Origin of the sequence: Anabaena subtropica FACHB-260 (assembly GCF_014697105.1) — a bacterium.
GTDB lineage: Bacteria > Cyanobacteriota > Cyanobacteriia > Cyanobacteriales > Nostocaceae > Trichormus > Trichormus subtropicus.
This window is the reverse complement of the sequence record NZ_JACJRF010000039.1, coordinates 1-52,591: the sequence shown is the minus strand read 5'-3', so window position 1 is coordinate 52,591 and position 52,591 is coordinate 1. Positions and strand designations below refer to the sequence as shown.

Here is a 52,591-nt window from a genome sequence, read left to right as displayed (position 1 = left end):
CTGAGCCTATTTTATTAAACCAGATTTTTGCCAAGCTTACTTCTTTAGGACGTATTCATCCCGTTTCTACGGGCGTTGAACCCTCGTAATTTGGCAAAGGTATTGTCTTAGAGAATGTATTTTACTAACCCCTCCTCTGTCCGAACAAAAAGCGATCGCCCGCTTCCTTGATCGCAAATTAGAACAGATAGACCACTTCATCAGCAACAAGCAAAGGCTTATCGAATTACTCAAAGAGCAGAAAACTGCGATCGCTAACCGTGCAGTTACTAAGGGACTAAACCCCCATGTGCCTATTAAACCTTCTGGTATTCAGTGGTTAGGGGAAATTCCAGCGCATTGGGAAATTCTTCCGATGAAAAAGCTTTGTTCTGTAATCAAAGATGGATTACATCAAACTCCACCTAAAGTTGATGAAGGTGTTAAATTTATTTCTACTCAGCACGTAAGAAATAGAACTATTGATATAAATAAAGCTACATACATTAGTTTTGAGGATTATCAAGCTGGACATCCTAAAATAGCACCTATTGTCGGTGATGTTTTAATAACTTTAGTTGGCTCTATTGGTTTTGCTGCAATTCTAAAAGAAGAACATTTGCCGCTATCTTGTACCCGTCATGTTGGATATGTAAGACCAACAGAACAAATACTTCCCGAATATTTATTAAATTACATAGATAGTGCAATATTCAAAGCATGGATTGATAATAATATCTCACAAATAGCTCAACCTAGTATTTATTTGAGAGTTTTAGCAACTCACACTATTCCCACTCCTCCTTTATCTGAACAGGAAGAGATTGTTGCTTGCTTGGATAGAGAATCAAAACAAATTGACCAAGCGATCGCCAAAGCTGAAAAAGAAATCGAACTAATCCAAGAATACCGCACCACGCTAATTTCCGACGCTGTAACGGGAAAAATAGATGTACGTGAAACATCAGCAGTTGAAACCACCCTTACAACCGCAGCAATTTAGCCATGAACACCACCGACACCTCAGAAAAAGGCTTAGAAGCCCTCATAGAAAAAAGCCTACTCACAGAAGCAGGTTACATCAAAAGTCAACCTGGGGACTATGACCGCAACTACTGCATAGATAAAACTCAACTGCTGCAATTCCTCCGCCAAACCCAACCCACCCAAGTCACCAAACTAGAAACCAGCTACGGTAAACGGTTTGAAGAAAAACTATTTCAACGCATCTCAGACCAAATCAAAAGCAGAGGTATTGTTGATGTTCTCCGCAAGGGTATCAAAGCCCAAGAAGTCAGCCTGACACTCTACTACAAACTACCCGCATCCCAACTTAACCCCCAAGCCATCCAAAACTACAACCAAAATATCTTCTCCGTTACTCGTCAACTCCAGTTCAGCAAAGATAAAAAGCGGCTATCCCTGGATATGGGGATTTTCATCAATGGCTTACCCATCATCACCTTTGAACTAAAAAACAACCTCACTAAGCAAAATGTCCAGGATGCGATAAAGCAGTACAAAACTGACCGTGACCCCAAAGAACCCCTGTTTAACTTTGCCCGTTGCTTAGTTCATTTCGCCGTCGATGATGAGTTAGTCTACATGACCACCGAACTGAAGGGAGAACAAACAGTTTTTCTTCCCTTCAACAAAGGTCAAAAATCTGAACCTCACTTACTTTTCCCCGACAGTGCAGGAAACCCCATCAACCCCAACGGACTAAAAACCGATTACCTGTGGAAAGAAATTCTCACCAAAACTAGCCTCAGCAACATCATTGAAAAATATGCCCAACTGGTAGAAGAGAAAGACGAAGAAAAACAGAAGAAACGCAAACTAATCTTTCCCCGTTACCACCAACTCGACCTAGTGCGAAAACTCCTAGCCAATGCCAAAACCAACGGTGTAGGACAGCGTTATCTAGTTCAACATTCCGCAGGTTCAGGTAAAAGTAACTCCATTAGCTGGCTAAGTCACCAACTCGTAGAACTCACCGACACCAGCGACACCAACCCCATATTTGATTCAATTATCGTCGTCACAGACCGCAAAATATTAGATAAACAAATCCGCGATAATATCAAACAGTTCGCCCAAGTCAAAGGCGTAGTTGAAGCCATCACCGAAGGTAGTAAGCAACTAAAACAGGCACTAGAAGAAGGCAAAAAAATTATTATCACCACAGTTTTTAAATTTGCCTATATTGTTAAAGAAATTCAATCATTAAGCAATCAAAAATTTGCCATTGTCATTGACGAAGCCCACTCTAGCCAAAGTGGTAGCAGTGCAGCCAAAATGAGTGCTGCCCTGAATAAAGAAACAGGTGAGGAAGAAGAAACCACCGAAGATAAAATTCTCCGCATCATTGAAGAACAAAAACTTTCTCCCAACGCCAGTTACTTCGCCTTCACAGCCACACCCAAAAATAAGACATTAGAAACTTTCGGCATTCAAAATCCAGCAGATAACAAATATTATCCCTTCCATAACTATTCCATGAAACAGGCAATAGAGGAAGAATTTATCTTAGATGTACTGGAGAATTACACCACCTATAGAAGTTACTGTAAGCTTGAGAAAAAGATTGAAGACGATCCCCAATTTGATACCAAACGAGCAAAGAAAAAGCTCAAGCAGTACATAGAGGGACACCCCCACGCTATCCGCCAGAAAACAGAAATTATGATTGACCATTTCATAGAAGAAGTAATTGGTCAACGCAAAATTAATGGACAAGCAAAAGCAATGGTCGTCACCAATGGTATTAACAGTGCCATTCGCTATAAACTAGCCTTCGATGCCTACCTACAGGAAATCAACGCACCTTACAAAACTATAGTTGCATTTACAGGCAGTAAAGAAGTTGACGGAAAAAAAGAGGATGAGTCCTCAATGAACGGCTTTCCAGGGAACGACATTCCCAAAGAGTTCAAAAAAAGTGAGTATAGATTCCTGATAGTAGCTGATAAATATCAAACAGGATTTGACCAACCCCTATTACATACCATGTATGTAGATAAACCCCTAGCCGATATCAAAGCCGTTCAAACCCTATCTCGCCTCAACCGGGCTTACAAACCAGATAAAAAAGATACATTCATCCTAGATTTTGTCAACTCAGCCGATGCAATTAAAGAAGCCTTTGACCCATTTTATCAAACAACAATTCTGAGTGAAGAAACAGATATAGAGCGCCTCAACGACTTACAAGATGCACTTGACAGTTTCCAAGTTTATTCTGAAGAACAAGTCAACGAATTGATGAACCGCTTCATCAATGGTGCAGAACGTGCCCAATTAGACCCCATTCTCGATGAAAGCAAACAAAACTTTATCAATGAATTAGACGAAGAACAGCAAATAGACTTCAAGAAAAAAGCGAAATCTTTTGTCCGTAACTATCAATTCCTAGTCCAAATTCATCCTTTCCGTAATCCTTACTGGGAAAGCTTGAAAACCTTTCTCAAATTCCTAGTAGCCAAACTTCCCAACCTTAACGAAACCGACTTATCCAAAGGCGTTTTAGAAAGCGTTGACATCGACAGCTACCGCATAGAAAGACAAACAACCCTAGCCATACAGCTTGAAGGTGGCGGAGAAATAGCACCCGCACCCCCAGATCCTCCTGGTAGGCAATATGAGGCGAAATTAGACACACTCAGTAATATTATTCAAGATTTTAATGATCGCTTTGGCAATATTCAGTGGACAGAAAAAGATAAAGTGCGTCGCTTCCTGTTTGAAGAATTACCTGCTGAAGTCAGTAAAGATGAAGAATATCAGAACGCCAAGAAATACTCAGATCGACAAAACGCCAGAATCACCTTCGAGAAAAAGCTAGTCGATAAGTTTCAGGAGTTCATCTTCAACCATACAGAAGCATACCGTAAATTTACGGATGATAATGAGTTTAAAACATGGTTAGCCAATACCCTGTTCGAGAATGATTACGACCAAGGTGCAGCATAGTAAAGTAGCAAACAGATATCATGCTATTAGCAAGTAATAAATACTATAGCAAAATCTTAATATTGGTAATTCTAGTTATAAGATACGAATTTTTTGGTCTATATAATATGCCTATAAAATAGGCAAAATAATTGGCATTTTGAGTTAATATCAAAGAGTGTAAGAAACAATAGTTGAAAAATGGCTTTAGAGAACTTAACAAACAAACCTCTTGTCGAGGCAATATTTGAAATAAGATGGTATACAGAACAACCACCATTTATAGGTGGTGATCCTAATACTCAATTAATACTCGGTAGATTATTTGACAGAATAAATGAAAATTATCCCATATATGAACAATTGCCATTTGCTTCTATTCCTGAACAAATGGCAGAAGGGATTGTCAAACATAGATTTAAGAGCGAGAAAGGTTGGCCTCTAGTACAATTGGGTAACGGAATTTTAACAGTTAATGACACAGAAAATTATATTTGGCAAGATTTTAAAAAACGAATTATTGATGTAGTAGATAATTTGTATATAGTGCATCCCAGTAAAGATAAATTCCGCCCACGTTATCTCATCTTAAAATATATTGATGCTATAGATTTAGATTTAAAAGAAAATGAATTTTATGAATTTTTAAAAAATAAAATGAAAATAGAACTAAATTTCAGTCCTTTACTTTTTGAAAAAACATTAGTAACAAATAATCCAATACAATTAGACTTGCAATTTGCATTTCCGGCTGAAAATCCAAAAGGTATTGTAAATTTCAGAATTGTCAAGGGGCAAAAGTTTGATAATCAAAGAAATTTAGCCAGTGATGCTTTAATATGGGAAACAACAATTCAATCGACTGACCCTGATATCCCAGAAATTCCTTCAAATCTAGACAAATGGCTAGAAAATGCTCACTCAGTTTGCCATAATTGGTTTTTTACATTAGTAGATGGTGATCTATTAAGGAGGTTTGAATAATGCCTAGTATTGGCTCTTTAAATGATAATAGTACACAAGAAGTAGCAGAATTAAAGACAAAGTTTCCAAGCCTTGCATCGCCTAGTACATCAGCAACAAATAAATTAAAATTTAATCCATCTCAATCATATGAGGAACTAGAAAATGAAAATATAGAAATAGCAAAGTGGGCTTCTTATTGGTTATGTAAAGAAAATAGTAAAGTAAAAAATCGTACCAATCCTTTCATAGAAAGAATACAAACTAACTTCTTAGTAGTTTCTTCTTTTTCAGCAGAAATATCTAATCAAGTAATTAATACTGGTTCTGTTGCCTTAGTAAATAATTTTCTCAATGAGATTAGAAGTTTATATATTTTGAGTCATACAGTAGAGATATTGCAGTATTTGAATGAGAAAAAACATTTAATCTCTATATTGATAGAAGCTCATGAAAAAATCAAAAATATTTTTAATAATGAAAAAAATGTGCTACGGGTTGTTTATGATCCAGAAATTATTGGTTGGAAAAAATTAATAATTGAGATTCATACTAATCTTGATGTAGATGAAGCATTTGATAAACTAAAAGCTTTAGATAATCTTTGGTGGTTAGATATCTCTTTCAAATTTGGTAATGATTTAGAAATTAATATTAGTTTTGATGAAATTTAATTGGGCTGAATATCTTGAGCTAGCAAAAGAAATAGCTTATATAACTTCTACCTTTTCTACTGATTCAGAAACAGATTCTAAACCAACAATCCCCGAAGCAAAACTACGTTCATCTATAAGTAGAGCCTATTATGCTGCCTTTTGTACAGCTAGAAATTACTTACGAGATGTTTTACATGATCCAAGGTTATCAAAAGCCAGAACTGGCGATATCAATGAACATCAATATGTGTCCGATGAATTCATACGCAATAAATCAAAAAATAGGAAAATGATAGAAATAGGAAATGATTTATGTAGGCTACGGCAATCTAGAAATAAAGCAGATTATGAGGACACTATATATACTTTAGACAAAGAAGTTAAGCTTTCTTTGAAATTAGCTGAAAATATTATTGAAAAAATCACAGAGTTAATTAAAGATACAATCAAGTAAATTATTATTAGAATCATTCAATTTTATTCAACACCCGTATGCCAAAAAAAGTATTATTCTATACTTAAATATATCAACAATAGGTGTGGAACAAGCCATCAACCCACAGGGTATAGGCGATCGGTTTTTGTATCCTAAATTTCCTTCTGACGTTCTGCCATGTCCGCAAAAGTCGTAAAACACCTTTGACACCAGCCATCAACCCACAATGCAGGAACTTTAAACCTTGCTCCACAATTGGGACATTCTGACAGCAAACTTAAATGATGATGCTGACATCCTTGCGTTACCTTAAACTGCCATTCAATTTTGTGACATGGCGACTCGGCATAACAAGCAGCACATAACCGGATTGGGTCAATTTTCATCCCCACCCCAGCAGGTGGTAACATTTGGGCTAACCTATCGGCATCAACCTCCACAACCTTAGCCAATGCCTCTAATTGCTGGCGAGACGGTAGGGGATTAAACCGAAATTTTTCCCATCGAGCGATCGCACCCCCAACTCCTATTGCTTTACCTAATCCAGTAGGCGTTAAATCATTAGCCCGTCGAAAGCGTCCTAAAAAGTGGCTTATACTTTCTCCTTCTATTGCTTCCACTCGAAACACCCAAGGTTGAAGATTTAAAGTTTCCATCATTTACGCTTCGGTTCTACAGTGTATTCATTTACAACTTCTTTCAGCGTTGCTAGGTCAATCTTGTGTAATCCCTTTTTTAAAGCCTTGATTGCTGTCTCTCTCAGAATCATATCTAATAGTCCTATATAACGACCTGTTGCCTCTTTTAAAGTTGTAAGCATTGTGTCACTTTTTAAATTGGAAGCCACAGGCAACTGTAGAATTGTCTTTTCCCAAATTTCTACTGTTTGAGGAAAGTCTTCATCTGATATGATTCCAAAACGATAACAGGCTCGAAAGCGGTTGAAAACTTGTTCATCCCGCCTGATTACTGTATCCAAACGGTCAGTCCCTACCAAGATTACTGAAATTTCCAGCTTGTCAAAAATATCTCTTACTTCAGCAAATGTCTTTGGTTTTAAACGGTCAGCCTCATCTATGATGAGCATTTCAACACCACAACCCTTAAGTACCCGAAATGTCCGATCTCTAATCTCAGCTACAGTGCCTTTAGGAATTTGATATTTTAAATGTTCAATAATTAACCCAAATAATTCTTTTGCACTACACTCTTGATTAACGTGGATGTAAGCAACAGGTACAATAGGGGGTTGCCCTGGTTTTTGCTTGGGTTTATGCCTTAATCTATATGCGTTGCAACCCATTGTTTTGCCAGTGCGAGACTCTCCCACAACTCGACCAGACTGCTTGGATTGTCGCTTGCCCTCTAACCAATCATGAAGAACTTGTACTTGTTTTAAAGAAACAAAGTTTTTGCGGTTTAATCGTTGAATTTCTGCTTGTAATTTATCATCATTGACCGGAATATCACCTAATTGTTGTGCAACTGCTTGAGCTTGTTTTGAAGTCATTTTCTACCACCCGTAATCTTCACGCATTTGTTCGTAATCAAATACTTCTGGCATCTGGTATTCTGGTTCATGGTCAACAGATGCCACTTCAACTTCTTCCTCTGGTTCAACAGGCATAGGTTTTTTAGCCTTTTGAACTACTGTCTGTTCTGCCTTTTGGCGTTCCTTTTTGGTTTTCTTTTGGTTCACGAAGGTTTCGCGATCGCGCACCTCTGCCAAAATAGAACGATTGCTAATAGCCTTACCTGCTTGCCGAATCCGGCGACTCATAGCTTTTGCGTCATCCAGAGACAATTCCTCAGTCTCCAAATCTTGAGCATAAGCACGAGCTAGAAATTCTTCTTTATTACCCTTATAGCCGTAAACCAACAAAGTAGTAATGTCTTTGGGGTCATAACGCAGTACAACGCTTTCTCCTGCATAACCTGCTAAATATTCGCCCCTGTACATCAGATTTTCAAATTGTAAGTAACCTCCTCTTTGAATCACTCTTCGAGTTTGCTTCATTAAACAGATATCCAAATCTCTTTCCGAGATGACATCAGGTGCTACTATCAAGCCAGATTCCCAACGCTGAAATCTAGTTTGCTCACCCATACGAGCATCAATTCTTTGGTTATAGGTATTGACAATGTAAGCTACCAACTTTTGCTCTAGTTGCCGTAAAGTCAAGTTAGCGTCCTTCTCTGCGTCTTCTGGGCGTTCTTGTACATTTGACCCTGTATATCCTCGCAAAGTTGAGAATAATTCGGTGTTAAATGTCTTGAAAGGACGCTCGACAATACCCCCTTCACTGGGGCGATCCCGTAAATGACAAACAAACCCCAACTGCACACCTATCTGTTGCAAATGGTTTGAGCGAAAATCTTTACCACCATCAGTGTAAAAATGTTGTGGTTTACCGTAGGTTCCCCACTCTTCATAAAGTTTATATTCTTCTCCATATTGTTTTGGCAAAATTGCATGACGTAACGCCAAAGCAACTACCTGAGAACTTGGAGCATCATAGCCAAGATTAATACCTACAATGCAGCGAGAATAACTATCTATGACTGTGGTTAACCAAGGACGACCTAAAATTTCCCCATGTTGATCTACTAACAGCACATCCACACGGGTATGGTCACATTGCCAAACTTGATTACTGTACTCTACTGTTAAATCTTTCCCGTCACGAGTTTTAACGGATAAACGAGAACCTCGCCAACCTGGAGAGCGAATACTTTTTGCCTTCTCCTGTTTTTGAATCACAGGTTCAAGAATACGGTACACAGTCATGTGAGAAGGCGATTTGACACCTAGCTCATCTGCTCTAGCTTTCACCCTGACGGCTACTTGCTGGCGAGTCATGCGTTTACTTCCTTTATTGCCTTCCTTATACGTCTCTAAAATAAATTTCCGCCAATCTTCATCAACTCGGTGCTTGCCTTTGTCAGCACGTTCGTTTTGCTCCAGGCCAACTAACCCCTCCTTTTCCCATTTATTTATCAGTCGCCGTAATGTTCTTACTGACTTACCTAGTTTTTCTGCGCCTTCCTTAAGCTTTTGGGCATAGGTAGTGCGATCACCTGCTTCTAGCAGACTTTGAATTACCTGCATTTTTAAATTTGCTTCATCAGAAAGCTCAGACAAGATGACATTTGTTTCAGCGATATTTTTGCTTGTGTCTGACGCAGCTTCTTGTGTTGCAGGTGCGGTAAATGAGTTGTAATCCTGCATATTAGTGTTTTATTAAAACATAGTTGTATTATACTGCTAAATGTGACAGTTAATTTGTTAATTTTTTCTACAAGTATTAGTGTCACTTGCTTAGGCAAAGTGACAGCTAATTTGTGAAAAATCTGTTTTTTGTCATTTAGTTTGTTAAATAATTTTAGTGGCGGTTGAATGAGACATAATGACAAAAAACCTGCCATAATAGTTGATATGACAGGCTTTTCAATATTTAAATCTGTTGTGGCAATAATTTGTTAAATTGACAAATAATTAGTTAATGTACAATATTCGGCAGTAATTCTCAGACTTTGCAATGCAAAGTCTGTTGGTATGAATAGCGCTGAATTTAATTACTGCTCAAGAATAACTTGTCCCAGTCAGTAATTGCCTCCTTTTGGGCAATTAACAATTGCTGAATGCCGTTTTCGGCGCAATCTAATAGCCGATTCAACTGGGTACGGCTAAAACTGCCTTCTTCTGCTGTTCCCTGAACTTCGATAATTCCCAAGTGTTGATTCATCACTACATTGAAATCTACAGTTGCTGCTACATCTTCTATGTAGTTCAAATCTAAAAATGCTTCTTCTTCTAATAAACCGACAGAAACAGCTGCTACTTGTCCGCATAGGGGAGATCGCTCTAATACTCCTCGCTGCAATAATTGAGAAATAGCACCAGCTAAAGCCACAAACCCGCCTGTAATTGCTGCCGTTCTTGTACCTGCGTCGGCTTGCAACACATCTGCATCTACGGTTAAAGTTCGTTCTCCTAAGACCTCAAAATCTATTGCAGCTCGTAAGCTACGCCCAATCAAACGTTGAATTTCTTGCGTCCGTCCAGATAATTTCAATAATTCTCGTTCGTGCCGTTGTTGTGTGGCTGATGGTAGCATCCGATACTCTGCCGTCAACCAACCTTTACCACTACCTGCGAGAAACTTGGGTACACTTTCCGCGACGCTCACTGTACAAAGTACTTTAGTCTCACCACATATAGTTAGAACTGAACCAGGGGCAAAGCGAGTAAATCCGGTGTGAAAATTAATAGGACGGAGTTCATAGGGTTTTCTTCCGTCGGGACGCTGCCAAACCATGAGAGTTGCCTCTAACTTTTAATTGTAGAAAGAAATACCGTTCAAACAATAGCAGCTTCTGTAATCGCTCCCTGCATTCTCCCCAAAGCATCAATCAAACTTTGCAATTGTTGGTCTGCTTTGAGGACTGCTAAACCGCGTACCGTCACCTTACCGGGAGAGAAAACAAAGCGGGTTTTGAGATGTTCTGGTAAATTGGCTGCAAGTAAATTCCAAGCTGGTTCTTCCATTGGGGTTTCTAAAATGACGTGCTGTTTATTTTCTGGTTTGATGCGGCTAAAGCCTAACTTTTTCGCTAGTTGTTTGAGTTCCATGACCCGCAACAGTTGATTGGCAGAAACAGGTAAAGTACCATAGCGATCGCTCCACTCAGCCGCAATTTGTGTTATCTCTTCTTTAGACTTAGCAGCCGCCACAGCACGATATGCACTCATCTTTTGGTCAATGTCGGGGATGTAATCGGTGGGGATAAATGCGGTGAGGTTGAGATCGATTTGGGTATCGTCAACTTTGGGAATTTCTTGACCGCGAATTTCTCGAATTGATTCTTCTAACATTTCCATGTATAAATCAAAACCAATCGCTTCCATTTGACCGGATTGTTCTGCACCCAGCAAGTTACCCACACCCCGGATTTCCATGTCACGCATGGCTAGTTGATAGCCGGAACCGAGTTGTGTAAACTCTTGAATCGCCCGTAACCGTTGCCTTGCTGCATCAGATAATTCTCTTTGCTTCGGGTAAAATAACCATGCGTGGGCTTGAATCCCTGCACGTCCAACTCGTCCCCGTAACTGGTAAAGTTGTGATAAACCAAAGCGGTGAGCATCTTCAATCAGGATGGTGTTGACACGGGGAATATCCAATCCCGATTCAATAATTGTGGTACATACCAGAATATCTGCATCACCATTGCTGAAGGTGAGCATGGTTGATTCTAACTCGCTCTCGTCCATTTGACCGTGAGCGATCGCAAATCTCGCCCCTGGTAACATCTCCCGCAAAGCTGCTGTTGTCTCTTCTATTCCCTCAACGCGCGGTACTACATAAAACACCTGTCCACCTCGATCAATTTCTTGACGAATGGCGCTGCGTATGCTTTCTGGGTTTCTGGGGGAAAGATGGGTTTTAATTGGTCGTCTGGTGGGGGGTGGTGTGGTAATCAAGCTCATTTCCCGAATCCCTGATAAAGACATATACAAGGTGCGGGGAATTGGGGTAGCGGAGAGCGTCAACACGTCTACTTGAGTTTTCAAGGATTTAATTTTCTCTTTCTGGTTCACCCCAAACCGTTGTTCTTCATCTATTACCAGCAGCCCTAAATCTTTGAAGTTGACATTCTTACCTAAAAGTTGGTGTGTCCCGACGACTATATCTAACTCACCAGTCGCCAATCGTTTTTGAATATTTCGCCGTTCTTCGGCTGTGCGGAAGCGATTCAGTAAGCCGACATTCATCGGATAAGGGGAAAAGCGTTCTTTGAGGGTGTGGTAATGTTGCTGAGTGAGGATGGTTGTAGGTGCAAGGAGGGCGACTTGTTTACCAGAAGTCACAGCTTTGAAAATGGCGCGAATAGCTACTTCCGTCTTCCCAAAACCGACATCACCACAAACTAACCGATCCATTGGGCGATCGCTTTCCATATCCCGTTTCACATCTTGTACAGCTTTTAGCTGGTCGGTTGTAGCTTGGTAGGGAAAAGAATCTTCCATTTCTTCTTGCCAAGGCATATCTTGGGGATAGGCGAAACCTTGTTGTTGCGATCGCGCCGCATATAATTTCAGCAAGTCCACTGCTAATTTTTTAATGGCTTTGCGGACACGGTTCTTGGTATTTTCCCAAGCTTTCCCTGTCATTTTGTGCAGTTCCGGTGCTTTATCTCCCGTACTACGGAATCGAGACAAAGACCCTACCTGATCAGCCGCAACTCTCAAAAGACCGTCAGCATACTGGACAACAATATAATCACGGGTTTCCTCGTTAATTGTCAGACTTTCCAACTTGACAAACTTGCCAATCCCATGACTCCGATGAACTACATAATCCCCTGGACGCAGTTTATTCGGGTCAACTTGCTTAGAAGCCGCCTGACGACGCTTACGGACAAAACTAGGTGTAGCTAGGGAATGTTGACCATAAAATTCGCGGTCGGTGACGATGACTAGGCGGTAAGTCGGGAGGATAAAACCTTCCAGTTCCGCTAGGCCAGAATATTTCAGCGCCACAGGGATATGGTTGATTTGTAGCTTATCAATAGCTTGGTAATCGCGGGGATTGGGGATGAACTGGGCGGGACAATCGTGTTCTTGTAGCAGAGAAACAGAACGGGAAGGTTGAGCCGAGATTAACCAAATCGAGAAATTGCGATCGCGTTCTTGTCTTAATGTGTCTGCCAGTTTAGCAAATTGGTGCGGTGTAACCGGTACAGACCGACTAGCTAAATTAATCCCGCTATTTTCTTCTGCTAGTTCCGATAAATATAAAGTCTGAAATCTAGTTAAATCAGCCAAACATTCCGCAAAAGACCGATGAATTTTCAGTAATTCACTAACAACTGACCACTGACCACTGACCACTGACCATTGCTCATCAGCATTTTCTACCCAGCGATCGCTATGAGCATGACACTGTTCCGGCTCATCGATAGCAACTAAAGTATTTTCCGGTAAATAATCCACAATCGATGCAGGTCGCTCAAATGCTAATCCCAAAAAGCGCCGACTACCTTCTATCAACGCTGACTCTTGAGTACCGTTTTCTGAGTCAGAACTTAACTCAGCACTCAGCACTCGGTACTCATCACTATCCTTAAGTGCTGTCGTCACAATAGGCGCAAAACTTGTAGGAGTAAGCACAATCTGTTCTATTTTGTCAAGTGCTGAACGTTGAGTAGTTGTATCAAATTCTCGTATTTGCTCAATCTCATCACCAAACCATTCCAAACGTACTGGTAACTCACAGGACACTGGAAAGACATCGACAATGTCACCGCGACGACTCCATTGTCCCTCTGTTTCCACCAAGGGAACCCGTTCATACCCCAAAGTAGTAATCTTTTCACTAAAGCTATCTAAATCAAATTCCAGTCCCCGCTTGAGAGTCAAGCAAAAAGGAATAAAAGCATCTGGTGGTGGTAAATGGGGCTGCAAAGCCCCAACAGTAGCCACGACAGCGATCTTATTCTGTTGACCATTGACGATGGACTGTTGACTCTTAACCAAATCCGCCAACACCTGCATCTGTCCCCAAGTCATTTCCGTTTCTGGGTCAAAAGGTTCGTAGGGAGAGGCTTCAGACGTGGGGTAAAAATGTACTGTTTGCCATCCCATCGCTTCCAATTGTGCATAAGCGCGCCCCGCTTCTTCTAGAGTGGCACAAACGACGAACAAATTTCTACTAGAATGTTGTGCCAATGCCGAAGCCACCAAACCCTTAGGTAGACGGGAAATGCCATTTAATCGCAAATCTTGTTGGCGATTGAGCTTTGAAAGTAATTCAGTAGTGAGGGGCGATCGCGCCAAAGCACGCACAATAGAAGAAAAAGCCATAAGTTCTAGTAGAGCAGGAAGTCCTTACAGATCAGAAATCTCGAAGCTGTAAATGCCGTATATGTAAACTATTTTAAAAGTGTTGACGGTTCACTTAATCTTTTTGTGAAAGAATCATACTAAAACAAGTTCAGGAAACCGTAAAAAATACTAACTCCTAATCCCTAACTTCTAAAACTACTACTTTATGTATAGTTAAAGCATTTATGAGAGAACCTTTAATACTAGATACTAAGGATTGAGCTAAGTTCGCTCTATATAGCGGCAATTCATAATCATGTCCTCCATCACGGTTGAAATTTTAATTATTTTGGTACTCATTCTTGCCAACGGGGTTTTTTCCATGTCTGAGATGGCGGTCGTCTCGGCGCGGAAGGTCAGGCTACAGCAACTCGCTAATCAAGGGGATGCTAAGGCGAGAGCAGCGTTAAAATTGGCGGAATCCCCTAACAATTTCCTCTCCACTATCCAAATAGGTATTTCTCTGATTGGTATCCTCACTGGTGCTTTTGGAGGAGCCACAATTGCCAGCCGACTAGTAGTTTATGTGCGGCTAATACCTTTTTTAGTGCCTTACAGTGAGGCAATTGCCTTTGGAATCGTGGTTTTGCTCATTACCTACCTATCTCTGATTATCGGTGAATTAGTGCCAAAGCGTCTGGCATTAAACAATCCCGAACGTATTGCTACCGTTGTCGCTCTTCCCATGCGGGCTTTAGCAGCTCTTGCTTCTCCAGCCGTGCATTTATTGAGTGCTTCCACAGAAATGGTGCTGCGAGTGTTGGGGATTACACCTTCTGTAGAACCACAAGTCACGGAAGAAGAAATTAAGATCCTGATTGAGCAAGGTACAGAAGCGGGAACCTTTGAGGAAGCAGAACAAAATATGGTAGAACGAGTGTTTCGCTTAGGCGATCGCCCCGTCACTTCCTTGATGTCACCCCGTCCTGATATCATCTGGCTAGATTTAGACGACACCCCCGAAGAAAATCGCCAAAAAATGAGCGAAAACGGTTATTCCCGCTATCCAGTTTGTCAAGGAGGACTGGACAATGTATTGGGAATTATTCCCGTTACTGATTTACTCGCTAGAAGTCTCCGAGGAGATTCCCTAGATTTAACAGTGGGATTGCGCCAGCCAGTATTTGTTCCCGAAAGCACCCGTGGCTTAAAAGTTTTGGAGTTATTTAAGCAAACCATTACCCACATGGCGCTAGTTGTGGACGAATACGGCGTGATTCAGGGATTAGTTACTCTTAACGACATCATGAGCGAAATTGTTGGGGATGTTCCTTCTGATGATGGGGAAGAAGAACCCCAAGCCGTGCAGCGAGAAGATGGTTCCTGGCTACTAGATGGAATGTTGGGTGTAGAAGAGTTTTTTGAACTGTTTGAAATGGAAGAATGGGAATCTGAAGAACGGGGTAGCTATCAAACCCTTGGTGGTTTCGTCATTACCCATCTCGGCCGCATTCCCGCCGCCGCCGACCATTTTGAATGGCATGGTATGCGAATCGAGGTGATGGACATGGATGGTAACCGTGTAGACAAAGTGTTAGTCGTGCCAATGGCGAATCAAGTAGAAGATACCCAAGAAGTGGAGTAATACCAATTCAAAATTCGTCTTGAAAAGTTTCCTACGGCGGGTTTCCCGCCGTAGGAACTTTCCGCAAAATTAAGAAATCTAGATTTTGCAAAGGTTTCTGGGTTTGGATCTCTATCAGAATTTTAGTGAAATGGTATAAAAGGCAGAAAAATAAGTTGCCATAATAATAAACCGCGTAGAGACGTTGCAATGCAACGTCTCTTTGAATTTTATTGCGAATTGCGTTCGCGGAGCGTGCCGCAGGCTCTATTGCGAATTGCGAATTGGTATAAGTTCTTTATCTATCTGGAATCCTCGATGAAATTTTGCCGTAACCTGATAAAGAGGATCATTGCAATCATTCAAGAACAGATAGATAAAGGCAGGCTGCATTCATGGCATATTCCTGGTTTAAAGCATTTCATATTATTGGCATTGTGGTTTGGTTTGCTGGTTTGTTCTATTTGGTACGTTTATTCATCTATCATGTGGAAGCTAACCAGGAACCAGAACCAGCACGCACAATACTGAAAAATCAGTATCAAATTATGGAAACACGCCTCTACAAGATTATCACGACACCAGGAATGTTGGTGACAGTAGCAATGGCGATCGGTTTAGTTAGTACGGAACCAGAAGTTTTAAAACAGGGTTGGTTACACTTTAAACTGCTGTTTGTTGCTTTATTACTTGGTTATCATCATTACTGTGGTCGGTTAATGAAGAAGTTAGCCGCCGATGAATGTCGCTGGAGTAGTCAGCAATTAAGGGCGTTGAATGAAGCACCGACAGTTATGTTGGTAGTTATCGTTATGCTGGCTGTGTTTAAGAACAATCTGCCTACGGATCTCACAGCTTGGCTAATTTTTGCTCTGATTATTTTCATGGCAGTCACGATTCAACTTTACGCTAGAAAACGCAGGTTGGATAAAGAAAAACTGACAGCCCAAATCGGACAAGTTCCTCAAGAACAAAGTTAGCTTCACCACGCCAACACCGCAGGCTAACGCACCATTAGCAAAAAAATGAGTGGGGTATTTTCAATCCCACTCATCAACTGAGAATCACTTTCAGCTTTTATTCACCAGTAATTGACAACTCTTCAACCCAAATTCTCGGAGCCACACCACCAGGTGTTAACGCTACTTCTTTTTCTACGTAAATAATTGATTTCAAAAGTTCCAAGAAGTCACCAGCAACTGTTGCTGATTCAATACTAGTTTTGACACCTTTATTAATCAACCAACCATCGAATGGTAGAGAAAACGATCCTTGCAAAGATTTCACGCCAGCGTGTAAAGCTTGTAAATCATCAATCAAAATCACGTTTTCTGCTGTTTCCAAACTGAGTTGTTGCTCACAATCCCCTGCTGCAAACACATGATAAAAGTTAGGACTAACACTAACTTTTGCGCCAATACTAGCATTACCTGTAGGTTGAGCATTCAACCTTTTTGCAGTTCCAGCGCTGTGCAGAAAACCTTTTAAAATTCCATTCTCTATCAATGTCACCTGACGAGTAGGTGTACCTTCCCCATCAAAACTTTCTGCACCTATATTAGCTGGGTGCAAACTATCATCATACAGTGACAATAAAGGCGAAGCAATTTGCTTACCTAAATCATCAGCAGTAGACAAACTTTGTTTATCGAGAATACTTTGAGCGTTGAATAAATTAGAAAAAGCTCCTAAAAGACTTAAGAAAGCTTCCGGTGAGAAAACCACCTGATACTTACCAGTTTTAATTTTGTCGTAGTTGAGATGACTAATAGTTTTTTCCGCAGTTTCTTGAATACATCCATTGATATCCAATTTTTCTAAACTACGATTGATTCTAAAAGCACCTGCACTACGTGGTTTTTTCCCTTCCTCATCCGTTTTACTATAAAGATAAACAGAAGACAAAGAAAGAGAGTCAGTTCTCAAAGCACCTTGGCTATTAAGATAAAATCTATCAATATCTCTTTGCGCCAAGCCGTTATAAGGGACACCTTTAATCGCTGGATGAGCAGCTAAAAGTTCCTTTTCAGCCACCAAAAGCTTTTCTATCAACTCAGAAACTGGTGCTTGGGGTGCTTTTTCATTTAATGTCTTGTCAATAGGAACAGTAGCCTCTGGGCTAAAATCTGGAACATTTTCTTTAACACCAAAAAAACTAGCTTCATAAGCAGTTTTTAAAGCTAATTCCAATCCTTTGGGGTCTACATCTGTTGTGCTAGTAACACCTATAGTATTGTCTTCATTCCAGACACGTACAGTTACTCCAGAGCGATTTGAAGCTTTGACTTGTTTTGGCTCACCTTGATCAACTTGTACACTAGTTTCATCTACAGTTGAGCCATAAATATCAAACTTTTGAATGCCCAGCTTTTGAGCATTTTCTTGGGCGTAAGTAGCGATTTCATGAATATTGGGCATAATAATTCAAAATTCAAAATTATTTCATTCTTTCCTAACTTCTATCTAGAAATACTCACTAGGAGATTCTATATTTTTCAGAAATTTTCACTAGTTTGTAGTGAAGACTAAAGTCTTCATAGTTTTGAGGACTCAAGTCCTCACTACGAACCAGTCTAAAATTCTTAGCGTCCACCTACTGTGATGGAATCTACTTTGATATGGGGCTGTCCTACAGTGGTGTAGATACTTCCACTGACAGAACCACAAAAACCAGGTGCAAGTTCTAAATCTTGGGAACACATGGAAATTTTGTTCATAATTTCCTTGGCTTCACCGATGAGAGTAGCGCCTTTTAATGGTTTGGTAATTTTGCCGTTTTCAATTAAATAGGCTTCATCAACACTAAAATTAAATTGACCAGTAGCACCAACACTACCGCCACCCATTTTTTTGCAGTAAATGCCTTTATCTACAGAAGCGAATAATTCTTCAACTTTATAGTCACCAGTGGCGATGTAAGTATTACGCATCCGGCTAGCAGCAGCAAAAGTATAATTTTGGCGGCGACCACTACCTGTTCTGGGATGTCCGGTGCGCGAAGAACCTGTTCTGTCAGCCAAGAAGTTTTTCAGAACACCTTTTTCTATTAATAGGGTTCTTTGGGCTGGCATACCCTCGTCATCCATGTCAATTGTCCCGAAGGCATTATCAGCCCGTCCTTCATCCCAAGCTGTTAGGCTTTCGTGGGCAATTTTTTCGCCTTTTTTATCAGCAAAGGGTGTGGTGTTACGTTCGATTTGGGTTGTTTCCAGTAGATGTCCGCAGGCTTCGTGGAAAATTACACCACCAAAGTGATTAGCCATGATGATTGGGTATGTACCCGATTCCACGTAATCTGCATAGAGCATTTTTCCCGCAGATTCAGAAATCTGTTCGGCAGATTGTTGATAGTCCCAAGTTCTCAGGAAGTTAGCATCACTGGTATTCCCTGCACGTTCACCAATGGAAGCACGATGAGCGCCATCAGCACACAGCAGGTTAAATCCTACCGATTGAGTCAGGCGAATATCACGGGCAAAAGTACCATCACTAGCGGCAACTAATACTTCTTGCCAATCTCGAAAATAAGTAGCGCGGCGTGACTGCACATGATTAGCTTTTTGCTTGAGGTAAGCCGTACCATCAAGTAGAATTTCTCCCATCTCGCGGATAGAACTACACAGAGGTAGCCAGCCGTCTTTGCCACGTTTAGTAGCATAATCTCTGAGTAATTCTAGATTAATTTCTGGGATAAAAGCGTTAGGGGTGGGTAATTGTAAGCCTAGAATCGATAAACCTTTTTCTAAAGCTGCTTTCAAGCCAGCAAAGGATAAATCATTGGTGCTGACATAGCAATCTGCTTTGCCACGAAATACTCTGACTCCTGCACCTGTGGCTAGACTTGGTGAAATACTGGTAATTGTATCGTCTTCCGCCAAACTACTAATATAGTTACGACGCTCTAAGAAAATTTCAATAAAGTCCGCACCGGCTGCGCGTCCTAAACCCAGGAGGGTAGCCAGAGGGGCTTCCCAGGTTTCATCGAATCGCTCTGGTGTAGAGGAATATTGCAGGTTAGGGAGTTGGTTGGAGATAAGTAGGGTACTTGTAAGCATGAATAGCCTCGTCTGCTGGCGTTATCAGAGATTTGACTGAAAAATCCTGGTGTCATCAGTCTAACAAATCGGTGAAAGCCGTAGGTGGCAGATAGGCGTAGAGGTTTCCCTACTTTGCAAATGAGGACTGATTAGATGATTTGGAACTGCTAGTTTTTGAGAGATGAAAAAAATTGTAGTGGTCTATCGTAAAACTTTTGATAGGTTTGTAGTCAGCACTAAAGTGCTGAAAATATTCAGACTGAAGTCTTTATTAAAAACTGTTCTTCGGTAGTTTTATGGTCTTTATTAAAATTGACTTGATTTTAATAACTATAATTTAGTGGAATCAATATCTACGAGATATATTGTATAAGCATTTAAGAAATATCAAACATACTGAAATGAATCCAGATTTACAATATATATTGTAACATTGTTTCGTAATTAAGTTAATATCTTGTTTTTAATTTAAGGGGTAAAGCAGTAAGATGGGAGTTAACTATACGGAGGTTATAGTCACTATAGCTACATTAAACATTGATAAATTAATAAATTTTTACACTGAATTTTTAGAACAAAAACCAATCACTTGTATACCAAATGTGTATGCTGAATTTAGTCTTACTGGTATGCGATTAGGGATTTTTAAACCTAAAGAAGCACATGAGTCTGAATTTGAAAATTCAGCAAAAAGTAGGATTAGTTTATGTTTAGAAGTAATTAACTTAGAACAAGCGATCGCACACATTACCGATTTAGGTTATCCCCCACCAGGAAAAATTGCGATCGCCTCCCACGGTCAAGAAATTTACGCCTATGACCCAGATGGCAATCGTCTGATTTTACATCAAGCCATTACAGGTAATAATTAAGAAGGGGTTCGAGGCTAGAAGCGAGAGATGAGAGAGTAGGGGAAGAATTTCTTACTCAGGACTCACTACTCAGCACACCTTGCGGGAACGCCTTCGCGCAGCGTCCCGCAGGGAACGTAGAGAAGGGCGAACACTACTCAGCACTCACTACTTTAAACTATGGGCTTAACAGATAACTATAAATTAAATCTCATTCAATGGTATCCAGGGCATATCGCCAAGGCGGAAAAGAATCTTAAAGAACAGCTATCACGAGTAGATGTGGTGTTTGAGGTCAGAGATGCACGGATTCCTTTAGCTACACACCATCCGCAAATAGATGAGTGGGTGGGAAATAAGACGCGAATTTTGGTATTGAATCGATTAGATATGATTCCTACCCAAGTGCGATCGCTATGGATAGATTATTTCCAAAATCGTGGCGAAGTTCCCTATTGTACCAATGCTCAACATGGTCAAGGTGTGGTAGGGGTGGCGAAAGCAGCCCAAGCTGCTGGGATAGAGCTAAATCAAAGAAGACGCGATCGCGGGATGTTACCTCGTCCTGTTCGTGCTGTGGTGATTGGTTTTCCTAACGTTGGCAAATCAGCCTTAATTAACCGTCTTTTAGGAAAGCGAGTCGTAGAAAGTGCCGCCCGCCCTGGGGTAACGCGTCAACTGCGCTGGGTGCGAATTTCTGATCAGTTGGAATTACTAGATGCTCCTGGTGTAATTCCTGCTAGGTTGGGCAATCAAGAAGCAGCCGTAAAACTAGCAATTTGTGATGATATTGGTCAAGCATCTTATGATAACCAGCTAGTAGCCGGAGCTTTAGTAGATTTACTGAATGCTCTTCAAGAGCAAGCCGGTGAGTTACTACCAAAATCACCTTTGTATTCACGTTATGAACTTGACCCTACACCCTATACAGGAGAAGCATATTTACCCGCTTTAGCAGAGCATCGCTACAAAGGTGATGTAGAAAGAGCCGCTAGACAATTGTTAACAGATTATCGTAAGGGTTTATTAGGTACTCTACCTTTAGAGCTACCGCCTATGTAAATTTCTGTAAATGAGATGCCAAGCAATAAGTTTTTTAAACTGAAATCTTTGCCACTCTCACTTACTAAAATACTTTCTAGCATGAAAGAGGGTATCAAAATTACACTGTAAAATAAAACCCGATAAAGTATTATTTTTTTCTAGCCAGGATAGTTATGATACCTAAACTTATTCCTAAAGGTAAAAAAGTTAGTGCATAATAAAAAATTATTTGTTTTTTAGGAATTAAATCTAACAGATCAAAATAGTAATAACTCTCTAATTTGTCTACATATATTTGCATAGTAGTTAATAACTACTAATTTAATACTCGGTGCAGAAAATAGATAATGTCAATGCTCTTATAATATTATTTTCTCAAATAAATTTACGTTCAATTGTATGTCAATTATTCATAAAAGTATTATGAATAAACTGTAAGGGACTTCCAGACAAAAAAATATCCAATTAGGTTGGGTGCGCTACTTGCGAGAAAACTTAGCTGTACCAATAAATTATTCATACTGACGCACCCTACTAAGCGTCAATTTGGAATAATTTATTTTTTGGTGTTCTCTTATATATGAACAGATAATTTTTTCAGTAAATTACGTAATTTTTCTAGATATGCACTTAACATATCTGGAAAAATCTTTATATATAATAGATGCGTAATATTTACTACATATAGTTGTCGATCGCCATGAACAATGCCATAAAGAAAAGGTAAAGGCTACCTGTATATCCTTTGCCCTAGATAAGTTTGTGTTCCCAGCACCCAGGATACATATATCAAACCCATGACTGAACTGACTTTACGCTTGCAACAAGGAGATACGGAAACAACTGTTCCCGTGAATCAAGATGTATTCACAATTGGGCGGTTGCCGGAATGTAATTTATACTTACCTTTTGGGGGGATTTCCCGCAAGCACGCCCAACTAGTAAAAAAAGCAGATGGTAAATGGTTAGTTGAAGATTTGGGTAGTAAAAATGGGACACAAGTCAATCAAAGCGCTGTCACCAATCCCCGACAGTTACAACATGGTGATGTCATTTGGTTGGGTAATGTAAATTTAGTGGTGCTGTTTAAAACTCCCCCTCCACTAGCTCTGACTAAGCAAGTACCAATTGACGAAGTTGGCGAACAAAGAACAATTTTTCGCAGCGCCAAAGAACTGCAACAGCAATGGATAGAGGCTGATAGTAGTGATAGTGATATCGGTAATAAAAATAAAACAATTGCCCGACTGAAAGACTTAGTAGACATCGCCAAAAATTTGTGTGCAGCAGCATCCATTGAAGAAATTTTCTCTCAGGTGCAACAGGTTGTATTTCGCTACCTCAGTAGTATTGACCGCTTGGCCTTATTAATTGATGTCAGTGGTGATGGTCATCTAGAGTTAGTAAATGCAGGTACTAGAAGCAAAACTCAACAGAAATATCTACTAGCTGATGCTAGTTGGATTAGCCGTAGTATCTGTCAAAAGGTATTTGAAGAAAAAATTGTCATTCAAACTGCTGACACTCACAAAGATGAGCGGTTTTCTAGTGAACACAGCATTTTGCTTAAAGGTATTCGTAGTGCGATGGCTGTACCGTTATGGGATGAAAATAAAGTTGTAGGTGTGCTTTACGCTGATGCTCATTTATCTTCATACCATTGGGAACGAGATGGAGAAGAAGAACTCAGCTTTTTTTCGGCTTTAGCCAATCTGGTGGCTTCTAGCGTCCAACGTTGGTTATTAGCAGAGAAACTGAAAACAGAAGAAGTAATTCGTCATCGCTTAGAACGCTATCATTCTCCGGCTGTTGTGCAACAGTTAATTGCTGTAGGTGGTTTACCAGATGGACGTTTACCTCCAGCAGAAAGTGAAATCAGTATTTTGTTCGCTGACTTGGTTGGTTTTACAGCTATTTCCGAAAGATTAACACCAACTGCGATCGCTCAATTATTAAATCAATTATTTGAAGAGATGTTGCAAGAAGTGTTTGCTTGTGGCGGCACTTTAGATAAATATATCGGTGATTGTATCATGGCATTTTTTGGCGCTCCCGAACCCCAAACAGACCACGCTGATCGCGCTACGACTGCTGCTAAAGCTATGCTCACACGGATGGAACATCTCAACGCCAATGGTTTTTGGCAGGAACCGCTACAGTTACGCATTGCCATTAACAGTGGAAAGGCCGTTGTCGGTGATGTTGGAAGTTCCCAAAGGGTAGAATACACAGCCTTAGGAGCGACGATTAATTTGGCTGCACGCATGGAAGGAGTTTGTCCCCCCAGCGAATGCGTCATTAGTGAAGCCACTTATCAATTACTTTCACAACGTTCTGATTTTCAAGCAATGGGAGATTATCGTTTTAAAGGTATTGATAGATTAGTCAAGGTTTATCAGACGAAATTACAACAAGTAACAACAATTATTAATCATTAGTTACTTGTCAATTCTAAGTATCAAAAACTAAACTTTAGCCAACGTCACTTTCTCTAACTGATCTTGATATTTACCCTGACGCGCTTCGTAACTGACAGCGCAAGGTTCACCTTCTAGAAAGAGTAATTGTACTACGCCTTCATTAGCATAAATGCGACAATCAGCGCTGGAAGAATTAGAAAACTCTAGAGTTAAATGACCCCGCCAAGCTGCTTCCGCAGGTGTTAAGTTAGCTATTATGCCACAACGTGCATAAGTAGATTTGCCTATACAAATAACTGTAATATTATTTGGCACCTCTAATTTTTCTAGAGCAACTCCCAAACCATAACTGTGCGCTGGCAAGATAAAATAACTGCCATCGTTATCTGTGTGCAGTGGTGTTGGTTCCAAATTCTGGGGATTGAAGTTTTTGGGATCAACTACAGTTCCAGGAATGTGGCGAAAAATGCGGAACTCAGCCGATGAAAGGCGAATATCGTAGCCATAAGAAGACAAACCGTAGCTGATAACGGGTTGAGCAGCTACAGAGGCATCTGTTTGTATTTTTCGGATTAAACTTGGCTCAAAGGGAGCAATCATTCCTTTTTGAGCCATTTCACTAATCCAGATGTCGTTCTTAATCACAAGTTCACAGGTAATTCCAATCGAATTACTAGGATATCTTGTTTAGGGACGATGACTGCGACGAATTTCTGTAATTTGATCTGCCACATCTAATATAGATTTTGGCATTTCTGTGCCGGTGAAAATAATATCGATATGGGGAGGGCGTTTTGCTAAAAATGCCAAAACATCACTTTCGGGAATTAATCCAAAGTGAATCGCCAAACTTAACTCATCTAGAACGACAAGAGAATATTTGTCTTCGTAGACTACTTGTTGTGTGTGCAGCCACAGCTTTTGTAAAGAATCATTTTCCGCTTCATCTAGATGGGGGGTGTCAATGCAGCGTGGCAAATCACAGCGAATCCAATTTAAATTTTGACCTAACTGAATGGGATGGTCTTGTCCTTGATTGATCCCACCTTTGAGAAACTGCACAATTAAGACTGGTGTACCTTGACCAGCAATTCTCAGGGCTTGACCCATGACACTGGTAAAAAAGTTACGGTGTGAGCTAGTGAAAACTTGCACTAGCCCTTCAATTGGATATGGTAAGCTGAGGGGCGAATTTGCATTGGGAATTTCTAACTGGGCAACCATAGGGTAAATTTCAAAAAATTACAACAAATAAAATAGGTTTTGCAGGGATTCTTGTAGAAAATCTACCTATATAATCAATCTGATTTTGGTTCAGCGTTATATGTCTGGCAATCTGCTTTATAAGTCAAACACTAGGTTTGTCTGAAGTCAAGAGTGAATCGGGGATTGGGTATACAAGGGGGAAAGGAGGAAATCTTTATTTAAATTTCTTCCCCTTCCTCCCTGCTTCCTTCTTTAGTCTCCCCTAAACCGCACTCTTTGGCTAAATGTTAGATTTCTGGTGGGGTTGGGCAAAACAAACTTATTATGTTCTAAATGTTACTAGTTGAGGAGTGAATTGTTGTGAAATTAGTGATTCTGGGAGGTTCAGGATCGGGGAAAAGCACTCAAGCACAAAGGCTTTGCAGTCATTTGAAAATTCCTCAGATTTCTACGGGCGAGATTTTACGGGAAGCAATTTCCCATCTTAGTGAACTAGGTCGCCACGCCCAGCCCTATGTAGCTAAGGGGGAACTAGTTCCTGACGAAATGATCATTGAATTAATCCGGTTGCGACTGAAAAAGACTGATGTGAGTGATGGCTGGGTTTTGGAAGGTTATCCACGCACTGCCTTCCAAGCTGAAGAGTTGGACTTTTTACTTGATGAGTTGGGGCAGAAGTTGGATTGGGCAATTTATTTACAAGTACCAGAAGCAGTAATGGTAAATCGCTCTTTGGGGCGTTCTTTGCCGGATGATCAACCAGAAATAGTGCAGCGTCGAGTAGAGATTTTTTACGATCGCACTGTTCCTATTTTAGAGTATTATGACCGTCGCCGTCGCCTGTTGACGATTAACGGTGATCAGATACCAGAATTGGTACTACAAAATATTTTGACACTGCTTTCGGTCGCTTAGATACCACTGGGAAAGGATAGGGTGCGCCTTCAATACTGTTGATTGCTTGTTTTCAGCCTTTATGCAGACATGATGTAAAGATGTAGCGAAGTCTTTACCAAGGGTTTTGGGTCACGCATAATTGAATTCAGTCGATGTCTATATTCCGTTCAATACTGCTGCCAATTTTTCTATATGTGTTGTCTTATGGGTAGCCATCAAAGATATTCTGATTCGACTGGTGGGAACTGTGGGGGGACGAATAGCCGGAGCAAAAATTCCTGCTTGTTTGAGTTGTTTACCCACTTGTAGCGCCTCGGCTGCGCTGGGTAATTGAAAACATAGTATAGGCGATGCTGATGGCAGTAATTTCAGGTTTGGTAATTCCAGCAATAATGTTCTTAAGTAATTGACATTTTGCCACAACTGCATCAGATGTTGTGGTTCTTGTCGAATTATATTGATTGCGGCTAAGGCTGCGGCTGTATCTGCGGGTGATAAACCAGTGGTGTAAATCCAACTAGGGGAGCGATTTCGCAAATAGTCAATCAAAGTATGACTTCCTGCGACATACCCACCTAAACTACCAAGGGCTTTACTCAAAGTACCAATTTGTATTAATTGCCTACCCGTACATCCAAAATGTTCTACACATCCAGCACCAGTTGCACCCATGACACCAGTGGCGTGAGCTTCATCAACTAGTAGCATACAGCGAAATTCCTCAGCCAAATCCAACAAGGCTGGTAGAGGGCATAAATCCCCATCCATGCTGAAGACACTATCGGTGAGAATTAAACAACGTCGGTAATTTTGCCGTTGCTGGTGCAATTGGGTTTTGAGTTCTGTCACATCACAGTGGGAATATTCGATCACTGTCGCCCCACTAAGAATTGCCCCATTTTTGAGACTGGAATGATTGTACTGGTCAGACAATATTAAATCACGCTTACCGACTAAAGCCGCGATCGCTCCGATATTGGCTAGATATCCAGAACTAAACACTAACGCATCTTCTGTTTGTTTTAGAGAGGCGATCGCTCTTTCCAATTCCCCATGCAGTTCTCGATGTCCACTTAGTAATCTTGAACCAGTACTCCCAGTCCCAAACTCTTGAGTAGCAACCACCGCCGCCGCTATCAAGCGTTCATCCCCAGCCAACCCCAAATAATCATTACTGGCAAAATTAATTACCTCTTCCCCTCCTAAAACCACAGTTGCACCAGGAAGACCGTGTATTGTCTGCACTGAACGATACCAGTCTGCCCGATGGATAGTTAAGAGCGAGTGTTGTAACCAATCATAGGGATCTGTCATGGAGAGTGTTGACTGTTGACTGTTGACTAATAACCCATGATTATGGACTTCCAACTAAAAAATATACAACCGCTTTGGTGAGCAGGGGAGGCAGGGGAAGCAGGGGAAGCAGGGGAGAAAAAATCCCACGATAATATTTGCTCTCACCCATTGAATATTTTATTTTCTGGAAGTCCCTTATGGACTAACTTGCTCACTACTACTGAGATGAGCGATCGCTTGTTTGATCCAGTCTTCTACATAGGCATCTTTGGGTAATCCGATGTCTTCGCTGACTACGTGTAAAGCGTGGCTAACTTCATGGGCGGTGTATCCCAAGGCGAATAGGGTCATTTGCACTTCTTCGAGAATACCGGGGGCTGGGCCTTCGGTGGCGACGAAGAAGCCTGCTGATTTGCGCCATTCGATTAATTTGGCTTTGAGTTCCAAACAAATGCGTTCGGCGATTTTTTTACCCACGCCTGGGGCTTGAATGAGGATTTGCGTATTAGCAGCGATGATGGCTTGGACTAAATCTGGTAGTTCCAATGTGTCTAAAAGAGCGATCGCTAAAGCTGCACCCACACCACTAACTGTTAACAAGTGGCGGAATAAATCCCGTTCGGCTGGAGAGGAGAACCCATAAAGTAAAGGTACTTCTTCCCGAATTTGGTAATGGGTGAAGATTTGTACCAGGTCTCCAGTTGTGGGTAATTGCTTGGCTAGGCGTTGGGGAATTTGCAAATCATACCCCATACCGTTCACTTCTAGAGTGAGAATCACGCGATTGCTGCCTACGTTTTGAATACCGGCGACTATACCTTTAAGATAGCTAATCATTCTAGGAAACCAAAATATTTGAGTCCTTCAATAATTCCACCTGCACAAGAATCTTTTGCCAGGTAGCGATGGTCTGCGGGATACTCATTGTGCCACTGGAGCAACTCTGGTCGGGCATTCCCGACGATGATTCCCCTTTCGTTGCCCACAGCGAACAAAGCAATATCATTACCTGAATCACCGCAAACAACTGTTCTTTCTGCTGCAAATTCCCACTTTTGACGAAGAAACTGCATTGCCTGACCTTTATCGCTGTTAAATGGTACAATGTCAAGGTCTATACCGCTACTATAAATTAACTTTATATTAAGTTCATATTTCTCTAACTCTGCCTCAAGTTTTGGTAACACACTGATAGCCGCTTCTTGATGTAGGAAAAAACTTGCTTTAAAGGGACGTTGTTCTGAGTCTGGTTGCAGGACTAACTCAGAGAATTGCTCAGTTATGGATAATACTAGTTCCCGATTCCAACCATCAGCGAGGACTTCTGACCAACCAGAATCAGGATTACCACTACCATCTAGATATATTTCCGTCCCGACAGAAAGGACTAACGCATCTGGTTTTATGAGATTTTGTTCTACTTGTAGCTCTTGGTATAAGACAGGCGATCGCCCAGTAGCATAAACTATCTTCGTACCGTATTCTTGGCGATGCTGAATCAGTATGTCACTTAGTTGCGTAAGAGCTGTGTCATTACCCACGAAAGTATGATCCAAGTCAGTGACAAAAAGAAATGGTTTCATGGCTTTATCTCCTCAGTTAATAGTTATAAGTGCTGAAACGCAAATTCAGGAAAAATAGCACAGCCATTGAATAAATCCAAAAGCTGACAGATGAAAAATAATAGATACAATTTACGTTCCGAGTTAATCTACCAGATTTTGGCTCCTGTGTATTCTTACTAGTGCAGGAATTTCCTCGAAAGACAAAATTGTAGTAGGGGAAAGGTGAGAGGGAACAGGTGACAGGTGACAGTCTTGACAGTTTCGTACTAAGTAGAAAGGCTTAATAAAACAAAAGCTCGTAGTAAGGGTTTTAGCCCTTTAAAATCTGGTAAGAGAGCGATGAATCGCTCACTACGAACAAAAGTTGATTTGATATTTAATTGTGTCTACCTACTTATTTGTCTTTAATGCTTAGTTACTTACCTAATCATTTTGAATTACTTACTCATCACTCAAAGTTTCAATTAATAAATCCACCTGTTGTTGTCGCTGGTGTAAAAAAGTTTCACATTGACGTAAATATTCTACAGCATGAGCAAACTGGTCAAATACTGCTTCTAATTCCAACTCTCCCGATTCAATGCGAGAGATAATTGCTTCTATTTCTGCAACCTTTGCCTCATAATTCCAATCGCTAACAGCTTCAGAATTAGAATTAGTCTTACGTTTGACCATTGCCTGTTTGTTGTGCTGAATTTTTAACCTCTATCACTTTTACTTTAACTTCACCCTGTGCCAATTGAATCAATAATTCTTGGTCTACAGTTAATTGAATTGCATTACGAGCGATCGCCCCATTTTCTTGTCTAACCACCGCATAACCACGCTGTAATACTGCTTTCGGGTCAAGGCTAATTAATTTTTGTCGCAAAAGTTCTAAGTGTTGCTTGGCTTGTTGCGATCGCCCCAACATTAACTGTAACAATTGCTGACGCTGCCAAGTTAATTTTTGCGCTTCTTGCTGTAAATGCCTATCTAAGCGCAGATTCCGCAAACGATTGCGTAATGTTTGTAATTGATTTTCCGCCGAAGTTTGGGAGTTGAGCAAAACTTCATGTAAAGCTGCTACTCGCTGCCGATGTTGAGTATATAACTCTGCCAGGGAAGGTACAACCATTTCTGCCGCCGCCGTTGGGGTATGTACACAAACATCCGCCACCAAATCTACCAAAGACTCGTCTCGTTGATGACCAATTCCCGTCACCACAGGTATGGAACACTCAGCCACGGCGCGGACTACCCGTTCATCATTAAAGCAAGCCAATTCCTCAACCGCACCACCACCCCGTGATAGAATCAGCACCTGGGCGCGACCATCTTTTTCTACCCTGGCGATCGCCCTAACGATAGATTCTGGAGCTTGTTCACCTTGGACTGTAGCGGGAGAAAATAAAACGTGTAACCCAGGATATCGATGTTTGAGAGTTTTTTGGATATCACCCCAAGCCGCAGCCGTCGGTGAAGTAACAACGGCGATCGTTTGCGGATGGATGGGAATCTGACGTTTTCTTTGGGGGTCGAACAACCCCTCAGCCAGCAAACGATTTTTAAGTTGTTGATAACGCAACGCTTGTAAACCCGCACCAGCAGGTAAAGCTTGCCATACTGATAATTGATACTCTCCCCTTTGCGGATACAGGCGAATACTACCCAGAACAATTAATTGTTCACCTGCGATGGGTAATTGAGCCAGTTTTGGTACTTGACTATTCCAGACCACACACTTAATTGCTGCTGTACCATCAGGGTCTTGTAAGGTAAAAAATAAACCACTACGATGATTGTTAGCACTGGAAACTTCCCCAGTTACCCAAACTTGCCGTAGTTGCTCATCATGTTCTAACAACAAGCGCAGATAATCAGTTAACCCAGATACAGAAAGTGCTGTATCTAGAATTACAGAAGCGGCGAAATCAGAAGCCATTAAAGATATGGTCGGTAAGAGTCTAACCAAATCCTAGCATTGGGGATTGGTGCATTCTACTCCTACTCTGAGTCTTGGCTCAACAATAATAGATTTAAGCGATCGCTATGTCAGAAATAGAAATCTGTTAATTTGATCAACTACATCCTGGTTAGCGTATGCACCAGAAAGGATATTTTTTCCCACTATCTTTCCATCTCGTCTTCGTCTTCGAGCCATCTTCACAACTGGCATCGGTACAATATTCATTGAGCCGACATATATATTTTTTATATTAGAGAAGGTGTAATGCTAGTAGAGTATCCCCTGATTTTAGACTTCTCTTAATTTCTTTAAAATTTTTAGGATATAAGTTTTATTTTACCTAAATTTGGTGTATTCTAGTTTTTCCTGAGTAATTTTTGCAACATTAGACACCATAAAGCTTTTTACGGATCTCTCTCAAGATTCTTGAAGAACTTTACTAGTGTGTCTAAGAATCAGTCTTTAGATTATCCTTTTTCTTTCAATGTATAAGGCATAAAAAATCAATGGATATACGACTAATAAAAAAATCTGAAAAATTAGTTCTGAAAAAAATTAAGATGATGGAGGAAACAGAAGAGCAAAACCTGCCACCTGATCCTTTTGATATTCCCGAACCAAATCTTGAAGAACAAAAAGATTTATATTTAGACATTAAAGAACCACACTATATTCCTTTACGAGATAATCCTGTAATTCAGTCTGCGGGCAACTCAGGCTGGCAAGTTTCTGATATTTGGCGAGATATTAGAGTAGATGATTTCTGTAATTAGCTAATATCATGTTCGTTTGAACGCTGATAATATTTGTTGGGGTTGGTCAAGGGTAATTACTAATAGTAACAAAGTACCTAATAGCTATTACCCTTTACCAACTAGACGAATCATATCTTGGAGAGGTTGCAGGAAAGTAGGGGAATAATTTTTACTAACCACTCCCTATTTTCAACTAACGCTAATTACTACACCCTGACTCTCATTAGCTAGCCTATCTACTGCACACACAGCATAGGTTCCTGGTTGGACTGTAGCAAACGTCGTTCCCGCAGATAACACTCGCTGTAGCGTCCAATTACTGCCACTTTGACGGTAAAGTGTCCAAGAACGCACAGGTTGATTATCACCTGGTTGCCAACTGAGTCTGCGGTTGCTGACTTGTAGTTCTTTTGGTGGAGGTGGTGCAGTTGCAGTCTGCCAAGACATGGCGGGTACGATCGCAGGTGTATTATATAAGGAGTTTTGGAAGGTTCCAGCGATATCTTGACGGTTTTCAATGATGGAACTGACACTGAAGAAGATATTGCCGAGGGATTCTCCAGTTTGGTTGCGGCTGATTTTTACTTGCTTTTCTATTTCGTCATTTTTCCAAGCTTTGCCGTCGAGTTGTCCGATATTATTACCGGCGTAAATATGTCTGCGCTTCGAGTTAATTTCTGTCCACCATTTTAAAAGTACAGGGTAACTCTGCTGAGTTTGGTCTGTACGCCAGTATAGTTGCGGTGCTAAATAATCTACCCAACCTTGTTCTAACCATTTCTTGGCATCAGCGTACAAGACATTATAGGCATCTAGACCGTTGATTCCTGGTGGTTGTCCTGGACGATAAATCCCAAAGGGACTAATCCCAAATTTCACGTGAGATTTTGTGGCTTTAATTCCTTGAGACAGACGCAGCACCATTTGATCAACATTTTGCCGTCGCCAATCATTTAAGCTAAGTTGTCCCCCGGCTGATTTATATGCGGCGTAGGTTTTATCGTCGGGGAAAGTCTGTCCTGAAATGGGGTAGGGATAGAAATAGTCATCAAGGTGGACTGCATCTATGTTGTAGCGCCGGACAACATCAATGATGACATTGTAAGCCCTATCTTGGACAATTTTTATTCCTGGGTCCATCCACAATTGATTACCCCATTGATAGACTACCTCTGGATTGGTGACGGATATGTGAGGACGGACGTTAGGCGCACTCTTGACGCTGGTTTTGGCGCGGTAGGGATTGAACCAAGCATGAACTTCGAGATTACGTTTGTGGGCTTCAGCGATCGCAAACTCCAATGGATCATAAAATGGTTCTGGGGCTTTACCTTGAGTACCAGTAATCCAAGCACTCCAAGGTTCTAACTCGGACGCATATACCGCATCCCCTTCTGGACGCACTTGCAAAATTATGGCGTTGAAATTTAACTGTTGTAGGCGGGTAAGAATTGCTACTAGTTCAGCTTGCTGTTGAGTTACAGAAAGTCCAGCCTTGGAAGGCCAATCACTATTCCACACCGTAGTTATCCAAGCGCCCCGGAACTCTCTAGTATGGCTTACCCGCACAGTAGATGTTGGCGGTACAACCAAATAGATAGAGGGAATTTTTTCTGCCTGACCAAGATACACTAAAGTTTGATAGACAATTGCGGCTACATCACCACGGGTAGCCGCAGTACTAAAGTTGAGTGATTTGATATTGGGAAAGCTAGATACTAAACTTGCACTAGTAGCGATCGCAACTTGATTTCTGCCATAAGCTGGAATATTCGCCGCATCTTGATAAATTTGGGGTAATTTGTCTAGTAAGTCGGGTGTTATCTTAGTGGCTATTTCCAAGCCGTTGACTAGAGAAACGAAGATATCACCCCTAAAAATTTGTTTATTCAAACCGAAGGTTTTATCTGGATAACCAGTTAAAAACCCAGTTTCGTAAGCCTTTTTAATTGCACCAGCCGCCCAATGATTAGCCGGGACATCAGTAAAGTTGATGTAGGGACGTTTAACAGAGACATTAAAGACAGCCCCAATGATAGCGGCGAACTCAGCACGGGTGACTGAATTATTGGGGCGAAAAGTTCCATCAGGATAGCCATTCAAAATCCGTCGTGCTGCTAAGGCTTCAATAAATGGGCGCGCCCAATGGTTTTGAATATCCGCAAAACGTATTGTAGTAGATACCATGACTATTTGCTACTAGCTTGATTTTAGATAACCCCTGTTAATTTAGCAATAGGAAAGCGATCGCTACTTTAATAGCGTATAAATTTTCACATTTAGACAAACCAGACTGGGACAGCAACTCTCGCGGGGAATTTGTCACATTTGATTGTCCTGGTTAAAATAACAAAAAGCAGTGATTTAAGGTCTAAATAAGTGCTGAAAAAATCTCTATTTTACATATTATTTGCACTTAGTTTAGCTGGTGTCATGGGCTTATCTTACATCTCAGATAAGTTAGAGCGATCGCCTACTGTGAGTTGTAATAAACCATACGGTTTTTTCTCCACAAAAAAAGCTAAACAATATACTTCTCCTGAAAAACTAGTAGTTCAACCTTGGCGAGGTCAGCATCAAGTATATGCTGTATTTAAGATTCCTAAGGGATATCAACACGAGTATTTATTTAGACTGAAATTACCAGGAGAAGCTACTCGCTGTGGTGGACTTGTACCTATAGAAAAAAGTGTATCTACTGACATTTCTAACAACCAAGAATACTATTTAGTCCAGGGATATTTAAATACTCGCATTGCCTTAAATCTCATCGCTAAAGGCAAGATAAATGATTTAAAACAAGCAGAAAATTGGCAACTAGGTTATGTGAAACAATAAGCTAAATAATCTTTTTTAAACCAACACGCCAGCAATGCAAGCGGTAATAAAACCAGCAAGTAATCCCCCAATCATACTTCTCACCCCCATCCGCGCTAAGTCATGTTGACGTTGTGGAGCCATCCCAGTAATACCACCAATAATAAGGATATTTAAATACTCGCATTGCCTTAAATCTCATCGCTAAAGGCAAGATCAATGATTTAAAGCAAGCAGAAAATTGGCAACTAGGTTATGTGAAACAATAAACTAAATTATCTTTTTCAAACCAACACCCCAGCAATGCAAGCGGTGATAAAACCAGCCAGTAATCCCCCAATCATACTTCTCACCCCCATCCGCGCTAAGTCATGTTGGCGTTGTGGAGCCATCCCAGTAATACCACCAATAGTAATACCAATTGAACCAATATTGGCAAAGTTACACAAAGCATAAGTGGCGATAATTACCCCCCTTTGGGAAATTTTACCACTCTTAATTAAGTTGCCTAAATCCACATAAGCGAGAAATTCATTCAGGATCGTTTTTTTTCCTAATAAAGCTCCTACTTGAGCGCAATCAGCCCAAGGTACACCCATAAAAAACGCAATAGGAGCCATAATGAAAGACAAAATCCACTCTAAAGATAGTTGTGGTAAACCAACATAAGAACCTAACCATCCTAGTAGAGCATTAACAACAGCTAGTAACCCCAAAAAGGCAATAATCATCACACCAACATTTACTGCTAATTTCACACCATCAATTGCTCCACTAGTAGCAGCATCAATCACATTGACATAATTTATCTCTCCTTGCATTTTCGCCTGACCAATAGTTTCTGATACTTCCGTTTCTGGATACAATAACTTTGATACTACCAATGAGGTAGGTGCAGTCATGAAAAAAGCTGCAATTAAATGTTCGGGGGGAATCCCAAACGAAAGATAAGCACCCAATACACCACCAGCAATAGTTGCAAATCCCCCAGTCATGACAGCATGGAGTTCTGATTGCGTCATGTTTGCTACGTAGGGTTTAACCATCAGTGCTGATTCTGTAGGCCCCAAAAAAATGTTACCAGCACAGGATAAAGACTCAGAACCAGAAGTTTTCATCGTCTTCATCATTACCCACGCCAGCCCATTGACAACTTTCTGCAAAATGCCGTAATGATACATAACGTTGATGAAGGCGGAAAAAAAGATAATTGTTGGGAGGACTTGAAAGGCGAAAAAATGATCCTTAAAGTTCTCGCCAAAGACAAATTTTGCACCTACGTCGGAGAAAGCTAAAAAATTGCTGACTGCATCCCCTAAAGACTTAAATACATTTAATCCCCAAGGCGTTTTGAGAATTATCAGGGCAAATACAAATTCCAAACCCAATCCCCAGGCGATTGTTCGCCAACGTATCGCATCACGCCGAATCGATATGGCGTAGGATATGCCAATGAAAAGTAAAATTCCTACAGCAGAAATGGCGCGTTCCATGTTAATTTCTTGTTTTTCTGTCTTTTGGTCAAGAAGTATACATAAGAATCTGGGCTTTTGTGAGGTTTTGTGAGAAATTTTGAACGCGGAGGGGAATTTATTCAGAAGGAAGGAGATAGTGAAGCTATTTTTAGGGAATTTATTGGCGAGTATTATATTTTATACAAGTATTCCTTTGCCTTATATCAATGGGTTGGATTTTCAAGGGGTGGCAAAGCTTGTGCCTGCGGTGGGGTTAATTATTGGGGGATGTTTGGGGTTATTTGATGTGGGTATGAATTATCTGGAGATGCCCGTATTAACTCGTAGTGCTTTGGTGGTGGGGCTGTGGATTGTGATAACTGGCGGGCTGCATTTAGATGGGGCGATGGATACTGCTGATGGTTTGGCAGTATGTGAACCAGAACGGCGATTGGAAGTGATGGCCGATAGTGCGACTGGTGCATTTGGAGCCATGAGTGCGATCGCTATATTATTACTAAAAACCTCGGCTTTAACAGATATTGGGGAAAACCGTTGGTTAGTGTTATTAGCTAGTTGTGGTTGGGGACGTTGGGGACAACAAGTAGCGATCGCCTGTTATCCTTATTTAAAGCCCACTGGTAAAGGGGCATTCCATAAACAAGCTATTCAGTCATACCAAGATTTTTTACCAGGATTATTATTGATGTGTGCTGTCAGTGGCTTATTCTGGCTAGTAAACGGCAATAGTCCATTGATCACAATTTTCACATTGATTGCGGGGAGTGCGATCGCTATTCTCACAGGTGCATGGTTTAACCACAAGTTAGGTGGACATACTGGCGACACCTACGGCGCAGTCGTCGAATGGACAGAAGCCTTGTTTCTGTGTGCATTGACTATACTAAAGTGGTGATGATTTTACAAAAAGTATCTCTATCAAAGTTATACTACCATTGGTACAGCAATTTTAGGAATTGCCCGAATATAAAACCATGCAAGTCTCCAATTTTGAAAGAGTTATAAGCAGTGTAGAGGCATTATCAATAGACGAGCAAGAAGCCTTGATCCAACTGATACAGAAGCGATTGACGGAGCGACGACGAGAAGAAATTGCGCTACATATTACTCAGGCACAGGTAGAATACCAAGCAGGAAATGTGTTCCGGGGAACGGTTGCTGAAGTCCTGAATGAGCTAAAGCAGTGAAAACACTGGTTTTATCCTCTTCATTCAAACGAGCCTTCAAAAAGTTGATCCGACGACAACCAGAACTCCAAGAAGCGATCGCCGCACGTTTAGGACTTCTGAGCGCCGATCCCTTTGACCCGATTTTGCAGACTCACAAACTCAAAGGAAAGTTAGCAGGAGCTTGGGCTTGTTCGGTTGAGTATGATTGTCGTATTGTGTTCAACTTTGTTGAGAATTTAGAATCGGGCGAAGAAGAGATTTTGTTGATTGATATTGGCTCTCATGATGAAGTGTACTAGGAAGTTTTCTCTATCGTTAGATTGCAGGCTCATCAAGCAACGCCAAACCAATGTTTTAGGGGTGGGGGTTTAATCAATCGTGAATTGACGAAACACAACTACAAGTTACAATTTACGATTTTGCTGACTTGCTTTGAAAACATGAACCAGAAAAAAAAACTGGCTTTAGTCATCAGTCAACATTCAACAGCCCTACCCCCTACCTCTTTTTCTCAAACCTTGTAGAGAACCTTTAGAAGATGGTAACGTCTACAAGTTGGCAAAAGAGTAGAAAGAGTCCTCACATTATGAAGCGCAGACATCAAGTAGCCTGTCTCCAGACATCACTCATTAGTCTTAGCTTAATCTCTGGCTACCTTATACCCAATACTCCCATCGTTGCTGCACCACCGAGAACCCCAGATAAAACCGTCAATTGTGACATTTTAGTAGTGGGTGGTGGGCTTTCTGGTGTCGCTACAGCTTACGAAGGTTTACTAGCTGGTAGAAGGGTTTGCCTAACAGAAATTACTGATTGGTTGGGAGGACAAATTTCTTCTCAGGGAACCTCGGCTTTAGATGAACGACCAACCCAACGCCAACGCCAGTTCTATTCTCGCGGTTATTTGGAACTCCGTAACCGGATTGAGAGAAAATACGGACAACTCAACCCCGGAGATTGCTGGGTAAGTGACTCCTGTTTTTTACCCCGTGATGCCCATACTGTGATGGTGGAATTGCTCAAAGATGCAGAGAGAAGGGGTAGGGGTAAGTTGGAATGGTTCCCCAACACTGTAATTAAGGATTTAGAAATTTCTCAGGGTAAATTAATTAATAGCGCGATCGCTATCCAACATCAACCAGCTAAGGGCGCACCACCACTTAATACCTTTACCTTAGCGCAAACCATTGATGACGCTTATCGCTACAATAATTCATCTCGGCTTACTAAAACCATTATTCGCCTAGTCCCCCAACAAACTAAAGAAAATAGTCCCAAATGGTATGTTGTAGATGCCAGCGAAACTGGGGAAATTATCGCCCTGGCTGATGTACCATACCGTTTAGGCATAGATGCCCGTTCCTATCTAGAACCTTCTTCTTCCAGTACCAAAAATGACCCCTACTGTACCCAAGGGTTTACTTACACCTTTGCAATGGAGGCTACCAAGGAACCGCAACCGCAGAAAATGCCTCCAAATTATTTACAATATTCACCCTATTTCAGCTATGAATTGCCACGGTTAGCAGACTTTGGTTTAGTTTTTACCTACCGTCGCATCTGGAGTCCGACTAAGGGACAGCCTGTCACATTCAACGGCGTAAGATTTTCTGCGCCCACCCCAGGGGATATCTCCATGCAAAACTGGACTTGGGGTAACGATTATCGTCCTGGTACAGCCAAAGATAACCTAGTTTACACCCGCCAACAACTACAAGGTACAGGACAGTTAAAATCAGGTGGTTGGATGGGTGGACTACGCACCGAAAGTCTCCGCAAAGCTGAAGAAAAAGCCTTTTCCTACTATTTTTGGTTAGTAGCTGGAACCACAGATTCCCAACTAGGGGAAGGTGTCAAGCGTCCCCAAACCAATAACCGCTTTTTAGCCGGGTTAGATTCCCCAATGGGGACAGTACATGGTTTATCGAAATATCCTTATATGCGCGAAGGACGGCGCATCATCGGCCGTCCCAGTTGGGGACAACCCACAGGTTTTACTATTTGGGAAGTTGATATTTCCCGGCGGAATTACAATGATGAATACTATCGTAAGACCCTGCCAGCAGATATGTATCGTCAATTAAGGGCAACATTGGCAGGCTTAGAAGCTACATCAGTAATTTCTGGTCAAGTTTCCCCAGATAAAGCCATGCGGCGGACTCGTTCCACCATATTCCCCGATTCTGTAGGTATTGGTCACTACGCCATTGACTTTCATCCTTGCATGGAAAAAAGCCCACCAGAAGCACCAGGAAATAGAGAACGTCCTGGGGAAAGACGGGGTGCAGGGCAAGCATATCCTTTCCAAATTGCGCTTAGGGCAATGATTCCCCAAAAAATTGATAACTTGATAGTAGGTGGTAAAAGTATAGCCACTAGTCACATTGCAGCCGCCGCCTATCGGGTACACTCCTTTGAATGGTCTGTCGGTGCGGCGGCGGGAACTGTAGCGGCTTTCTCCTTACAAAATGGAGTCGCACCTTACCAATTAGTAGACGATTTACCCAAACCAGAACCCCAACTGCAAGTGCTGAAACGTTTATTAGAAAAAAATGGTAATCCTACAGCGTTTCCTGATACTTCCATATTTAACCAAAATTGGGAAGATTGGCGGTAGTTGTTCAACAGTCAATAGTCAATAGTCATTAGTTCGGTTGTTACTGTGGACTTTTGACCCTGGACTGTTGACTTTAGACTAAACTAATTAGTTGTAGTGTAGTTTTGTCAAATTTCTCTGGTTAACTGTTCTATGGTTACAAAACTTTCAACAGTTGTTTACGCCATGAGTACAGCACCAACTGTAACTCCTGAACGGACTAATCAAACAGTCAGCAAACCTTATCCAAATTACAAGGTAATTGTGTTAAATGATGACTTTAATACTTTTCAACACGTCGCTGAGTGTTTGATGAAGTATATTCCTGGTATGACTGGTGATTTAGCTTGGGATCTGACTAATCAAGTTCATTATGAGGGACAAGCGATCGTTTGGGTAGGGCCGCAGGAACCAGCAGAATTGTATCACCAACAATTGCGCCGGGCTGGACTGACAATGGCTCCACTAGAGGCGGCTTAATTATCATGGGTAAACCCAAGGGCGACCACCAAAAGGCTGTTTCTCGCAAAGATGGTAGATTAGTTTGGAATCATTCCACCCATATTCCTGGTCTTATCCCAATTTTGGAACGTCTGTGTCAGCAAGATGGCATTCAAACCATTACGCCAGGGGTCATTGGCAGGGTTAGAGGCCATTGCCCAAAAATGCAGCTACGTGTATCTGTACCTATTCGTGGTGGTTATAAAATCATTGCCCGCCAGGGTAAGACAGTGCAAGAGGTGTTTATTCTCACACCTCTTGCTCAAGATAAACTGGAAGAAATGATTGCGATGGCATCCGGCCGGGCGTAGCCCATCGCTATAAAGTCTGTAGTCCATAGTCCAAAGCAACAAACCAACTAATGACTATTGACCAATGACTACTCCTGAATTTCTTGACGCACCGCAAATCTATGTAGTGGCAGACTCAATATACAAGAAAAAGTTAAAAAATAGGACAAAGCCGTAGTTATTTTCAATGTCATCATCATAGGTTCGTAGTTAGGAAAAACTATCTTTTCCAGACCAAACGCCACACAATAAACGAGCCAGTAACTAAAGCTCATTCTAAACAAAATTTTTTCTGTTTCTTCACGTTCATCATTCTTGGTATTTTTGCTATCCCACAGGAGTATCAAGCCAATAATACAAGCTACAAAGGAAACAGCAACTACAAACCCATGACACAAGAAATTAACTCCGTGCATCTGTATTCATCCCAATTTTTGCCATTAGAATTCAGTCTAGAGGAATATTCCTTTAGACCATACAAAATAGTAACAAACTGCAATATAACGCCATGCTTTTTGTTAACAAATGCAAAGATAAATATATTAGTTTAATTAAGCGAATAAATATTTAATTAATATTAATTTTATAGCTCTTTCTATGAATTTTTGTTTACTGAAATGCAATACAAGTCATGAAGCCATTTCAGAAAATCTCTCTGTTTCTCTATGCTTCTGTGGTAAAAAAATTAGTCATTAGTCATCAGTTATTATCTTCTGTAACTGATCTTCTGCACAGGTTTCATCAATCAAGCTTTCTAAAGCTGTCTGTAAATCTTGAGTTAAATTACGTACAGCCCTTTTAGCCGCTTGGCGGTTATCACGCACCTTTTCCCAACGTTCCGAGACAGAAATTGGCTCACCTACTTTAATCAATGGTTGACGCAAACCTAACCTTGGTCGTCCGGGGAGGGTTGATTCTTGGATGCGGGAAAGCATATCAAACATCAGCAAAGCTGTCTCGGCAAATCTGTCCGCGCTGTGTTTTTCTTGAATATAAGTAGCATTGACAGCCACAAAACTTTCTACCAAACGCATATGCTGTATTCGTAAGTCTGCTTCTTGGGCTACCCAGTCTGCGAGTCCACGCTTAAAGGGAGGTAAGGTCTTGATATCTGGTAAGTCGTCTCTGTATATATAATTCCAACTGGCCTCTTCTAAACGGCGACAACGGTCAATAAAATTACCTTGTGCGGGGATGCCGAAATACTGCTCGGAAACGTGTAATGCTTTATCTAATAAACGATGCAGTCTGGTAATTAACACCTGATTCGGAGTAGCAGATGCTTCAGTTGTGATGGTTGTGGGGATATCTTGATGATAGAAGCGGCGGTAAAATTCTTCCATCTCTGTGATTAAATATTCACCCAGGCGACAAATGCGTTGATAGTAAATCTCCGGGTGATTTTTTGCAGACTCAGCAACTGATTGAACTGGTAAACCGCTATCAGCTTCTAATTTACTTAACAACCAATCTAGTTTTGACCAAGGCGGCGTAACGTAGTGATACTGAATAGATACAGGCACAATAACAACAGTTTCACTGCGGTTGGCTTTTTGCAAGTCTTCCACACACCAGAACCCCAGTTGGGACACACCAGGTTCTAGAGGGCTGACAATACCACTGTGACCATTATTGCCGCCCTCTGGTGCAACGGCGATCGGGAATTGAGCGTTAGCAAATAAATCTCGCGCTGTTTGAATGGCTTGCTTATCTAAGCGCCGACCACGACGAACCGGCACACCGCCCAACTGAGAAAACAACCAACCCAACCAATTCCCAGCCCATATCGTCATTCCTCGGTCATAGACAAAATGACTGTGAATTGGGTATTGCAACTCGATACCTTTTTGACGCGCCACTTGTGGAACAATACGAGAAATAAAGTACAGCATACACAGGGGGTCTTCTACTTCTGGGTGGCGAAATGCCATTAAAAGACGAATCTTCCCGGCTTGGAATTGTTGATAGAGTTCTGCTAATACCTCGGCATTTTCCGCTTCAATGTTGACGATACCAGCCGGGAGCCAAGGACGAGTGCGAAAACGTAACACAATGGGTAGTAACCATTGCATTAGCCTCAGTATCACTAGGTTAAAACTGTAGGGAATAAATTTTAGTGGGGGTTGGGTAGAGTTAATTGATTTAGGCAAGTGATGCTCCCGGTTGTGTTGTTGACAATGAATACCTAATTGATTTTGCCACTTTATCAAAACAGGCGATCGCTCACCTCTGGTGGGGCGTAGCCCATCGCTGTTAACTTAATTATTAGTCACGCTACACAGCCAGATGAATACACCACAAGACGCTCGAAAATACGCACCAGCAACACAACGCAACCGCGAACCTATATTAGAAGTGCTTTTACAAGTGTTGCCTGCCAGTGGCACTATTTTAGAAGTAGCAAGTGGTACTGGTGAACACGCCATATTTTTTGCTCCCCGCCTGAATCCACGGAAATGGCTACCATCTGACCAAAATTCTGAATTACGAGCCAGTATAGCTGCATGGACAGCACAATTTCCCACCGATAATCTTTATCCACCATTAGAACTTGATGCTAGTCAGCCGATTTGGTCAGTGGAGAAGGATGCAAGATTTGATGAATCCGCCATTGTCGCCATCGTCAACATTAATATGATTCACATTTCGCCTTGGTCAGCCTGTTTAGGACTTATGGCAGGTGCTGGGCGAATTCTGCCACCAGGGGGTATTCTTTATCTGTACGGCCCTTATAAACAAGAGGGAGAGCATACAGCGCCAAGTAATGCAGCTTTCGACGAATCATTACGCTCCCAAAACCCAGAGTGGGGTGTACGTAACCTGGAAGATGTTGTAGCAGCAGCTAAACAACAAAATCTCAACCTGCAAAGAACTTATCAAATGCCTGCAAACAACCTTTCAGTAGTGTTTCAACGCTCTTAATAAAAGTGGAGGTTAGCGGACTCGAACCGCTGACATCCTGCTTGCAAAGCAGGCGCTCTACCAACTGAGCTAAACCCCCGTAAAATTAAATTTAGTAGACGTAATCATCATATACCGAATATTATACTTTTGACAAAGGGATGAACCAAGAAAATACGCAAATTGTTGCCGCATTTTATAAATTTGTGAGTTTGCCGGATTTTGCCGAGAAACAAGATTCCCTGTTGTCTTACTGTTTAAGCCAAGGTATTAAGGGAACGATTCTTTTAGCGAAAGAAGGAATCAATGGGACTATTGCGGGTTCTCGTCAAGGAATTGACGCTGTTTTCTCTTATCTGCGTTCTGACCTTCGATTACAAGACTTAGAACACAAAGAATCCACAGCAGACACCCCACCCTTTGAGCGTATGAAGGTGAGGTTGAAACGAGAAATTGTCACTTTGGGTTTACCGGAAGTTGACCCTAATGAACAAGTGGGTACTTATGTGACTCCGCAAGAATGGAATGAGTTGATTTCTGACCCAGAAGTTACAGTCATTGACACCCGCAACGATTACGAAGTACATATTGGCACTTTCAAAAGGGCGCGAAATCCGCAAACCGATACATTTAGGGATTTTCCCGAATATGTGCGGCAAAATCTTGACCCCAATAAACACAAAAAAGTTGCCATGTTTTGTACTGGTGGTATTCGCTGCGAAAAAGCCTCATCTTTCATGTTGTCCCAAGGTTTTGCAGAGGTCTATCATCTTAAAGGCGGTATACTCAAATATTTAGAAGAAGTCCCGCCTGAGGACAGCTTATGGGAAGGAGAATGTTTTGTCTTTGATGAACGCATAGCCGTAGGTCATGGACTAGAAGCGGGAAGTCACGAGTTATGTTTCTGTTGTGGACATCCACTGTCTGAAGACGATAAGACATCTCCTCAGTATGAAGAAGGTATTTCTTGCCCTCACTGTTTCAATCGTCTCACGGAGGAGAAAAGGGTACGTCAGCAGGAAAAATGGCGACAGTATCAACTAAAAATGCAACGGGAAAGTCAATAGTCATTGGTACAGTAAACCTAATACAGCACAGCGTAAATAATCCATCCATTCCAAACCAATGAAACGCTTAAGCTGTATTAATTTTGAATTCAGTAGTCCCTAAAGTTCAACTATGAATGGCAGTTATCACAATGTCCACAATGCCAGTTAGTAGCTTCTTGAGTAAAACCAAAAGCATTTAATAAAAATTGCCAGCGACACTGTTTAGTATTTAAATATTGAGTCATTTGTTTGGTAGCCTGCAATTGTGTTGATGGCTGGTTGTTTGTCTTGTGTACAATTTTGTAATGGAAGGGGTCTAGCCAGTTTAATTGACCACTGCTGTGGAGTAAAGCTAAAGCGATCGCACCATCAGGAAATTCTTTGCTGACTGTGTTAACGTTACCTTGTTGTGGTAGCCTTTTGATTAGTTGTTGGGCTGTTTGTTGTTGCGATCGCATTTTTGCTTGAAAAAACTGCTGTCTTTGTTTATCCTCTGAATCTAACCATCCCGTAGGTTCACTCACCAATGTCAGCGCCTCGGCTGGTTTACCATCCCGTCCCGCACGACCAATTTCTTGCACATATTCAGATAATAGGTGTGGTGCGTGATAGTGGACTACCCAGCGCACATCTGGCTTGTTAATCCCCATTCCAAAAGCACAGGTACATACCACAAAGGGGATTTTCCCACCTAACCAGCTAGCTTCGACTTCCCGGCGTTCTGCTGCACCTAACCCCGCATGATAAATAGCTGTGGCGTAACCCATTTGTGATAACCATGCAGCTAAATCCTCACTATCTCGCCTTGTCCGAACATAAATTAATCCCGCTTGTTGGGGTCGATTTTGAATAAATTTAACTAATTGCTGTTTCCTCCCCCTTGGAGTCCAAGCAATACAAACACTGGGATGTAAATTAGGGCGGTAAGGATTAAGGCGAAAAATTTCTGGCTGTTGTAATTGTAAAACTGTTTGTATAGTTTTTTGCGCTATGGGGTCAGCCGTAGCTGTAAATGCAGCGATGCTAATTTTGGTTCCTGGTGGTTTATGTTTGAGTAATGCCGGTCTGATTGCGCCTAATCTGCGGTAAGCTGGGCGAAATGTTTCACCCCACTGCACTAAACAATGGGCTTCATCTAAGATTAAGCCATTGATTTGCAGTTGTGGCTGACATAATCTTTCCCAAACTGGTGGACTTAATAAAGTTTCCGGAGATAAATATAATAATCTTAGCTGTTGTTCTTCTAAGGCTTGCAGAGTTTTACGGCGTTGAAATGTTGATAATTCACTATGTAATAGTGCCGCTTTTTGCTGGCATTGGACTAATTCTTGTACTTGATTTTCCATTAATGCTACCAATGGAGAAACTACTAAGGTCACACCTGTTTGTAGCAATGCAGGTAGTTGAAAACAAATTGATTTTCCGCCCCCTGTGGGCATGATTACAAGTGCATCTTTCTGTGATATTAAACTGCTGACAATTTCTCCCTGTGGTGGACGGAAATCTTCATAACCCCAAATTTTTTGAAAAGCTGCGCGGACTTCTTTCCAAGATTTTGTTTTGTGAGAATTCATGAAAGTAATAGATGCACTATGTTTGAATGTACACTCTAGTACTTAACTATTGGTTCAGTAATTTTCTCAGATATTTGTATATTTATTTATTCTAAGATAAGTTAAACAATGCTATGAGATCATTTAGTCATAATCTGGAACAATTTTCTCTAAATCTTGTAGCGCTTTGATAGAAAATCCCACCAAACCAACTAGTAACATACATACTGCACAAATTACATATAGGAGGGCTATACCTGCACCACTCCCGAATGATCTGCCAAGAATACTAACGAAGATACCACCTGATTGTAAGGCTGGTGTAAAAACTTGATCTGCCAATGGGCCTGCTATTAAATAGCCTACCGCAGAAGCGATCTGTAAAAGTAGCGATCGCGCGGCAAAAACCCTTCCTTGCACATTAGGAGGTACTTTTGCTAACCAAATAGAAGTATCCGAACTGCCATTCAAAGGGAAATTAAAAGAAGAACAAAATTGCGCCGGAATCCAAACCCAAGGTGTTCTACCCAAACCAAAGACAATTTTACTGATACCTGCACCCATCATCCCCAATAAAACGCCTTTAATTTTCCGTTTAAAACCGCCCCAAGTGCTAACAACTATCGCCCCTGTCACACCACCAAAACCAGCCGCAGCAGCCAAGCTACCTAGCACTAAAGTATTGTTATTAGTGCGCGATAAAATCATGGGCGAGTAAAGGGAATCTCCAATATCATGGGGTAGCCAAAATAATACATTAACTATTAGCAATGCCAGCAAATTTTTGTGAGTAGTGATATAACGCCAACCCAATCCCAAATCTTGCCAAATGTTGGCTATGTTTTCGTTTTTTGTGGTTGGTATTGGTTGAGGAATACTCACAAATAATAAGCTCCCTATTGCTACCATAAACGTCGAAATATCAATCAACCAAATTCCTAAAAAACCAATGACTGTGTAAAGATACCCCGCCAAAGCAGGTGCAATAATATTACTACCATAACCAGATAAAAATTCTAAACTACTAGCGCGGGTATAGTGCTGCTTAGGAATCATCAGTGATACTGATGCTGAGTACGCCAAAGATTGAAATTGATTGAAAGTTCCGACAATCGCGCCTGTTAAATAAAAGTGCCAGATTTGTAAATTATTGGTGAGATGCAACAACAAAATTACAATTGTGCTAATGACCGCAACTGTATCACCCACCATCATTAAAAATTTGCGGTTAAATCTGTCTACAATTACACCACTAATCGGGGTAATAATAATACTTGGTAGCAAACTAAAAAAACTTACCAGAGTCAGAGTTGTGGCTTTACCTGTAATTTCCCATGCCCAAATTTCAATCGCAAAGCCGGTCATGTTGCTACCAATGGTAGAAACTAATTGACCAAGCCAAACGATAAAAAAATTACGCATACTGACTGGATTTGGTTGTTGCATTTTTATGTGAAGGGAATGGGGAATTTTTCGGTATTAGTATGATCTCACTCAACTTCTTTCATATATTGCTTTATTTGGGCAATTCGTTCCTGTGGTTTTAATAAAGGACAGTTTGTACATTTCTCATCAAATGGAGGAATGAAAGCATATAAACAACAGGTAAGACGGACTGTAGTTGTAGCTGGTAAATCGGGTTCGTTGAGTTGTTCAATAAGTACCAAGTTATAAAGAGGATTGCGTCCCGGCATAACTAAACTGTAGGGTTGTTTATACAAGACGGAATAATCTGTTTGAATTGCTTCTGAATTTGTACATTTACTGATTTCAGCAAACAGTCCTTCTGAAGCGTTCACCGCATTACCCCACATAGTTTTTTTGGAGAGTTTAGTTAAGTGATGAACGCGGTTTATCATGAGTGCAAAATTGCGTTGGAATAAGTTAGTAAATACACTTTGGTGTAGGACTTCTACGCTATTTACTATTTTTCCACGATAATCTTCGGGAATGGGAATAGGTAATCTCTGAGGATAAATTACAGTAGCACTTAGATCATGAACCCATAGCGCTTTGAGTTCACCGTCTTCTAAAACAAAACTTACATTATCAAGCCTTGCATCTAAACCGACACCAGCCCAAGTCATCAAAGCCAAAACACCAGGTAATGTTTTCCAACTATAAATTTTGTTCCAGATAGATGCTGCAATGCGAATATCTTGACTTTTTTGGTATATCTCACTAGTTTTTATCTGCGATAAAAGTCTATCTGGTTGTAGATAATCATTTAATGAAATTACCTCAGCACCATCAGGAGGCTGAGTCAAAATAATGCAATCTGTATAGAAATTATCCAAACGACTTTGAGCAAGATTAAATATTTCTTCTAAAAAATTGAGCAATTCTATTTTAGCTATTTCTTGAATCATTGGTGTGTTTACCTATAATTAATTGTTTGAGTAATTACTTAATTATTCAAGCAAATTATCAAATTAAATTTAATTTTTCGGGATATCTGAGTCTACTAATAAATATTTTACTAGGTCATCTAATATGGCATTAGCCGACAAGATATTTCCAAAAATCCAGTAGCCTGAATCAACTGTGTATACTCGATTATTCTTTACTACATTAAGTGTGTGCCAGAGAGGACTATTCTGATATTTTTGAAAGTTCTCTTTCGCACCAGGGTCTAGTGCTATAAACATTGCATCTGACTCTAATAAGTCTACACGTTCTAAACTAACATTGTTATAACTGACATTAGGTGTATTACCGCTAACTTGAATTTGTTCCAGAGGAATAGATAAATTTAATTCATATAAAATACTTACAGGAAATGATAATTTATTCATAAATTGAGTAAATTGGAGAGTTGTGTAAAATCTCATTACAGAAATTTTTATATTACCCAGTTTTTGAGCGAAATCAAATTTTAACTTTTTAACTCTTTCTTGATATTCCGCAAGCATTTGTGTTGCTAATTGAGTTTTATCAACTACATTAGCGAATTGTAAGAAAGTTTTCTTCCAATTCCTTTCCGTAAAATCAATGGAAACAGTTGGTGCTATTTGAGAAAATAATTGATAATTATGAGGACTGATAGTAAATCCTACAATTAAATCTGGATTCAACTTGATAACTTTTTCAAGGTTCAGAGAACTTTCTTTGCCTAAATCAATAATTACATCAATTTTGTCTTTCAATATAGGTGTTTTGTTACCTACCCGATTGGCTGTTGTTGTTGCGATTGGTTTTAAACCTAAAGCGACTAATATTTCTAAACTCTCTTGGTCAGTTACAATTATGCGTTTAGGATGAAAAGGTATACAACTTTCCCCTAATTCATGCTTAACTGTTCGACATTCTGCTGTGAATAAATTAGATTTTGGTGAGTAGGTTGTGTCGGGAGAAAAGCTATAACAACCCTTAATAAATACAACAGACAGAATGGCTACCAAAAATAATCTGGTGTGATACGACCATTTACTAAACATTGTCTGGCTGTGCTATTGGGACATGATACAGCCCTAATATGATTTAAGGGCTGCAATTCGGCTTAATTCGTAATCAAAAATAACTATGCTGTATGAGCAATTTGTAAATTAAAATTGCCAACCCAAAGTAAATTTTACAGTACGAGGTGCGCCAGGAAAAACACGAAGTAGGCTTTCACTTGTTTCAAAATAGTCATTATCAAACAAATTTTGGATATTCAAAGCAGCACGCAGATTATTTCTGCGGTAAAACAAAGCTGCATCTGTTCTTAAGTAACTTGGTAAACTAAATTGATTTTCTAAATTTCCCTGTCTTTCTCCTACATAAAAAAGTCCCAAACCAAAGCCTAAACCTTGTAGATTTCCTTGTTGAAGTTCGTAGGTAGTCCACAAGCTAAAGGCGTGTTCTGGTACATTGTTAATGCGGTTTCCTTCGGGAATAGTATTGTCTTGGGATACTATTGCATCGGTATAAGCATAACCACCAATTATTTTCCATCCAGGTAAAATTTCACCTGTGATATCTAATTCAATACCCCTACTTCTTTGTTCGCCTGTTTGAATCGAAGAATTTCCACTGGGATCTCTCAAATCAGTAGTAGTAACATTTGAGCGTGTAATTTGGTATAAAGCAAGAGTAGAAGAAAGATTATTTGTCCAATCTACTTTCATCCCCACTTCATACTGAGTTCCCCGTTCTGGTTCAAATAGCCTATTGTCGAAATTTGTTCCTGTAACCTGTTCAAATGAACGGCTATAGTTAGCATATAGAGACACTACTTGACTTGGTTGATAGACAATACCAACACGAGGACTAAATGCTTCATCTTGTTGGAAAGATGTGGTTTCTCCTAGTGAGTTTTCTAATTCCTGTGTGACAATATCAAATCTTCCACCTAAAACCAATTTCAAATTTTCTGATAAAGAAATTTGGTCTTGTATATAAATTCCTAAACCTTCTGATATTGTAGGTTCATCAGAAAATTCTTCAAGAATTGCGCCAAGGCTGTCACGCCGATAAATGGGATTGAAAATATCTATAGTGTCAAGCGATCGCAAGGAATTTAATCCTTCATCATAAGAGACATTTCTTGATAAATCGATGCCAAACAATAGTTTATGCTCAATACTGCCTGTTTTGAAATTTCCTACAATATTTGTATCTAAACTGTAGGTTTGTTGGGCAAATTCAGCAATAAATACACCTCGTTCAAGGGTGCGATTATCATCTAAAAGTGCTGAGGGAAACAAAGAATTTTGTGACACACTCAGGTAAGAGAAATTAAAGTTATTACGGAATTGCCAATTTTCGCTGAAACGATGCTCAAAATTGTAACCAACTCGGAGAAATTGACGATTATTTTTATCAATTTCATCAAAAGGCTCACCAATAAAACGATTAATTGGTAATCTACCATTAGGGTTAGGTAAGACTGTACCACGAGCAGGTAAACCCCGGTCATTGGGTTGTTTTTGGTCTGAATACTCTGCTTCTAAAGTTAATTCAGTATTCTGTCCTATCAACCAAGTGAGGCTGGGAGCAATAAAGTAACGCTCTCTCTCAAAAAAATCAACAAATGTATCGGTTGTAGATGCAGCTGCGTTTAACCGATATAAAACAGTTTTTTCTTCATTTAATGGCCCTGTAATATCTATAGAGCCGCCGTAGGTGTCAAAACTACCTATGGTTGCTTCAATAGAATAAAAAGGAGTGCTTTGGGGTTTTTTCGTGACAATATTAATCGTCCCTCCAGCGCCTCCTTGTCCAAATAGAACCGATGCTGGCCCTCGCAAAACTTCTATCTGTTCAATGTTCTCAGTATTAATATTACTGGTGATGTTAGTATCATCTCTTAGTCCATTACGAATGATATTACGGTTACTAAAACCACGAATAGTAAATCCTTCAAAAGCAGAACGTTCTGAGTTATCAGCTATCACACCTGGCGAATTTTTTAACGCTTCATTCAAACGCCTGACTTGTTGATCTTGCAGGACTTGTTGAGGAATTACCTGAATTGCTTGGGGTACATCACGCAGGGGGGTATCTGTTTTTGTGGCGGTACTGGCTGTAGGTATTCGATAACTGTCCCTATCCCCTGTGACAACTAATTCAATAGGTTCATCAGTTTGAGTTGTTGATTGTTCTGGTGGTGTTTCACTTGCTGGTTGTTCTGGTTGCTGTGTCGCTGAAGCTACAGGCGCAAGGGTAAAAATTAAACCTTCTTCACTATCAAATAATTCTGCTGTTGGTAAACCCGCCTCACCCGTCACTGTTACCCGGACGGTAGCTGCATCAACTTGAGTGACATTTACAGATAAAATTCCCTTGACTGGATTAGTAATGCTAAAATCTTTACCTTCAGGCAGTGCTAAAACTGCGTTAGAAATATCTGCAATATAATTATTTTCTACACTTTTAGGGACAGGTTTTAGTGCTTCTGGGTTCGCACTTTCTAAAATAACTTCAATACCTTTATCTGTAGTATTGACTTTTACACCTGTAACTTGTACAGATGAAACATCACTCTGTTGCACCAGTAATAACTTTGCTGCGCTAATAGAATGATGTGATTTAGTTTCTGCAATAGCTGGTTGTACTAGCAATGATACAAATGCTAACACTATCCCTGCTGAGATAATCTCTTGCGATCGCCTTAACTCCATACCCCTCACTCCACAAAAACAAGCTCAATATTGCAAATAATTCGCAAATGACTGTGGAAAAAGTTTATGTAATTTACGAGGTGTAAGTCTATATAGTAGACGGAGAGTTTTGAACCATAGCGGGAGAGTATGATTAATTTCTGACATGAACCTGCAAGTAAGCAGCAAGTAGTTCATAACAAAATTCGGCAGTGGGGAGCAGGAATTTTCTTGATACTCCACAGTTGACAGACTTTCATGAGTCCATCAATAAGTTATACCAATTCAAAAAATGTTTGCGACAGATAGGGCATTAAGGATGAAGTCATAACCAGTCAAAGAAGCAGCAATTTCAGGAGTCAGTTTAGCCAGAAGTTGAGCAACTTGAGTTCGCAGATGCTCCAGGTTGTCAAATAGCTCCCATTTCAAGTCTTGCTTGAGATATTCCCAAACGCGCTCTATGGGATTGAGTTCTGGAGAATGAGCAGGCTGGAACAAAAGAACAATATTCTCTGGAATTTGTAAACGTTTAGCTTTATGAAATAAACCGTTATCAACTTGGAGAACGTTAAGTGATTTGGGATAACAGGCAGCGAACTCGTTCAAAAATTGTTGGTAGCATTCGGTATCGACATGAGAAAACTGCCAAAATAAACTTTCTCCTGTGAGTGGTTCAACTGCCCCGTATAGCCAGAACGCTT

Annotated in this window: 45 protein-coding genes, 1 tRNA gene and 1 pseudogene; 21 read left to right on the top strand and 26 right to left on the bottom strand. The window is 40.7% G+C overall.

The window, feature by feature from the left end; all coding sequences use genetic code 11:
- Nucleotides 1-289 precede the first annotated feature (289 nt).
- From H6G18_RS19105 to H6G18_RS19085, 5 genes are all read left to right on the top strand, one after another.
- Nucleotides 290-982, top strand: coding sequence for a restriction endonuclease subunit S (locus H6G18_RS19105; RefSeq protein WP_190408680.1), 693 nt, complete (start codon nt 290-292; stop codon nt 980-982).
- Nucleotides 983-984: 2 nt separating this feature from the next.
- Nucleotides 985-3,951 (top strand): type I restriction endonuclease subunit R, encoded by a 2,967-nt coding sequence (locus H6G18_RS19100; protein WP_190408679.1) that lies wholly within the window; start codon nt 985-987, stop codon nt 3,949-3,951.
- A 180-nt stretch (nt 3,952-4,131) separates the two neighbouring features.
- Nucleotides 4,132-4,914 carry a TIGR04255 family protein gene (locus tag H6G18_RS19095; protein WP_190408678.1) on the top strand — a complete coding sequence of 261 codons (783 nt, stop codon included), beginning with the start codon at nt 4,132-4,134 and terminating at the stop codon, nt 4,912-4,914.
- Nucleotides 4,914-5,567 (top strand): hypothetical protein, encoded by a 654-nt coding sequence (locus H6G18_RS19090; protein ID WP_190408677.1) that lies wholly within the window; start codon nt 4,914-4,916, stop codon nt 5,565-5,567. Before H6G18_RS19095 ends, H6G18_RS19090 begins: the two co-directional genes overlap by 1 nt.
- A complete protein-coding gene (locus H6G18_RS19085) occupies nt 5,557-6,003 on the top strand; it encodes a HEPN domain-containing protein (protein WP_190408676.1) in 447 nt (148 codons plus the stop codon). Before H6G18_RS19090 ends, H6G18_RS19085 begins: the two co-directional genes overlap by 11 nt.
- 134 nt (nt 6,004-6,137) lie before the next feature.
- On the opposite strand, the gene H6G18_RS19080 is transcribed toward H6G18_RS19085, so the two are convergent.
- From H6G18_RS19080 to mfd, 5 genes are all read right to left on the bottom strand, one after another.
- The gene (locus tag H6G18_RS19080; RefSeq protein WP_190408684.1) at nt 6,138-6,641 is read right to left on the bottom strand and encodes a TniQ family protein; all 504 of its coding nucleotides are present in this window, start codon (nt 6,639-6,641) and stop codon (nt 6,138-6,140) included.
- Entirely contained in the window at nt 6,641-7,495 is an 855-nt protein-coding gene (locus H6G18_RS19075; protein WP_190408675.1) for a TniB family NTP-binding protein, read from the bottom strand. The genes H6G18_RS19080 and H6G18_RS19075 overlap by 1 nt, the downstream gene beginning before the upstream one ends.
- Nucleotides 7,496-7,498: 3 nt before the next feature.
- Nucleotides 7,499-9,214, bottom strand: a complete 1,716-nt coding sequence (locus H6G18_RS19070; protein WP_190408674.1) for a Mu transposase C-terminal domain-containing protein — start codon at nt 9,212-9,214, stop codon at nt 7,499-7,501.
- A 343-nt stretch (nt 9,215-9,557) separates the two neighbouring features.
- The gene (rph, locus tag H6G18_RS19065) at nt 9,558-10,304 is read right to left on the bottom strand and encodes a ribonuclease PH (RefSeq protein WP_190408673.1); all 747 of its coding nucleotides are present in this window, start codon (nt 10,302-10,304) and stop codon (nt 9,558-9,560) included.
- 41 nt (nt 10,305-10,345) lie between these two features.
- Nucleotides 10,346-13,852: a transcription-repair coupling factor gene (gene mfd, locus H6G18_RS19060; protein WP_190408672.1), complete on the bottom strand. Its 3,507-nt coding sequence runs from the start codon at nt 13,850-13,852 to the stop codon at nt 10,346-10,348.
- 277 nt (nt 13,853-14,129) lie between these two features.
- On the opposite strand from mfd, the gene H6G18_RS19055 reads away from it, so the two are divergent.
- Together H6G18_RS19055 and hemJ are read left to right on the top strand one after the other, a co-directional pair.
- Nucleotides 14,130-15,458 (top strand): hemolysin family protein, encoded by a 1,329-nt coding sequence (locus tag H6G18_RS19055; RefSeq protein ID WP_190408671.1) that lies wholly within the window; start codon nt 14,130-14,132, stop codon nt 15,456-15,458.
- A 374-nt stretch (nt 15,459-15,832) separates the two neighbouring features.
- Entirely contained in the window at nt 15,833-16,417 is a 585-nt protein-coding gene (gene hemJ, locus H6G18_RS19050; protein ID WP_190408670.1) for a protoporphyrinogen oxidase HemJ, read from the top strand.
- Between the two features lie 97 nt (nt 16,418-16,514).
- Here the strand turns inward: hemJ and H6G18_RS19045 are convergent, their stop codons facing one another.
- Complete coding sequence (locus H6G18_RS19045; RefSeq protein ID WP_190408669.1) at nt 16,515-17,855, bottom strand: TldD/PmbA family protein; 1,341 nt, start codon at nt 17,853-17,855, stop codon at nt 16,515-16,517.
- A 164-nt stretch (nt 17,856-18,019) separates the two neighbouring features.
- Nucleotides 18,020-19,492, bottom strand: a complete 1,473-nt coding sequence (locus H6G18_RS19040) for a TldD/PmbA family protein (RefSeq protein WP_190408668.1) — start codon at nt 19,490-19,492, stop codon at nt 18,020-18,022.
- 470 nt (nt 19,493-19,962) lie between these two features.
- On the opposite strand from H6G18_RS19040, the gene H6G18_RS19035 reads away from it, so the two are divergent.
- The 3 genes from H6G18_RS19035 to H6G18_RS19025 all read left to right on the top strand — a co-directional run bounded on the left by H6G18_RS19035 (nt 19,963) and on the right by H6G18_RS19025 (nt 23,807).
- Complete coding sequence (locus tag H6G18_RS19035; RefSeq protein WP_190408667.1) at nt 19,963-20,346, top strand: VOC family protein; 384 nt, start codon at nt 19,963-19,965, stop codon at nt 20,344-20,346.
- Nucleotides 20,347-20,505: 159 nt separating this feature from the next.
- Nucleotides 20,506-21,387 carry a ribosome biogenesis GTPase YlqF gene (ylqF, locus tag H6G18_RS19030; RefSeq protein ID WP_190408666.1) on the top strand — a complete coding sequence of 294 codons (882 nt, stop codon included), beginning with the start codon at nt 20,506-20,508 and terminating at the stop codon, nt 21,385-21,387.
- A 779-nt stretch (nt 21,388-22,166) separates the two neighbouring features.
- A complete protein-coding gene (locus H6G18_RS19025; RefSeq protein ID WP_190408665.1) occupies nt 22,167-23,807 on the top strand; it encodes an adenylate/guanylate cyclase domain-containing protein in 1,641 nt (546 codons plus the stop codon).
- A gap of 27 nt (nt 23,808-23,834) precedes the next feature.
- Here the strand turns inward: H6G18_RS19025 and dcd are convergent, their stop codons facing one another.
- Together dcd and H6G18_RS19015 are read right to left on the bottom strand one after the other, a co-directional pair.
- Complete coding sequence (gene dcd, locus H6G18_RS19020; protein WP_199311757.1) at nt 23,835-24,404, bottom strand: dCTP deaminase; 570 nt, start codon at nt 24,402-24,404, stop codon at nt 23,835-23,837.
- A 72-nt stretch (nt 24,405-24,476) separates the two neighbouring features.
- Nucleotides 24,477-25,013, bottom strand: coding sequence for a P-loop NTPase family protein (locus tag H6G18_RS19015; RefSeq protein ID WP_190408663.1), 537 nt, complete (start codon nt 25,011-25,013; stop codon nt 24,477-24,479).
- A 342-nt stretch (nt 25,014-25,355) separates the two neighbouring features.
- Here H6G18_RS19015 and H6G18_RS19010 point away from each other — a divergent pair, with 342 nt between their 5' ends.
- Complete coding sequence (locus H6G18_RS19010; protein WP_190408662.1) at nt 25,356-25,910, top strand: adenylate kinase family protein; 555 nt, start codon at nt 25,356-25,358, stop codon at nt 25,908-25,910.
- A gap of 138 nt (nt 25,911-26,048) precedes the next feature.
- Here the strand turns inward: H6G18_RS19010 and bioF are convergent, their stop codons facing one another.
- The 5 genes from bioF to xseA all read right to left on the bottom strand — a co-directional run bounded on the left by bioF (nt 26,049) and on the right by xseA (nt 30,677).
- On the bottom strand, nt 26,049-27,206 hold the full coding sequence (gene bioF / locus H6G18_RS19005) for an 8-amino-7-oxononanoate synthase (protein WP_190408661.1): 1,158 nt from the start codon (nt 27,204-27,206) through the stop codon (nt 26,049-26,051).
- 177 nt (nt 27,207-27,383) lie between these two features.
- The gene (ruvA, locus tag H6G18_RS19000; protein ID WP_190408660.1) at nt 27,384-28,025 is read right to left on the bottom strand and encodes a Holliday junction branch migration protein RuvA; all 642 of its coding nucleotides are present in this window, start codon (nt 28,023-28,025) and stop codon (nt 27,384-27,386) included.
- Nucleotides 28,022-28,771, bottom strand: a complete 750-nt coding sequence (locus H6G18_RS18995) for a sucrose-phosphate phosphatase (protein ID WP_190408659.1) — start codon at nt 28,769-28,771, stop codon at nt 28,022-28,024. The genes ruvA and H6G18_RS18995 overlap by 4 nt, the downstream gene beginning before the upstream one ends.
- 423 nt (nt 28,772-29,194) lie before the next feature.
- Nucleotides 29,195-29,428: an exodeoxyribonuclease VII small subunit gene (gene xseB / locus H6G18_RS18990; RefSeq protein WP_190408658.1), complete on the bottom strand. Its 234-nt coding sequence runs from the start codon at nt 29,426-29,428 to the stop codon at nt 29,195-29,197.
- On the bottom strand, nt 29,415-30,677 hold the full coding sequence (gene xseA / locus H6G18_RS18985) for an exodeoxyribonuclease VII large subunit (protein ID WP_190408657.1): 1,263 nt from the start codon (nt 30,675-30,677) through the stop codon (nt 29,415-29,417). Before xseA ends, xseB begins: the two co-directional genes overlap by 14 nt.
- Before the next feature lie 530 nt (nt 30,678-31,207).
- Here xseA and H6G18_RS18980 point away from each other — a divergent pair.
- Nucleotides 31,208-31,474, top strand: a complete 267-nt coding sequence (locus H6G18_RS18980; protein ID WP_190408656.1) for a hypothetical protein — start codon at nt 31,208-31,210, stop codon at nt 31,472-31,474.
- 171 nt (nt 31,475-31,645) lie between these two features.
- Here H6G18_RS18980 and H6G18_RS18975 read toward each other — a convergent pair whose 3' ends face one another.
- A complete protein-coding gene (locus H6G18_RS18975; protein ID WP_190408655.1) occupies nt 31,646-33,643 on the bottom strand; it encodes a glycoside hydrolase family 10 protein in 1,998 nt (665 codons plus the stop codon).
- Nucleotides 33,644-33,835: 192 nt separating this feature from the next.
- Between H6G18_RS18975 and H6G18_RS18970 the strand changes: the two genes are divergently transcribed.
- On the top strand, nt 33,836-34,294 hold the full coding sequence (locus H6G18_RS18970) for a hypothetical protein (RefSeq protein ID WP_313954446.1): 459 nt from the start codon (nt 33,836-33,838) through the stop codon (nt 34,292-34,294).
- A 15-nt stretch (nt 34,295-34,309) separates the two neighbouring features.
- On the opposite strand, the pseudogene H6G18_RS18965 reads toward H6G18_RS18970, so the two are convergent.
- Both H6G18_RS18965 and H6G18_RS18960 read right to left on the bottom strand, forming a co-directional pair.
- Nucleotides 34,310-34,441: pseudogene (locus H6G18_RS18965) on the bottom strand (nucleoside transporter C-terminal domain-containing protein); the annotation flags it as partial.
- A gap of 116 nt (nt 34,442-34,557) precedes the next feature.
- On the bottom strand, nt 34,558-35,766 hold the full coding sequence (locus tag H6G18_RS18960) for a NupC/NupG family nucleoside CNT transporter (protein ID WP_190408654.1): 1,209 nt from the start codon (nt 35,764-35,766) through the stop codon (nt 34,558-34,560).
- A 115-nt stretch (nt 35,767-35,881) separates the two neighbouring features.
- Here H6G18_RS18960 and cobS point away from each other — a divergent pair, with 115 nt between their 5' ends.
- The 6 genes from cobS to H6G18_RS18930 all read left to right on the top strand — a co-directional run bounded on the left by cobS (nt 35,882) and on the right by H6G18_RS18930 (nt 40,325).
- Complete coding sequence (cobS, locus tag H6G18_RS18955; protein ID WP_190408682.1) at nt 35,882-36,643, top strand: adenosylcobinamide-GDP ribazoletransferase; 762 nt, start codon at nt 35,882-35,884, stop codon at nt 36,641-36,643.
- 79 nt (nt 36,644-36,722) lie between these two features.
- Entirely contained in the window at nt 36,723-36,935 is a 213-nt protein-coding gene (locus tag H6G18_RS18950; RefSeq protein ID WP_190408653.1) for a hypothetical protein, read from the top strand.
- Nucleotides 36,932-37,216 carry a type II toxin-antitoxin system RelE/ParE family toxin gene (locus tag H6G18_RS18945; protein ID WP_190408652.1) on the top strand — a complete coding sequence of 95 codons (285 nt, stop codon included), beginning with the start codon at nt 36,932-36,934 and terminating at the stop codon, nt 37,214-37,216. The genes H6G18_RS18950 and H6G18_RS18945 overlap by 4 nt, the downstream gene beginning before the upstream one ends.
- A gap of 287 nt (nt 37,217-37,503) precedes the next feature.
- Nucleotides 37,504-39,534 carry an FAD-dependent oxidoreductase gene (locus H6G18_RS18940; protein ID WP_190408651.1) on the top strand — a complete coding sequence of 677 codons (2,031 nt, stop codon included), beginning with the start codon at nt 37,504-37,506 and terminating at the stop codon, nt 39,532-39,534.
- Nucleotides 39,535-39,666: 132 nt separating this feature from the next.
- Nucleotides 39,667-39,993, top strand: coding sequence for an ATP-dependent Clp protease adapter ClpS (clpS, locus tag H6G18_RS18935; protein ID WP_190408650.1), 327 nt, complete (start codon nt 39,667-39,669; stop codon nt 39,991-39,993).
- A 5-nt stretch (nt 39,994-39,998) separates the two neighbouring features.
- A complete protein-coding gene (locus H6G18_RS18930; RefSeq protein WP_190408649.1) occupies nt 39,999-40,325 on the top strand; it encodes a DUF2103 domain-containing protein in 327 nt (108 codons plus the stop codon).
- Nucleotides 40,326-40,393: 68 nt separating this feature from the next.
- On the opposite strand, the gene H6G18_RS18925 is transcribed toward H6G18_RS18930, so the two are convergent.
- Nucleotides 40,394-40,720 (bottom strand): hypothetical protein, encoded by a 327-nt coding sequence (locus H6G18_RS18925; protein ID WP_190408648.1) that lies wholly within the window; start codon nt 40,718-40,720, stop codon nt 40,394-40,396.
- Between the two features lie 276 nt (nt 40,721-40,996).
- On the bottom strand, nt 40,997-42,454 hold the full coding sequence (locus H6G18_RS18920; RefSeq protein WP_190408647.1) for a 1-acyl-sn-glycerol-3-phosphate acyltransferase: 1,458 nt from the start codon (nt 42,452-42,454) through the stop codon (nt 40,997-40,999).
- A 136-nt stretch (nt 42,455-42,590) separates the two neighbouring features.
- On the opposite strand from H6G18_RS18920, the gene H6G18_RS18915 reads away from it, so the two are divergent.
- Nucleotides 42,591-43,226, top strand: coding sequence for a class I SAM-dependent methyltransferase (locus tag H6G18_RS18915; RefSeq protein ID WP_190408646.1), 636 nt, complete (start codon nt 42,591-42,593; stop codon nt 43,224-43,226).
- 6 nt (nt 43,227-43,232) lie between these two features.
- On the opposite strand, the gene H6G18_RS18910 is transcribed toward H6G18_RS18915, so the two are convergent.
- Nucleotides 43,233-43,305, bottom strand: a tRNA-Ala gene (locus tag H6G18_RS18910).
- Nucleotides 43,306-43,366: 61 nt separating this feature from the next.
- Between H6G18_RS18910 and trhO the strand changes: the two genes are divergently transcribed.
- Nucleotides 43,367-44,272 (top strand): oxygen-dependent tRNA uridine(34) hydroxylase TrhO, encoded by a 906-nt coding sequence (gene trhO, locus H6G18_RS18905; protein ID WP_190408645.1) that lies wholly within the window; start codon nt 43,367-43,369, stop codon nt 44,270-44,272.
- 110 nt (nt 44,273-44,382) lie between these two features.
- Here trhO and H6G18_RS18900 read toward each other — a convergent pair whose 3' ends face one another.
- The 6 genes from H6G18_RS18900 to H6G18_RS18875 all read right to left on the bottom strand — a co-directional run.
- On the bottom strand, nt 44,383-45,828 hold the full coding sequence (locus H6G18_RS18900) for a RecQ family ATP-dependent DNA helicase (protein WP_190408644.1): 1,446 nt from the start codon (nt 45,826-45,828) through the stop codon (nt 44,383-44,385).
- A 123-nt stretch (nt 45,829-45,951) separates the two neighbouring features.
- A complete protein-coding gene (locus tag H6G18_RS18895; RefSeq protein ID WP_242040407.1) occupies nt 45,952-47,253 on the bottom strand; it encodes an MFS transporter in 1,302 nt (433 codons plus the stop codon).
- Nucleotides 47,254-47,297: 44 nt separating this feature from the next.
- Complete coding sequence (locus tag H6G18_RS18890) at nt 47,298-48,176, bottom strand: ferric iron reductase (RefSeq protein ID WP_190408643.1); 879 nt, start codon at nt 48,174-48,176, stop codon at nt 47,298-47,300.
- 69 nt (nt 48,177-48,245) lie between these two features.
- Nucleotides 48,246-49,208 (bottom strand): iron-siderophore ABC transporter substrate-binding protein, encoded by a 963-nt coding sequence (locus tag H6G18_RS18885; protein WP_313954445.1) that lies wholly within the window; start codon nt 49,206-49,208, stop codon nt 48,246-48,248.
- Between the two features lie 144 nt (nt 49,209-49,352).
- Nucleotides 49,353-51,911, bottom strand: coding sequence for a TonB-dependent siderophore receptor (locus H6G18_RS18880; RefSeq protein WP_190408641.1), 2,559 nt, complete (start codon nt 51,909-51,911; stop codon nt 49,353-49,355).
- A gap of 264 nt (nt 51,912-52,175) precedes the next feature.
- Nucleotides 52,176-52,591: IS630 family transposase (locus tag H6G18_RS18875; protein WP_190408640.1), on the bottom strand; the 416-nt coding region annotated here is incomplete at its 5' end.

Coding starts and splice junctions, on each gene's coding strand:
- H6G18_RS18940 (WP_190408651.1), top strand. CDS start 37,504: ATGAAGCGCAGACATCAAGTAGCCTGTCTCCAGACATCACTCATTAGT.
- clpS (WP_190408650.1), top strand. CDS start 39,667: ATGGTTACAAAACTTTCAACAGTTGTTTACGCCATGAGTACAGCACCA.
- H6G18_RS18960 (WP_190408654.1), bottom strand. CDS start 35,766: ATGGAACGCGCCATTTCTGCTGTAGGAATTTTACTTTTCATTGGCATA.
- H6G18_RS18975 (WP_190408655.1), bottom strand. CDS start 33,643: ATGGTATCTACTACAATACGTTTTGCGGATATTCAAAACCATTGGGCG.
- H6G18_RS19025 (WP_190408665.1), top strand. CDS start 22,167: ATGACTGAACTGACTTTACGCTTGCAACAAGGAGATACGGAAACAACT.
- trhO (WP_190408645.1), top strand. CDS start 43,367: ATGAACCAAGAAAATACGCAAATTGTTGCCGCATTTTATAAATTTGTG.
- H6G18_RS18895 (WP_242040407.1), bottom strand. CDS start 47,253: ATGCAACAACCAAATCCAGTCAGTATGCGTAATTTTTTTATCGTTTGG.
- H6G18_RS19070 (WP_190408674.1), bottom strand. CDS start 9,214: ATGCAGGATTACAACTCATTTACCGCACCTGCAACACAAGAAGCTGCG.
- H6G18_RS19095 (WP_190408678.1), top strand. CDS start 4,132: ATGGCTTTAGAGAACTTAACAAACAAACCTCTTGTCGAGGCAATATTT.
- H6G18_RS19035 (WP_190408667.1), top strand. CDS start 19,963: ATGGGAGTTAACTATACGGAGGTTATAGTCACTATAGCTACATTAAAC.
- H6G18_RS19100 (WP_190408679.1), top strand. CDS start 985: ATGAACACCACCGACACCTCAGAAAAAGGCTTAGAAGCCCTCATAGAA.
- H6G18_RS18900 (WP_190408644.1), bottom strand. CDS start 45,828: ATGAATTCTCACAAAACAAAATCTTGGAAAGAAGTCCGCGCAGCTTTT.
- H6G18_RS19040 (WP_190408668.1), bottom strand. CDS start 19,492: ATGCTTACAAGTACCCTACTTATCTCCAACCAACTCCCTAACCTGCAA.
- H6G18_RS18925 (WP_190408648.1), bottom strand. CDS start 40,720: ATGCACGGAGTTAATTTCTTGTGTCATGGGTTTGTAGTTGCTGTTTCC.
- ruvA (WP_190408660.1), bottom strand. CDS start 28,025: ATGATTAGCTATCTTAAAGGTATAGTCGCCGGTATTCAAAACGTAGGC.
- dcd (WP_199311757.1), bottom strand. CDS start 24,404: ATGGCTCAAAAAGGAATGATTGCTCCCTTTGAGCCAAGTTTAATCCGA.
- rph (WP_190408673.1), bottom strand. CDS start 10,304: ATGGTTTGGCAGCGTCCCGACGGAAGAAAACCCTATGAACTCCGTCCT.
- H6G18_RS18995 (WP_190408659.1), bottom strand. CDS start 28,771: ATGAAACCATTTCTTTTTGTCACTGACTTGGATCATACTTTCGTGGGT.
- H6G18_RS18980 (WP_190408656.1), top strand. CDS start 31,208: ATGGATATACGACTAATAAAAAAATCTGAAAAATTAGTTCTGAAAAAA.
- H6G18_RS19090 (WP_190408677.1), top strand. CDS start 4,914: ATGCCTAGTATTGGCTCTTTAAATGATAATAGTACACAAGAAGTAGCA.
- mfd (WP_190408672.1), bottom strand. CDS start 13,852: ATGGCTTTTTCTTCTATTGTGCGTGCTTTGGCGCGATCGCCCCTCACT.
- H6G18_RS19015 (WP_190408663.1), bottom strand. CDS start 25,013: ATGGTTGCCCAGTTAGAAATTCCCAATGCAAATTCGCCCCTCAGCTTA.
- H6G18_RS18950 (WP_190408653.1), top strand. CDS start 36,723: ATGCAAGTCTCCAATTTTGAAAGAGTTATAAGCAGTGTAGAGGCATTA.
- bioF (WP_190408661.1), bottom strand. CDS start 27,206: ATGACAGATCCCTATGATTGGTTACAACACTCGCTCTTAACTATCCAT.
- ylqF (WP_190408666.1), top strand. CDS start 20,506: ATGGGCTTAACAGATAACTATAAATTAAATCTCATTCAATGGTATCCA.
- H6G18_RS19080 (WP_190408684.1), bottom strand. CDS start 6,641: ATGGAAACTTTAAATCTTCAACCTTGGGTGTTTCGAGTGGAAGCAATA.
- H6G18_RS19075 (WP_190408675.1), bottom strand. CDS start 7,495: ATGACTTCAAAACAAGCTCAAGCAGTTGCACAACAATTAGGTGATATT.
- hemJ (WP_190408670.1), top strand. CDS start 15,833: ATGGCATATTCCTGGTTTAAAGCATTTCATATTATTGGCATTGTGGTT.
- H6G18_RS18915 (WP_190408646.1), top strand. CDS start 42,591: ATGAATACACCACAAGACGCTCGAAAATACGCACCAGCAACACAACGC.
- xseA (WP_190408657.1), bottom strand. CDS start 30,677: ATGGCTTCTGATTTCGCCGCTTCTGTAATTCTAGATACAGCACTTTCT.
- xseB (WP_190408658.1), bottom strand. CDS start 29,428: ATGGTCAAACGTAAGACTAATTCTAATTCTGAAGCTGTTAGCGATTGG.
- H6G18_RS18890 (WP_190408643.1), bottom strand. CDS start 48,176: ATGATTCAAGAAATAGCTAAAATAGAATTGCTCAATTTTTTAGAAGAA.
- H6G18_RS19045 (WP_190408669.1), bottom strand. CDS start 17,855: ATGCCCAATATTCATGAAATCGCTACTTACGCCCAAGAAAATGCTCAA.
- H6G18_RS19055 (WP_190408671.1), top strand. CDS start 14,130: ATGTCCTCCATCACGGTTGAAATTTTAATTATTTTGGTACTCATTCTT.
- H6G18_RS18880 (WP_190408641.1), bottom strand. CDS start 51,911: ATGGAGTTAAGGCGATCGCAAGAGATTATCTCAGCAGGGATAGTGTTA.
- H6G18_RS18930 (WP_190408649.1), top strand. CDS start 39,999: ATGGGTAAACCCAAGGGCGACCACCAAAAGGCTGTTTCTCGCAAAGAT.
- H6G18_RS19085 (WP_190408676.1), top strand. CDS start 5,557: ATGAAATTTAATTGGGCTGAATATCTTGAGCTAGCAAAAGAAATAGCT.